The sequence below is a fragment of the Desulfobacter hydrogenophilus genome (genome assembly GCF_004319545.1).
GTDB classification, from domain to species: Bacteria; Desulfobacterota; Desulfobacteria; order Desulfobacterales; family Desulfobacteraceae; genus Desulfobacter; species Desulfobacter hydrogenophilus.
Map to the genome: position 1 here is coordinate 4,947,501 of NZ_CP036313.1, position 57,671 is coordinate 5,005,171.

Annotated in this window: 49 protein-coding genes, 2 tRNA genes, 2 rRNA genes and 1 other RNA gene (2 of these 54 cut by a window edge); 25 read left to right on the plus strand and 29 right to left on the minus strand. The window is 46.6% G+C overall.

Annotated elements, in window-relative coordinates:
* From EYB58_RS22010 to EYB58_RS22125, 24 genes are all read right to left on the minus strand, one after another.
* Positions 1-362: ribosomal RNA gene (locus EYB58_RS22010) — 23S ribosomal RNA — on the minus strand (it extends 2,618 nt beyond the left edge of the window).
* Positions 363-703: 341 nt separating this feature from the next.
* Positions 704-779, minus strand: a tRNA-Ala gene (locus EYB58_RS22015).
* Positions 780-782: 3 nt separating this feature from the next.
* Positions 783-859 (minus strand) — tRNA-Ile (locus EYB58_RS22020).
* A 65-nt stretch (positions 860-924) separates the two neighbouring features.
* Positions 925-2,484: ribosomal RNA gene (locus EYB58_RS22025) — 16S ribosomal RNA — on the minus strand.
* Together the 16S and 23S rRNA genes with 2 tRNA genes alongside form the textbook arrangement of a ribosomal RNA operon.
* Before the next feature lie 187 nt (positions 2,485-2,671).
* A complete protein-coding gene (gene tyrS / locus EYB58_RS22030; RefSeq protein ID WP_111955503.1) occupies positions 2,672-3,958 on the minus strand; it encodes a tyrosine--tRNA ligase in 1,287 nt (428 codons plus the stop codon).
* Between the two features lie 15 nt (positions 3,959-3,973).
* On the minus strand, positions 3,974-5,536 hold the full coding sequence (gene rny, locus EYB58_RS22035; RefSeq protein WP_111955505.1) for a ribonuclease Y: 1,563 nt from the start codon (positions 5,534-5,536) through the stop codon (positions 3,974-3,976).
* Positions 5,537-5,669: 133 nt separating this feature from the next.
* Positions 5,670-5,859, minus strand: a non-coding RNA gene (gene ssrS / locus EYB58_RS22040) — 6S RNA.
* 26 nt (positions 5,860-5,885) lie between these two features.
* The gene (locus tag EYB58_RS22045; protein ID WP_111955507.1) at positions 5,886-6,182 is read right to left on the minus strand and encodes a cell division protein ZapA; all 297 of its coding nucleotides are present in this window, start codon (positions 6,180-6,182) and stop codon (positions 5,886-5,888) included.
* A 46-nt stretch (positions 6,183-6,228) separates the two neighbouring features.
* Complete coding sequence (locus EYB58_RS22050) at positions 6,229-6,480, minus strand: hypothetical protein (RefSeq protein WP_242637483.1); 252 nt, start codon at positions 6,478-6,480, stop codon at positions 6,229-6,231.
* 63 nt (positions 6,481-6,543) lie between these two features.
* Positions 6,544-7,296, minus strand: a complete 753-nt coding sequence (locus EYB58_RS22055) for a sugar phosphate nucleotidyltransferase (RefSeq protein WP_111955511.1) — start codon at positions 7,294-7,296, stop codon at positions 6,544-6,546.
* 138 nt (positions 7,297-7,434) lie between these two features.
* Positions 7,435-7,842, minus strand: a complete 408-nt coding sequence (locus EYB58_RS22060; protein WP_111955513.1) for a F0F1 ATP synthase subunit epsilon — start codon at positions 7,840-7,842, stop codon at positions 7,435-7,437.
* A 21-nt stretch (positions 7,843-7,863) separates the two neighbouring features.
* Positions 7,864-9,267, minus strand: a complete 1,404-nt coding sequence (atpD, locus tag EYB58_RS22065; RefSeq protein ID WP_111955515.1) for a F0F1 ATP synthase subunit beta — start codon at positions 9,265-9,267, stop codon at positions 7,864-7,866.
* A gap of 48 nt (positions 9,268-9,315) precedes the next feature.
* Complete coding sequence (atpG, locus tag EYB58_RS22070) at positions 9,316-10,215, minus strand: ATP synthase F1 subunit gamma (protein ID WP_111955517.1); 900 nt, start codon at positions 10,213-10,215, stop codon at positions 9,316-9,318.
* Positions 10,216-10,279: 64 nt separating this feature from the next.
* Positions 10,280-11,794 carry a F0F1 ATP synthase subunit alpha gene (gene atpA, locus EYB58_RS22075; RefSeq protein WP_111955519.1) on the minus strand — a complete coding sequence of 505 codons (1,515 nt, stop codon included), beginning with the start codon at positions 11,792-11,794 and terminating at the stop codon, positions 10,280-10,282.
* The gene (gene atpH / locus EYB58_RS22080; protein ID WP_111955521.1) at positions 11,794-12,345 is read right to left on the minus strand and encodes an ATP synthase F1 subunit delta; all 552 of its coding nucleotides are present in this window, start codon (positions 12,343-12,345) and stop codon (positions 11,794-11,796) included. The genes atpA and atpH overlap by 1 nt, the downstream gene beginning before the upstream one ends.
* Positions 12,345-12,938: a F0F1 ATP synthase subunit B family protein gene (locus EYB58_RS22085; RefSeq protein WP_111955523.1), complete on the minus strand. Its 594-nt coding sequence runs from the start codon at positions 12,936-12,938 to the stop codon at positions 12,345-12,347. Before EYB58_RS22085 ends, atpH begins: the two co-directional genes overlap by 1 nt.
* Complete coding sequence (locus EYB58_RS22090) at positions 12,938-13,369, minus strand: F0F1 ATP synthase subunit B family protein (protein WP_111955525.1); 432 nt, start codon at positions 13,367-13,369, stop codon at positions 12,938-12,940. Before EYB58_RS22090 ends, EYB58_RS22085 begins: the two co-directional genes overlap by 1 nt.
* Positions 13,370-13,624: 255 nt before the next feature.
* Entirely contained in the window at positions 13,625-14,734 is a 1,110-nt protein-coding gene (gene rodA / locus EYB58_RS22095; RefSeq protein ID WP_111955671.1) for a rod shape-determining protein RodA, read from the minus strand.
* Positions 14,735-14,738: 4 nt separating this feature from the next.
* Complete coding sequence (gene mrdA, locus EYB58_RS22100; protein ID WP_111955527.1) at positions 14,739-16,604, minus strand: penicillin-binding protein 2; 1,866 nt, start codon at positions 16,602-16,604, stop codon at positions 14,739-14,741.
* A 1-nt stretch (position 16,605) separates the two neighbouring features.
* Positions 16,606-17,139, minus strand: coding sequence for a rod shape-determining protein MreD (locus EYB58_RS22105; RefSeq protein ID WP_111955529.1), 534 nt, complete (start codon positions 17,137-17,139; stop codon positions 16,606-16,608).
* 18 nt (positions 17,140-17,157) lie between these two features.
* Positions 17,158-17,970, minus strand: coding sequence for a rod shape-determining protein MreC (mreC, locus tag EYB58_RS22110; RefSeq protein WP_131072134.1), 813 nt, complete (start codon positions 17,968-17,970; stop codon positions 17,158-17,160).
* Positions 17,971-17,975: 5 nt separating this feature from the next.
* A complete protein-coding gene (locus EYB58_RS22115; protein WP_111955531.1) occupies positions 17,976-19,022 on the minus strand; it encodes a rod shape-determining protein in 1,047 nt (348 codons plus the stop codon).
* A 113-nt stretch (positions 19,023-19,135) separates the two neighbouring features.
* Positions 19,136-20,254 carry a serine hydrolase domain-containing protein gene (locus EYB58_RS22120; protein ID WP_111955533.1) on the minus strand — a complete coding sequence of 373 codons (1,119 nt, stop codon included), beginning with the start codon at positions 20,252-20,254 and terminating at the stop codon, positions 19,136-19,138.
* Positions 20,251-21,168: a S66 peptidase family protein gene (locus EYB58_RS22125; protein ID WP_111955535.1), complete on the minus strand. Its 918-nt coding sequence runs from the start codon at positions 21,166-21,168 to the stop codon at positions 20,251-20,253. Before EYB58_RS22125 ends, EYB58_RS22120 begins: the two co-directional genes overlap by 4 nt.
* Before the next feature lie 330 nt (positions 21,169-21,498).
* On the opposite strand from EYB58_RS22125, the gene EYB58_RS22130 reads away from it, so the two are divergent.
* The 3 genes from EYB58_RS22130 (at position 21,499) to EYB58_RS22140 (ending at position 24,049) form a co-directional block, all read left to right on the plus strand.
* Positions 21,499-21,768, plus strand: a complete 270-nt coding sequence (locus EYB58_RS22130; protein ID WP_111955537.1) for a Nif11 family protein — start codon at positions 21,499-21,501, stop codon at positions 21,766-21,768.
* Between the two features lie 235 nt (positions 21,769-22,003).
* Positions 22,004-23,296 carry a sodium:solute symporter family protein gene (locus EYB58_RS22135; RefSeq protein WP_111955539.1) on the plus strand — a complete coding sequence of 431 codons (1,293 nt, stop codon included), beginning with the start codon at positions 22,004-22,006 and terminating at the stop codon, positions 23,294-23,296.
* A gap of 159 nt (positions 23,297-23,455) precedes the next feature.
* Complete coding sequence (locus EYB58_RS22140; RefSeq protein WP_111955541.1) at positions 23,456-24,049, plus strand: Ada metal-binding domain-containing protein; 594 nt, start codon at positions 23,456-23,458, stop codon at positions 24,047-24,049.
* A 118-nt stretch (positions 24,050-24,167) separates the two neighbouring features.
* Here EYB58_RS22140 and EYB58_RS22145 read toward each other — a convergent pair whose 3' ends face one another.
* Positions 24,168-24,491, minus strand: coding sequence for a cupin domain-containing protein (locus EYB58_RS22145; RefSeq protein ID WP_111955543.1), 324 nt, complete (start codon positions 24,489-24,491; stop codon positions 24,168-24,170).
* 352 nt (positions 24,492-24,843) lie between these two features.
* Here EYB58_RS22145 and EYB58_RS22150 point away from each other — a divergent pair, with 352 nt between their 5' ends.
* From EYB58_RS22150 to EYB58_RS22180, 7 genes are all read left to right on the plus strand, one after another.
* Positions 24,844-26,841: a peptidase U32 family protein gene (locus EYB58_RS22150; protein ID WP_111955545.1), complete on the plus strand. Its 1,998-nt coding sequence runs from the start codon at positions 24,844-24,846 to the stop codon at positions 26,839-26,841.
* Positions 26,842-26,859: 18 nt separating this feature from the next.
* The gene (locus EYB58_RS22155) at positions 26,860-28,281 is read left to right on the plus strand and encodes a sigma-54 interaction domain-containing protein (RefSeq protein ID WP_111955547.1); all 1,422 of its coding nucleotides are present in this window, start codon (positions 26,860-26,862) and stop codon (positions 28,279-28,281) included.
* 9 nt (positions 28,282-28,290) lie between these two features.
* Entirely contained in the window at positions 28,291-28,653 is a 363-nt protein-coding gene (locus tag EYB58_RS22160; protein ID WP_111955549.1) for a NifB/NifX family molybdenum-iron cluster-binding protein, read from the plus strand.
* 186 nt (positions 28,654-28,839) lie between these two features.
* Entirely contained in the window at positions 28,840-29,721 is an 882-nt protein-coding gene (locus tag EYB58_RS22165; RefSeq protein WP_111955551.1) for a cytidylate kinase family protein, read from the plus strand.
* A gap of 93 nt (positions 29,722-29,814) precedes the next feature.
* Positions 29,815-31,284, plus strand: a complete 1,470-nt coding sequence (locus EYB58_RS22170) for an SLC13 family permease (RefSeq protein WP_111955553.1) — start codon at positions 29,815-29,817, stop codon at positions 31,282-31,284.
* 175 nt (positions 31,285-31,459) lie between these two features.
* A complete protein-coding gene (trkA, locus tag EYB58_RS22175; protein ID WP_111955555.1) occupies positions 31,460-32,824 on the plus strand; it encodes a Trk system potassium transporter TrkA in 1,365 nt (454 codons plus the stop codon).
* Positions 32,824-34,275, plus strand: a complete 1,452-nt coding sequence (locus tag EYB58_RS22180; RefSeq protein ID WP_111955557.1) for a TrkH family potassium uptake protein — start codon at positions 32,824-32,826, stop codon at positions 34,273-34,275. Before trkA ends, EYB58_RS22180 begins: the two co-directional genes overlap by 1 nt.
* Positions 34,276-34,350: 75 nt before the next feature.
* On the opposite strand, the gene EYB58_RS22185 is transcribed toward EYB58_RS22180, so the two are convergent.
* Positions 34,351-36,312 carry a molybdopterin-dependent oxidoreductase gene (locus tag EYB58_RS22185; RefSeq protein WP_111955675.1) on the minus strand — a complete coding sequence of 654 codons (1,962 nt, stop codon included), beginning with the start codon at positions 36,310-36,312 and terminating at the stop codon, positions 34,351-34,353.
* A gap of 360 nt (positions 36,313-36,672) precedes the next feature.
* Here EYB58_RS22185 and EYB58_RS22190 point away from each other — a divergent pair, with 360 nt between their 5' ends.
* The 8 genes from EYB58_RS22190 (at position 36,673) to nuoB (ending at position 45,948) form a co-directional block, all read left to right on the plus strand.
* A complete protein-coding gene (locus EYB58_RS22190) occupies positions 36,673-38,085 on the plus strand; it encodes a transferase (RefSeq protein WP_111955559.1) in 1,413 nt (470 codons plus the stop codon).
* A gap of 272 nt (positions 38,086-38,357) precedes the next feature.
* Positions 38,358-38,558 carry a hypothetical protein gene (locus tag EYB58_RS24335; RefSeq protein ID WP_242637484.1) on the plus strand — a complete coding sequence of 67 codons (201 nt, stop codon included), beginning with the start codon at positions 38,358-38,360 and terminating at the stop codon, positions 38,556-38,558.
* A 128-nt stretch (positions 38,559-38,686) separates the two neighbouring features.
* Positions 38,687-40,645 carry a proton-conducting transporter transmembrane domain-containing protein gene (locus EYB58_RS22200; protein WP_111955563.1) on the plus strand — a complete coding sequence of 653 codons (1,959 nt, stop codon included), beginning with the start codon at positions 38,687-38,689 and terminating at the stop codon, positions 40,643-40,645.
* A 43-nt stretch (positions 40,646-40,688) separates the two neighbouring features.
* A complete protein-coding gene (locus EYB58_RS22205; protein ID WP_111955565.1) occupies positions 40,689-41,609 on the plus strand; it encodes a respiratory chain complex I subunit 1 family protein in 921 nt (306 codons plus the stop codon).
* Entirely contained in the window at positions 41,606-42,250 is a 645-nt protein-coding gene (locus tag EYB58_RS22210; RefSeq protein ID WP_111955567.1) for a hydrogenase, read from the plus strand. Before EYB58_RS22205 ends, EYB58_RS22210 begins: the two co-directional genes overlap by 4 nt.
* Before the next feature lie 3 nt (positions 42,251-42,253).
* On the plus strand, positions 42,254-43,678 hold the full coding sequence (locus EYB58_RS22215; protein WP_111955569.1) for a proton-conducting transporter transmembrane domain-containing protein: 1,425 nt from the start codon (positions 42,254-42,256) through the stop codon (positions 43,676-43,678).
* Positions 43,675-45,189 (plus strand): hydrogenase large subunit, encoded by a 1,515-nt coding sequence (locus EYB58_RS22220; protein WP_111955571.1) that lies wholly within the window; start codon positions 43,675-43,677, stop codon positions 45,187-45,189. Before EYB58_RS22215 ends, EYB58_RS22220 begins: the two co-directional genes overlap by 4 nt.
* Before the next feature lie 18 nt (positions 45,190-45,207).
* The gene (gene nuoB, locus EYB58_RS22225) at positions 45,208-45,948 is read left to right on the plus strand and encodes an NADH-quinone oxidoreductase subunit NuoB (protein ID WP_111955573.1); all 741 of its coding nucleotides are present in this window, start codon (positions 45,208-45,210) and stop codon (positions 45,946-45,948) included.
* Between the two features lie 406 nt (positions 45,949-46,354).
* On the opposite strand, the gene EYB58_RS22230 is transcribed toward nuoB, so the two are convergent.
* Positions 46,355-47,818 (minus strand): ATP-binding protein, encoded by a 1,464-nt coding sequence (locus EYB58_RS22230; RefSeq protein ID WP_111955575.1) that lies wholly within the window; start codon positions 47,816-47,818, stop codon positions 46,355-46,357.
* Positions 47,819-47,835: 17 nt separating this feature from the next.
* Positions 47,836-48,537 (minus strand): response regulator transcription factor, encoded by a 702-nt coding sequence (locus EYB58_RS22235; protein WP_111955577.1) that lies wholly within the window; start codon positions 48,535-48,537, stop codon positions 47,836-47,838.
* 265 nt (positions 48,538-48,802) lie between these two features.
* Between EYB58_RS22235 and EYB58_RS22240 the strand changes: the two genes are divergently transcribed.
* Genes EYB58_RS22240 through EYB58_RS22255 form a run of 5 tightly spaced genes read left to right on the plus strand, consistent with a single transcriptional unit; the run spans position 48,803 to position 53,409 of the window.
* Positions 48,803-50,197 carry a TolC family protein gene (locus tag EYB58_RS22240; protein ID WP_111955579.1) on the plus strand — a complete coding sequence of 465 codons (1,395 nt, stop codon included), beginning with the start codon at positions 48,803-48,805 and terminating at the stop codon, positions 50,195-50,197.
* A complete protein-coding gene (locus EYB58_RS22245; protein ID WP_111955581.1) occupies positions 50,194-51,390 on the plus strand; it encodes an efflux RND transporter periplasmic adaptor subunit in 1,197 nt (398 codons plus the stop codon). The genes EYB58_RS22240 and EYB58_RS22245 overlap by 4 nt, the downstream gene beginning before the upstream one ends.
* A 52-nt stretch (positions 51,391-51,442) precedes the next feature.
* Positions 51,443-51,649, plus strand: coding sequence for an ATP-binding cassette domain-containing protein (locus EYB58_RS24555; protein ID WP_278186290.1), 207 nt, complete (start codon positions 51,443-51,445; stop codon positions 51,647-51,649).
* A gap of 11 nt (positions 51,650-51,660) precedes the next feature.
* Complete coding sequence (locus EYB58_RS22250) at positions 51,661-52,158, plus strand: ABC transporter ATP-binding protein (RefSeq protein WP_278186453.1); 498 nt, start codon at positions 51,661-51,663, stop codon at positions 52,156-52,158.
* A gap of 33 nt (positions 52,159-52,191) precedes the next feature.
* Positions 52,192-53,409 (plus strand): ABC transporter permease, encoded by a 1,218-nt coding sequence (locus EYB58_RS22255; RefSeq protein ID WP_111955583.1) that lies wholly within the window; start codon positions 52,192-52,194, stop codon positions 53,407-53,409.
* An 892-nt stretch (positions 53,410-54,301) separates the two neighbouring features.
* Here the strand turns inward: EYB58_RS22255 and efp are convergent.
* The gene (gene efp, locus EYB58_RS22260; protein WP_111955585.1) at positions 54,302-54,865 is read right to left on the minus strand and encodes an elongation factor P; all 564 of its coding nucleotides are present in this window, start codon (positions 54,863-54,865) and stop codon (positions 54,302-54,304) included.
* Positions 54,866-55,162: 297 nt separating this feature from the next.
* Between efp and guaA the strand changes: the two genes are divergently transcribed.
* Together guaA and EYB58_RS22270 are read left to right on the plus strand one after the other, a co-directional pair.
* Entirely contained in the window at positions 55,163-56,692 is a 1,530-nt protein-coding gene (gene guaA, locus EYB58_RS22265) for a glutamine-hydrolyzing GMP synthase (RefSeq protein ID WP_111955589.1), read from the plus strand.
* Between the two features lie 106 nt (positions 56,693-56,798).
* Positions 56,799-57,671 carry the 5' portion of a hypothetical protein gene (locus tag EYB58_RS22270; RefSeq protein ID WP_111955591.1) on the plus strand. The gene runs 105 nt beyond the window's last position, so 873 of the gene's 978 nt are visible here — the first part of the coding sequence; it begins with the start codon at positions 56,799-56,801; the stop codon falls past the right edge of the window.

Here is a 57,671-nt window from a genome sequence, read left to right on the forward strand (position 1 = left end):
TGTAACTTATTGGATCCTGCCGAAACAGATCCGATCTGTATCCCGCGACCCCGTTAACGCAACGCTTTCGGGCTTGACACGTTAACGGTTTGGGCTGGTCCCCGTTCGCTCGCCGCTACTTAGGGAATCGTTATTACTTTCTACTCCTGGGGGTACTAAGATGTTTCAGTTCTCCCCGTTAGCCTCCTTAACCTATGTATTCAGTTAAGGATGACACGGTATTAACCGTGTCGGGTTGCCCCATTCAGAAATCCCCGGATCAAAGGAAGTTAGGCTCCTAACCGAGGCTTATCGCAGCTTACCACGTCTTTCTTCTTCACTTGACACCAAGGCATCCGCCGTTTGCTCTTAGTAGCTTAGCCACTATTCCACAAATAAGTTTAAACGCTTTGATGTTTTTGAAAATCTTGTGAACTTCTTCGTTGCTTCACGTCAATTTTAAAACAGCGTAGTCTACTACGCTTTATTTAAAATTGCCGATCGCGCCTTGAATTTCAGCAAAATTTTCTTCAACATAGCATGGAGTGATTGATTTTCGTCTTTCACACCATTTTATATTTAGTTGATTGGGTATCCTATGATACCTGATCAACAACGCTATTGATATTTACTACAACAAATTGTCAAAGAGCATTTGAGAGTTTTTACGCACCAATACAACTGATTTGCATCAACTGTATTGGATTTACGTTTTGTATAGGAATGGTGGAGAATAGCGGGATCGAACCGCTGACCTCCTGCGTGCAAGGCAGGCGCTCTCCCAGCTGAGCTAATTCCCCACGTGGTGGGCCTGGGTGGATTTGAACCACCGACCTCACGCTTATCAGGCGTGCGCTCTAACCAACTGAGCTACAGGCCCAGAGCCTTAATCTCTCAAAGTTGGTCAGTGAATCCAAAAAAAGCTTTATGTATTTCTTTCCTTTGAAAGGAGGTGATCCAGCCGCTGATTCCTCAACGGCTACCTTGTTACGACTTCACCCCAGTTATCGACCATACCTTAGGCGCCTGCCCCTATAAATAGTTAGCCCAGCGACGTCGGGTATAATCAACTTCCATGGTGTGACGGGCGGTGTGTACAAGGCCCGGGAACATATTCACCGCGGCATGCTGATCCGCGATTACTAGCGATTCCAACTTCATGGGGTCGAGTTGCAGACCCCAATCCGGACTGAGATAGGCTTTTGGGATTCGCTTCCCTTTGCAGAGTCGCTGCCCTTTGTACCTACCATTGTAGCACGTGTGTAGCCCTGGGTATAAGGGCCATGAGGACTTGACGTCATCCCCACCTTCCTCCCCGTTGACCGGGGCAGTCTCGCCAGAGTTCCCACCATTATGTGCTGGCAACTGACGATAAGGGTTGCGCTCGTTGCTGGACTTAACCAAACATCTCACGACACGAGCTGACGACAGCCATGCAGCACCTGTCTCTGTGCTCCCGAAGGCACTATTGCAATTACACAATATTCACAGGATGTCAAACCCAGGTAAGGTTCTTCGCGTTGCGTCGAATTAAACCACATGCTCCACCGCTTGTGCGGGCCCCCGTCAATTCCTTTGAGTTTTAGTCTTGCGACCGTACTTCCCAGGCGGTACACTTAATGCGTTAGCTTAGGCACAGCAGATTTTAATATCCGCCACACCGAGTGTACAACGTTTACTGCGTGGACTACCGGGGTATCTAATCCCGTTCGCTACCCACGCCTTCGCGCCTCAGCGTCAATATCGGTCCAGAGAGATGCCTTCGCCATCGGTGTTCCTCCTGATATCTACGAATTTCACCTCTACACCAGGAATTCCTCTCTCCTCTCCCGTATTCAAGTCTTGCTGTTTCAAGTGCACTTCCGGGGTTGAGCCCCGAGCTTTCACACCTGACGGACAAGACCGCCTGCGCGCCCTTTACGCCCAATAATTCCGAATAACGCTTGCGCCCCCCGTGTTACCGCGGCTGCTGGCACGGAGTTAGCCGGCGCTTCCTCCACTGGTACCGTCAATAGCAACTACTATTAATAGAAGCTAATTTCTTCCCAGTTGACAGAGCTTTACGACCCAAAGGCCTTCTTCACTCACGCGGCGTTGCTGCGTCAGGGTTGCCCCCATTGCGCAAAATTCCTCACTGCTGCCTCCCGTAGGAGTCTGGACCGTGTTCCAGTTCCAGTGTGGCTGATCATCCTCTCAGACCAGCTAACCATCGCTGCCTTGGTAGGCCTTTACCCCACCAACAAGCTAATGGTCCGCAGACTCATCCCCAAACAATTGCTTTCAAGAAGAGGCAATCTTTCATCAATCCACTTGTGTAAATCGACCTTATCCGGTATTAGCTACCCTTTCGAATAGTTATTCCAGGTTTGAAGGCAGATTATCTACGTGTTACTCACCCGTGCGCCACTCTACTCAGGATTGCAAGCAATCCTTTTCTCGTTCGACTTGCATGTGTTAAGCACGCCGCCAGCGTTCATTCTGAGCCAGGATCAAACTCTCCAGTTATAATCCTTTACTAAAACTTTTTAAGGTCTACACTCAAAGCTGTTAAGCTAAAGCGTATTGTCATTGACCCGCTCTTTTCTTCTTCACTGACCAATTTTCAAAGATCAAAGTTTTGTCTGGTGTTTCCTGTTCAACAAAACTCGGACAATATACACTTGAGTTTTGGCTTTGTCAAACCTTTTTTAAACTATTTTAAAATAATTTTGTGATATTTTTTCTTTCCTGCCCTGAGCATAATTTCACAGTCGTTTACGTCAACAGCGGCAACAACTTGTTCAAAAGAACCAAGCCTTTCACCATTAATATACGCCCCCCCCTGTTTAATTAGACGACGTGCATCGGATTTGGATTTGCAAAGCCCTGCGTCACAAAACAGATCAACCACGAACATCTTATCCACCACATCCGCCTTATTGAAGGCACTGGTGGGCACGGACTCATCCGTTCCACAGGAAAGCGTTCCCCTTGGGATGCTTGCAGAAGGCAGAAGATCAGAAGAAACTTCAATAGATCCAAACATGGAAGCTGTAGCTTTAAGAGATTTTAGTGCCTCATTTTCCCCATGGGCAATTTTAGTTGCCTCATATGCAAGAATGGTTTTGGCTTTATTCAAATCTACACCAGCCAATACTTTTACTGATTCGATTTCTTCCATCGGAAGAAAGGTAAATAGCGCCAAAAATCTTGTCACATCAAGGTCATCAGTATTGACCCAGAACTGATAATACTCATAAGGAGAAAACCGCTCAGGATCAAGCCAAACAGCACCTTTATGGGTTTTACCCATTTTTATACCGGAGGCGGTAGTTATCAAAGGAAAAGTGATCCCAAAGGCTTGTTTACCAAGGGTACGCCGCACAAGATCAATCCCTGCCACAATGTTACCCCACTGGTCACTTCCGCCCATCTGAAGCAGGCAATCATGGGTTTTGGCAAGTTCCATGAAATCGTACGCCTGGAGCAACATATAGTTAAATTCAACGAAGGTCAGGCCGTCTTCCGATTCCATTCTGGACTTAACGCTTTCTGCTTTAATCATCTTATTTATGGAAAAATGCCGCCCGATATCCCTTAAAAACGTGATGTATTCCAGATTAGTAAGCCAGGCTGCATTATCAAGCATCAAAGCCTTATCTTTAGAAAAATCTATAAACCTGGACAATTGTTTGCGGATTCCGGCTTTATTTTCATCAATTTGATCCTGGGTAAGTACTTTGCGCAGCTCTGTTTTACCGGAGGGGTCACCAATAAGCCCTGTCCCACCACCGACAAGGCCAATGGGACGATGCCCCTGACGTTGCATGTGGGCCAAAGCCATAATACATACAAGGCTTCCAACATGTAGGCTTGAGGCAGTTGGGTCAAAACCGATATAACAGGTAGCCCTATTATTTTCCAGATAGTCTTCAAGCTCCTGGGTATGGGTCGTTGCCTCAATGAATCCACGCTCTTGTAAAATTGATAAAACACTCATGCTGTTTCTTCCTTATCATTTCCTGGTATATTCAACTGCTCTGGTTTCCCGAATAACAACAACTTTGACCTGGCCCGGAAATGTCAGATTTTCTTCGATCTGGCGGGCAATATCCTTTGAAAGCAGCATTGCACTTTCATCCGTAATTTTTTCACTTTCAGTAATGACCCGAATCTCACGCCCGGCCTGAATGGCATAGGTGTTTACCACACCATCAAAACTATTTGCAATATTTTCTAGATCTTCTAAACGTTTAACGTAATTTTCAAGGCTTTCTTTTCTAGCGCCGGGTCTGGCACCGGAAAGCGCATCTGCGGATTGCACAATAAAATCATAAACACTTTCAGGCATTTGATCTTCATGGTGGGCAGCAATGGCATTAATAACGCTTTGACTCTCACCGTACTTTTTTGCAAGCTTGGCACCAATAATGGCATGGGCCCCATCTACTTCATGGTCCACTGCCTTCCCAATATCGTGAAGCAGTCCCATACGTTTGGCAAGCTTGATATCCAGACCAAGCTCAGCAGCGATGATACCGGCCAGAAAAGCGACTTCGACAGAATGCTGCAAGACATTCTGGGCATAAGAGGTTCTGAATTTAAGCTTACCAAGCACCTTGATCAATTCCGGATCAATGCCGTGCACACCCAAATCAAATGCAGCCTGCTCGCCTGCTTCTTTAATCACCAAATCAACTTCTTCCGTTGCACGCGCCACAACATCCTCAATACGGGCAGGATGAATTCTTCCGTCGGAAATTAATTTTTCAAGGGAAAGCCTTGCCACCTCCCGCCTGACAGGGTTGAACCCTGATAAAATAACAGCTTCCGGAGTATCATCAATAATCAGATCAATTCCAGTTGCGGCCTCCAAGGCCCGGATGTTGCGGCCTTCTCTGCCGATAATTCGGCCCTTCATTTCGTCTCCGGGCAGATTAACCACAGAAACGGTACGCTCGGCCACATAGTCACCGGCATAACGCTGAATGGCGGTAGATATAATCTTTTTGGCCTCTTTATCCGCTTTTTCCCTGACTTCGGTAGTAATTTTTTTAACCATTTTGGCCCCTTCATGCCTGGCTTCATCCTCCATGGTTTTAAGTAGCAGTTCTTTTGCCTGATCAAGGGTCATCCCGGAGACTTTTTCAAGCTCTTTTTTTATTTCGTCAAGAAGCTGAGTATAAGATTCTTCTTTTCGGGCTACAGATTCAAGTTTTTCCGCAACGGTCCGTTCATTTTTCTCTATATTTTTTTCTTTTTTGGCACATTGGTCTTCAAGGTTATCGAGCTTTTCACTTTTTTTAGAAAGCCTTCGTTCCTCTTTTTTCAATTCCGCCCGGGTCTCTTCTGTCTCAGCATCAAAGGTGCTTTTCATTTCGAGCAGACGCGAGCGAGCCTCCAGTGTTGCCTCCCTAAGCAGAGTTTCAGCTTTTTTGGTTGCTTGTTCCATGGCAACACGTTGTTCTTCTTGGAAATCAAGTCTCTGCTGGTCAATTTTTATTTTTATCACATATAAAATGGCAGCACCACCAGCAAGCAGTACCAGCATGAATGCAAGCATCATTGTAGAACTCATACAATTTCTCTCCTGGAATAATTGGAATACAAAAAATGCATCCGTGTTTTATCTTGCCAAAAAAGAAATGGAATAATACGTTTAGGATTTAGTAGGAGGGAATACGACAAAGCGTTTTTTTAAAATTATAACAAGTTCCCCCGCAACTGCCGTGTTGTCTTTTAGGCTTTGAACCAAAGGTCCAAAAGACGGGGGATCAATAATACCTTTAGGCTTTTCCCTTACAAGAGAGGGAACCTGCACACCAGTATCAGCGTGACCCCCCTATGTTTTTATGCGTTAGGACAAAGTCTGTCATACAATCACGCACACTGCAGGGGGTTTCATTAAATTTTAAATCAATGAAAGTCTATTTCATTGTCTTCTCTATTTTCTCCAATAAGGAGGATACTCTATCTTCAATGTCTTTTTCAAGGTCGGAATATTTCAAACGCAATTCATGATAATCCTTGGATAAATTCATGGCTGCAAGAAGCAAAATAGCGATCCTGTTTTTACTGCTGGTTTTATTTTGAAAAAGGCTCTCTGCTTCATCAATATATTCCTTGACATGGGCTGCAATCCTTTCCGGATCATATGTTTGTCCTTTATCCGGTTTAAACTTAAATTCTTCCCCGAAAAGATCAATTTTAACAATTTCATCCAAAGAAAGCCCTTTACCGAGTATATATATTCAAACGCTTTATAACTGATCATCCCCCGGATACGGTTTCTGAGAAACCATCCAGCTTTGACAGAAGTCCGTTAATTTTTTCATTCATCATGGACTCCCGGCCGACATAGACATCTTCTTTTTTTATTTTCTGTTCCAACTGGTCTTCAAGTTCTTTAATTTTCACAGAAAGCTCTGCGTTTTCTTTTTGAAGACTCTGGCAAGACTCTATTAAAAAGTCGACATGGATGTGAATGTCATCGAACTTGGCTGCTATATCCTCATTATTCAATTTCTTAAGTCTCATAAAATGGTATTTAATTAACTACTAATATATTCAGCAGCCTTATGAAAGTCAAGATAATTCATTCAATACCATATGAAACGCTGTATTGATGCGGGTTAATTGCTCAATGGTATTAACGCCCATGACCTGTTCAGCGTCATCTATAATTTTAACAAGTGTTTTGACTCTGTCCTGGACAGCAACCGCCACAAGATCGGTAAGATAATATTCTCCCTGACTGTTATTGTTTTGAATCCGTCCCAGACCAGATTCAAGGAATTGTTTTTCAAAACAAAAGATTCCGGAATTAACTATGTCAATCTGTTTTTCCAAATCAGTTGCATCAGCCTCTTCGCGTATGGCAAGTAGCTGTCCGTCGTTATCCTTGATAATTCTGCCATAACCGGTTGGGTCAGATACCTTTGCGGCGAGAACAGTCAAGCCAGACGTTAGGTTCCGGTGGGCTGAAACCAAGTCAGCGATGGTCTGCTTTCTTATTAACGGAACGTCACCGCACAAAACCAAGACATGCTGAATACAGGCATCAACCCCCGGCAATGCAACCCTGACTGCATCCCCTGTTCCTAAAAGTTCTTTTTGAAAGGCAAATTGCACATTATATTTTTTGGGGATTTCTTTCCGGACTTTATCGGCCTGGTGTCCAACCACGACATGAATATGATTTGAAGCAACTTCTGTAGCCGCTTCAATCACGTGATTAATCATGCTTTTACCTGCGACTCTGTGGAGCACCTTAGCCAAATCCGATTTCATGCGGCTGCCTTTTCCTGCAGCCAGTATAATAACTGCAACTTTGTTCATTCCCCCCCCCTTCTCTCATTTAACAAATATAGGCGATGAAAACAAAAAGGGATGCCATAAGGCATCCCTTTTTTTACACCATATTTTTCGGCGTTATAGGTCCGGTGGTTATCAAACCATCAGGCCAGTCGAATCTTCTTAGCGAACTTCAGCCATTTTAATCCGAGATACAGCACGCCTCAAAGCAGCCTCAGCACGAACAATATCTGTATCTGCCGCTTTGTCACTCAATCGCCTCTCAGCACGAGCCAAAGCCTCTTTTGCCCGGCTAAGATTAATATCCTCACTGCGTTCAGCAGATTCAGCAAGAATGGTAACCTTATCCGGAAGCACTTCGGCAAATCCGCCATTAGCAAAGAGCAGGCACTCATTTCCAGCGGCATCTTCATAACGAATAGTACCGATTTTCAACGAGGTCAGAAAGGTTGTATGCCCTTTCAAGGCACAGAATTCACCTTCACTGCCAGGCGCTGAAATGCTTCTGATATCTTCACTGACAACAGCCTTTTGCGGCGTTACCACCTCAAGAAAAAATTGATCAGCCATAATACAACCTCCGAATTATTATTAAGCTTTGGCTTTTTCTATGGCGTCTTCGATGGCACCCACCATATAGAAAGCATTTTCGGGAAGGTCATCATGCTTACCATCGATGATTTCCTTGAAAGACCGAACCGTGTCTTCAACTTTTACAAAGATGCCAGCCATACCGGTAAACGTTTCAGCCACATGGAAGGGCTGGGACAAAAATTTCTGAAGTTTTCTGGCGCGCTGTACGGTAATCTTATCTTCATCAGATAACTCGTCCATACCCAGAATAGCAATAATGTCCTGGAGTTCTTTGTATTTTTGCAGGGTCTGCTGAACGATTCGGGCTACGTTATAATGCTCTTCACCAATGTAAGCAGCATCAAGGATCCTGGAAGTGGAGTCAAGGGGATCCACAGCCGGATAGATACCAAGCTCTGCAATCTGACGGGAAAGAACAACAGTTCCGTCAAGATGACCGAATGTGGTGGCAGGTGCCGGGTCAGTCAAGTCATCGGCAGGTACGTAAACACACTGTACAGCGGTAATGGAACCTTTATCTGTGGACGTAATACGTTCCTGAAGCTCGCCCATATCAACCGCAAGTGTCGGCTGATAACCAACAGCAGACGGCATACGACCCAACGTTGCAGAGACCTCGGAACCGGCCTGGGTAAAACGGAAGATGTTATCAATAAAGAGAAGTACATCCTGGCCCTCTTCATCACGGAAATATTCAGCGCAGGTCAGAGCGGACAGGGCAACACGGGCACGAGCGCCGGGAGGCTCAGTCATCTGGCCGTAAACCAGAGCGCATTTGGGAAGAACACCGGAGTCCTTCATTTCATGGTAAAGGTCGTTACCTTCACGGGTTCTTTCACCAACACCGCCGAACACCGAGATACCGCCATGCTGCATGGCGATGTTGTTAACCATTTCCATCATGATAACGGTCTTACCAACACCGGCACCACCGAACATGCCCATTTTACCGCCACGGGGGAAGGGAACCAAAAGGTCGATAACCTTTACGCCTGTTTCAAGAACGCGAACGGAAGTGTCCTGCTCGATAAAAGAAGGCGCATGCCTGTGAATGGGCATCATCTTCTCTTGGGAGATATCTCCAAGACCGTCAACCGGACGACCCACAACGTTAAGAACGCGGCCAAGGGATGCTTCGCCAACCGGCATCATAATGGGAGAGCCGGTATCTTTTACTACCATTCCTCGTTGAAGACCGTCAGTTACGTCCATGCCGATGCAGCGAACAACATTATCACCCAAGTGCTGCGCAACTTCGATAACAAGGTTGTCTTCCATGTCCCCGATGGTAGGGTTGGTTATAGTCAGGGCGGTCAGAACCGGGGGAAGTTTTCCGGGCTCAAACTCAACGTCAACAACAGCGCCGAGGACCTGTGAAATTTTACCTATATTTTCAGCCATTTTATTCTCCTATAAAGCTGTTTTTATCTGTAGTTTACTTAAAATCAATTATCCCTTAAGGGCTTCGGCACCGCCAACGATATCCATAAGCTCTGATGTGATAGCTGCCTGACGGGTTTTGTTGAATATGGTTTGCAGTTCTTCCACAAGATCGGAACAAGCTTTGGTTGCATTTTCCATGGCCCGCATACGGGCAGCATGTTCGGATGTTGAGGTTTGAAGCAGCGCATCATATATCTGAATAAATACATTTTTAGGAAGCATTTCACCCAAAAGCGCATCCGAAGAAGGCTCACAGATATGCTCCGGCAAAAACGTGCCGTCGTCAGCAGGTAAAGCGTCTTCCTGTTTCACTACATCATCAAGTGATGGAATGGGAAGAATCTGTTTAACCGTCGGCACTTGTTTTGCCATACCCTGGAAATCAGAATAAATCAGATATACTTCATCCACATTTCCTTCAAGGAAACTGTCGATTAATGCCTGTCCTGAGCCGGAAGCCACTGAGAAGTCAACCTTGCCACCCACAACACCAATGTATTCGGCATCAATGGGGTTGCTCAGTTTTTTTGCCCAGTCACGACCTTTTTTGCCATAACAGACAAAAGAGACCTCTTTTCCGTTAAGCTCAGATTTGAGCATTTTTGCAGCTTTATCGATCAAATTAATGTTAAATCCGCCACACAGGCCCCTGTCTGAGGTACACAGGAGCAGGGCCACCTTTTTTACTTCATCTTTGGAGATCAGAAGGGGGGATGCGCCCTCCCCTGACTTCCCGGCAATGGATCCCAGAACTTCTGCAAATTTGGAGGCATAGGGTTTAAATGCCTCCATGGCATTCTGGGAACCGCGCAATCTTGAAGTGGCGACCATTTTCATGGCAGAGGTAATCTGTTTAGTCTTTTTTACACTGACTATTTTTGATTGTACTTCTTTTAATGTTGCCATATGATCTACCTTTGCGCCTATATATTATTATTTTAAAAAATAAATCCGAAGGATCCGCCCTTAATTACAGAGCTTCTGTGAATTCTTCGGCATAGGCTTTAAGGCATTCATTGAGCTTCGCCTCAAGTTCATCATCAATTTTCTGTTTTTCCTTGAGGCCAGAGAACACTTCCGGGAAACGGCTTTCCACAAAGGCGTACAGGCCAGTTTCATAGGCGGCAACGGATTCCTTGGCATAGCCGTCAAGATATCCTTTGGTACCGGCATAGAGAATAGTGACCTGTTTTTCCATGGGAAGCGGCTGGTACTGGGGCTGTTTGAGCAACTCAACCAATCTCTCACCACGGGTCAGTTGTCTCTGGGTTGCGGCATCAAGGTCAGAACCAAAGGCGGCAAACGCCTCAAGCTCTCTAAACTGAGCAAGATCCAGACGAAGGGTACCAGCCACCTGTTTCATAGCTTTAACCTGGGCTGCACCACCAACGCGAGAAACGGAAAGTCCAACGTCAATGGCCGGACGAATACCGGCAAAGAAAAGATCTTTATCAAGGAAAATCTGGCCGTCGGTAATGGAGATAACGTTGGTTGGAATAAATGCGGAGACGTCACCTTCCTGGGTTTCAATGATGGGAAGGGCTGTCAGAGAACCTGCACCGAGTTCATCGTTCATCTTGGCGGAACGTTCCAGTAAGCGGCTATGGTTATAGAAAATATCGCCGGGAAACGCTTCACGTCCAGGCGGACGCCTGAGCAGCAAAGATACCTGACGGTAAGCAACAGCCTGTTTTGAAAGGTCATCATAAACGATCAGGGAATGTTCCCCTTTGTCACGGAAATATTCGCCCATGGCGCAACCGGCATAAGGTGCCAGATACTGCATGGCAGCAGACTCGGAAGCGGAGGCCACAACAACCGTTGTGTATTCCATGGCACCATGCTCTTCAAGAGCGGCAACCACCTGGGCAACAGTTGATTTTTTCTGACCGCAGGCAACATAGATGCATTTAATACCGCTTTCTTTCTGGGCGATGATAGCGTCAACGGCAACAGCAGTTTTACCGATCTGACGGTCACCAATGATCAATTCACGCTGACCGCGACCCACCGGGGTCATACCGTCAACTGCTTTAGAACCGGTGTAGCAGGGTTCATGAACACCTTTTCTGGCAATAACACCCGGAGCAACCAGTTCCATGTTCATATATGTATCAGAAGCGATGGGACCTTTGCCGTCAACAGGCTCGCCGGTGGTGGTTACAACACGGCCCAGCAGCGCTTCGCCAACGGGGACGGAAGCGATACGGTCGGTTCTTTTAACCACGTCGCCTTCTTTGATAACCTTGTCATCACCAAGAATAGCCACACCGACGTTGTCTGCTTCAAGGTTGAGTGCCAGCCCCAGAATACCGCCGGGGAATTCAACCAGCTCCATGGCCTTTACTTTTTCCAAACCATAAACACGGGCAATACCGTCACCCGCTGACAGAACGACACCTGTTTCGCTCAGATCAACCTGCGCATCAAATCCTTTAATTTGATCTTTTATAATCTGGCTTATTTCTTCTGCTTTAATTTCCATTATAAACTCTCACCTTTTTTTAAAGTTTCCCCCATATTGATCAGCTGGGTTTTTACGCTGCCGTCAAGAACAAGATCGCCGATTTTTGTGATAATACCGCCGATAAGACTTGAATCCTTTTGCACGTCAAGCACAACGGTTTTACCGGTTCTCTGAGACAAAGACTTTTGAATTTTATTAATGTTTGTCTTGGACAGGTTCGTGGCAGCCACAACACTTGCCCTGACAACACCTTTAAGTTCATCAGCCATTGTATTATAATAGGTAGCGATGTCTCTGAGAAAACCGATCCGGCCTTTATCAAAAAGCAATGACAAAAAAGAATTCACCACTTTTGAAAAGCCTGCAGCAGCGATTACCGACTCAAGAAGCTTTTTACGGTCACTTTTTTTGATTAGCGGATTGGTAAGGGCCTGTTCAAAACCCTCATTGGAATCTAAAAGCCCAACCATTGCGGAAAGCTCATTATTGTATCCGTCCGCCTGACCATCTTCCTTGCCTATCAAAATCAACGCCTTGGCATAACGCCTTGAAACTGCATGATTCTTCATTATGCCTCCACCTTTTTCAAGTAGTCATCGACCAGGCGGTTCTGATCCTGGGTTGTGATGGATTTTTTAATGAGCGCCTCTGCCTGCTCCATTGCACGTTCTGCAACTTCCTGCTTAAGAAGTGCTTTTGCAGCTTTGAACTCTTGTTCGATATTGCGTTTTGCCATATCTTCGAGTTTTTCAGCCTGGGCTTCAGCCTCTGCAAGAATTCTTTTCTTGGCCTCTTCACCCTGTTTGACGTAATCCTCAACAATCTTTTCAGATTCCTGTTCAAGATTCCTAAACCGGGATTCGTATTCGGCAAGTTTTCTCTCTGCGTCGGCTTTTTTCTGTTCCAAGTCTGTCAACTCTTCTTCAATCCCCTTTGTACGGGAAGAAAAGAACTGCGCCACCGGCTTTTTAGCGATGAAAAAGCAGCCAAGCGCAAGGACAACAAAGTTGAGCACTTTCCAGGTATCAACATCGTGCCATACGTTGTGATGTGCTGTTTCACCATGACCGCCGCCGGAAGCCCATACCACTGTCGTACCAGCCACAAGGGCGACGACAGTTGCGGAAACCTTAAGGTGTTTTTTCCAATTAAATTTCTCCATTAACATGCCCTCCCAAGAATCTTTTCGCCGATGGCTTTGGCATACACCTCAACCTCGGCCTCAAGCGCTTTGCGGGCCTGTTCGGTTTCTTCAGCCACCTGTGCCTTGATTTGGGCAAAGTTAGCCTGCGCTTTCTGATTGATCCGGGTAATAATTTCCTTTTCCTGGGCAGACGCCTCCTCGATGAACACCTCTTTTTGCTTGAGGCCTTCACCCCTTGCCTGTCTTAGCCCATTCTTGTAATCATCCTTTTGTTTTTCAAGATCCCCCAAGGATTTTTCAACACCTAAGCTTAAGGTGCCGACCTTGGCTTTTCTTTTGAGAATGACATTTCGAATGGGTTTGTACAGAACCAGGTTGAGGAGGAATAGCAGGACAAGAAAATTGACCATCTGATATACCGCTGATATATCAGGAATCACAGTTATCATAAAATTCCTCCACCAGTTAATAATTACAAAAAATCAACGACTTATATCCTATTGGCTGAAATCGCTCGGATTCAGCCTAAATGCTTATAATGATCGAGACTTGAGTACCATCCAGCACGCCTTTTGTCAACACAGAATGCAGCAATTCAAAATATGGATTTTATCCGACGATAGTATGCCGTAATATATTGAAATCTTGTCAGACAAAATCTCGTTTTTAGACTTTTTCTATCTAAAAAAGGGGGGGCGTAGGATTCAAGCCGTGTTAAATTTTCTCATGCTGATATTAAGCAAAATACCAAAGCCGACCATATTGGTCACAACCGAGGAACCCCCATAGGAAACCAGGGGCAAAGGCACCCCGACTACCGGCATCAGCCCCATAACCATGCCGACATTGATAAATATCTGCCAAAAAATCATAATGGTAACCCCCATGGCCAGAAGAGAGCCAAACATATTTCGGCAATTATAAGCAATGTTCAAACCCCAGAACAACAAAAGAAAATAAAGGGTCAGCAGTACAGCACACCCCACAAGCCCCCACTCTTCGGCCAACACGGAAAGAATGAAATCCGTATGCTGTTCCGGCAAAAAATTTAAAGCATTCTGGGTCCCATGGAGGAACCCCTTCCCGGTAAGCATGCCCGAACCTATGGCAATCTTGGACTGGATGATGTGATAACCGGCACCAAGGGGGTCCCGCTCAGGATTCAAAAAGGTTAAAATTCTGTCTTTCTGATAATCCTTAAGCCCAAAAAACCATACCAGAGGTACCAGACAGAGCCCCGCCCCCCCCAGAATGAATACAACTTTTTTTTCGACCTTTGCAAAGAGAGTAAGACAGCCGGCAATGAGCAGAAGCAAAAGCCCTGTACCAAGATCGGGCTGGATAACGATGAGTCCAAAGGGGATAATGCATAAAATTGCCGGCTTGATCAGATGCCTGAAGCCTAAACCTTCGGGATCGATACTGTCTGCGTACACCGAAGCCAGACTGATAATCAAAGAAATTTTCATCAGCTCCGAAGTCTGTATCCGAACAGGCCCCAACACCAACCAGCGCTGGGAGCCGCCGCCGGTATGCCCCACAAACCAGGTAGCAATCAGAAGTCCTACACATACGGCATATATAAGGAAATGCAGCTTGGCCAACTCTTTAAAATCGACAACAAAGCAGCCCATCATAATGGCAAAACCAACGGAAAGCCAGACAACCTGTTTTTTAAAAAGAGGATGCAGCATAGTTCCGTTGTATCCGGCTGTCACCGCTGAGTACAGGATGATCAGCCCCAGAATGCAAATAAAAAAAATAAGTAAAAGAAATCCCCAGTCAAAATTTGATACGAGACGGCGGTCAAACATTTTTTTACTCCACATGTGCCTGGTCGTCCTTGACCACGGCAGTTGGGACTTCAGGGTCCCCAAGATAGGCATGGATCAGCCCTTTTGCAACAGGTGCAGCCGCGCTGGAACCATGCTCCCCATGTTCAATGATCACGGCAATGGCTATTTTAGGGTCCTGGGCAGGCGCATAACAGACAAACCAGGCATGATCCTGGAGGGTGCGCTTCAATTTTTCATTATTAAACTTTTCCCCGGCTTTGCGGGAAAAAACCTGTGCCGTACCCGTTTTTCCCGCAATTTGAATGCCGGGAAGACGGATGTGCCGGGCAGTGCCGCGGTTGCCATGAACAACTTCTAAAAGCCCTTGTCGCACAATCGCCAGATTTTTTTTGGAAGCCGGCAACCCACCGGTAATTTCAGGTTCAATTTCCCTTATCATCTGCCCCTTTGCATCCTGAACGGATTTAACAAGCCTTGGCCGATAAAGAGTCCCACTATTCCCAATGGCGGAAATGAACACGGCCATCTGTAAGGGGGTAACCAAATTAAACCCCTGTCCGATACTGATAGATAGGGTTTCACCGGCCTGCCAGGGCTCCTTGAACCGCTTTTTCTTCCATACTGAAGTGGGAATCAAACCGGGGCGCTCATGGGCCAGACGAATGCCGGTCAACCGTCCCAGACCAGAGCCATGCGCATACCTTGCCAGGGCATCGACCCCAAGTTTTTCGCCGGTCTGGTAAAAAAACACATCGCAGGACTGGGCAATGGCATCCACAACATTTAAATTGCCATGTCCGTATTTATTCCAGCAATGGTACCGCCGGTTGCCAAACTTATAAAATCCCGGACAGAAAAAAGTTGAATTGCGGTCAATGACCTTTTCTTCGAGCCCAGCCAGGGCCGTAATCGTCTTATATGTGGATGCCGGGGGATATTCGGCCTGAATTGCCTTGTTGTTCATGGGTCTGCCTGGATCATCCCTTAAAGCCTGCCATTTCTTACTGGAAATACCACCAATAAAATCATTCTGGTCAAAACTAGGCGATGATGCCATAACCAGGACATCTCCGTTTGAGGGGTCAAGTGCCACAACGGCCCCGTCATTCTCCCCAAGCAAATTTTCGGCCTTCTGTTGAAGTGATAGATCCATCGTCAGGACCAAATCCCTTCCGGAAACCGGTTCCACAGTCTTAAGTATTTTTATCACCCGGCCGTTTACGTCCACTTCGACCTGGTGACCACCCCGTTTGCCCTGCAGATCCTGCTCAAAACTTTTTTCAACCCCGTACCGACCAATGGGATCCCCGGACCGGACATTTGGAAATTTACCGGAAGCCAGCTCTTGCTTATTGATCTCACCAAGATAGCCTATAAGATGGGCAGCGGTTTTTTTATGGATATAATTTCTGGTGGGCTCAATATCAATATGAATACCGGGCAGATCAAACTGATGGGCCTCTATGACCGCAAGCAGATCCCTTGTTATGTCCCGTTTAAGGACAAGTGGTTTGTAAAATGCTGCTCTCCCGGCTTTTTTTATGGTTGCCGTCAATTCTTCACAGGAATCGCCGGTTAATTCGGCCAGGCGTTCAAGGGTTTCCTTCAAGGGCTTGGCATCTTCCAGAACAATGGTCAAGTCAAAGGCCGGCCGGTTGTCCACAAGAAGATTGTGATTGCGATCATAAATAAGTCCCCTGGAGGATTTTATGCTTTTGAGCCGGACACAATTGGTCATAGACAGTCGCCGGTACTCGTCCCCGCGGATTATCTGAAGATAAACAAGCCTTAAAAAAAGAACGCAAAAAATAAAAACAAGGCACAGACCGGCCCCTATATATCGATGTTTAATCCATTCTCTATCTGAATTTTGATTGATTCCGCCCACATTATTCCCTGTATTTGCCCGCCATGTGCCCGCTGGACCGTTTCACGACTTGTAAAAAATTCTGGTGCATGGCTTCCATAAACCAGACGCCGACGGGAATACCGACGGCGGCCCAGATGACCTGACCAATGCAAAGGTGGTAATCCGTAGCCGTGATTGCCTTGTGACCCTGGAGCAGAAAGACACTGAACATAACCAGTCCCTGATAAATGCAGGCGGACACAAGGCTGACAAGAAAAACAAAAATACCGCTGCGCTGAAAAACCAGCCGTCGCAAAAAAAAAACGATCAGGTAGATACACAGATATGCGGTGGTATGAAGAAAAAACGGCGCACCAGACAGGCTGTCCATGATGCTACCGATGATCACAAGCCAAAACGGCACCCAGTAGCGTGGGGAAAAAAGAATTAGGTATAATACATTGATGATCATCAGATCGAAACTGTGGGAAAACCAGGAAAAGTCAGGGAGAACAACGGTTTGAGTGATGACTAATATCAGGGTGGAAAATAAAAAAAATACGAAATTTATCATACCGGCCGCATCCGCCCTTCAATCGGCATTTTTATACACCAGCACTTCTTCGAGTCTGTCAAAATCCACGGCAGTTTTTATCATGATATCCTGAAACAGCTGGGAATGATTTTTTTGTACATCAAGTACCACTCCGATTCTCAATCCTTTTGGGAATACCTGGTCCAGTCCGGAGGAGACAATGACTTGCCCTGGCTGCACCTCATCTTTTCTCAAGGTATATACAAAGGAACAGGTATCCTTATTATTGCCCTTGACCATACCGCGGACCCGAGTCTCCTGGATCAGCGCATCAACAGCTGAATTGCGATCGGTAATCAGCAGCACCCGGGAAAAACTGCCGGACACTTTAATAATTTGTCCCACGATTCCTTCGGACACAAGCACCGGCAAACCTTTAATTAACCCGGCTTTTTCTCCCTTATCAATCATGATGGTTTTAAACCAGGGGGACGGATCCCGGGCAATCACCTGGGCTGCCACATAGGCCGCAGGCACGGAACTTTGGAAATTGACAAATTTCTTTAAACGGATATTTTCAAGCTCAAGCTCTTGGCACCTGTTGGCTGTGTGTCGGGCCTTTGACAACTCACTTCTTAACACCTGGTTCTCTTCCACGGCAAGCACACATGAAAAATAGGTCTGCCATACCGATTCAGTGAAACCGATAATACGGGAGGCCACAAACTGAAAAGGAGAAGTAAGGGTTATGGACAGTCTTTCACCCCCACCTGTCGGCAGGGTCCCCCGGCTGGACATGGCGATTACGGTAAGTGCCACCGCAATAAAAACACCCACGCCGACAATCATCATGATCCGCCTGGAAAACATTACTGTTAGCTGATGACAACTTCTTTAAGAAGTTCAATATTGTCAAGGCATTTTCCGCAGCCCAGTGCTACGGTAGATAAGGGATCATCAGCCACGACGATGGGAAGTCCGCATTTTTCTCTAAGCAGCTTGTCCAGATTTTTCAGCAAGGCACCACCTCCGGTTAAAACAATACCTGAGTCCACAATATCAGCGGCTAGTTCAGGCGGAGTTTGTTCCAGAGCAATGCGAACGGTTTCTACAATTGCCTCAATCTGCTCGGAAATGGCCACCCGAACCTCTTCGGAATCAATGGCCAGAATCTTAGGGATCCCGGAGACCAAATCCCTGCCCTTGACTTCAATGGTCTCAAGGTGCTCCGGATCAGGATAGGCATTGCCGATTGTTGTTTTGATAATTTCTGAGGTTCTTTCGCCAATGAGCAGATTATATTTTCGTTTGATATGCTGACTGATGGAGGCATCCATCTTGTCTCCGGCCACTCTCAGGGATTGGGTATAGACAATCCCGGCCAGGGAGATAACCGCCACCTCAGTAGTTCCCCCGCCGATATCCACAACCATATTGCAGGTGGGTTCCGTAATAGGAAGGCCTGCACCGATTGCTGCAGCCATGGGTTCGTCGATAAGAAAAACCTCTCTGGCGCCAGCGGATTCTGCACTTTCCCTGACCGCTCGTTTTTCCACCTGAGTGATACCGGAAGGTACGGCAATAATAATCCTTGGGCGCACCAAGGTTTTTCTGTTGTTATGAACTTTACGGATAAAATGTTTGAGCATGGCTTCGGTCACTGCGAAATCAGCAATAACCCCGTCTCGCATGGGTCGGATGGCCACAATATTGCCGGGTGTTCTCCCCAGCATGCGCTTTGCTTCCAGCCCTACCGCCAAAACTTTGTTCCTGGACCGTTTGTCCGTTCTGACGGCCACCACAGAAGGTTCACTTAATACAATTCCTTTTCCCTTAACATAAACCAGCGTATTTGCAGTGCCAAGATCAATGGCCAGATCGTTGGAAAAGGCCCCAAGCAAAGTATCAGTTACAAAGTTCATTTGTCCTCTTTCATACAAAATTGGGAGTTGTGTTTATCAATAGATGATGAAAAAATACTACTGAAAAATAATTGCTAACAAACTTAGGTTTTTTTTACAAGAATAAAAATGTTTCACGCCTGTATATTCCCTTTATAAACAGTTGCGATCAAATCATGAATTATGGGCCTGAATCTCCTTATGTCAATATTTTCCCGGCTCGGATGTACCCGGTTGGTCAAAAGAACCGTGATCAGACCGTTGTCAGGATCTATCCAGAAGGACGTGCCGGTAAAACCTAAATGTCCCACAGATCGTTTAGAAAAAAAATGACCTGATGACGCATTCTCTTCACTTGGAGAATCAAAACCTGCCGGGCGCATCATCCCATTATTTTTATCAGCAAAACATCGAATAACAGAAGAATCGATTACTTTGGTTTCTTTATTTTCAAGGGCTCGCAGGATTTGACAACACAGGCGATGAACCCCGGCAGCAGTGCCAAACAGACCTGCATGCCCTTCAATGCCGCCCGCAGCCCAAGCATTTTCATCTTCCACCTCCCCAAGTATCATTTTTTCGCGCCAGGGGCAATGGGAGGTAGCGGCAAAAACAAGAGAGGTTTTATCCTTCATTGGCCTTGTAAAATCAGAACGAAGCGGAATAAAAAACAAGTCGTAAATTTTTAAAGGCGCAAAAATCCTGTTATTAACAAATACATCCAGCCGAACACCGGACAGAGACTCGACCACCCAGGCTAAGAGAATAAACCCTAAATCACTGTAAATTTCCTTGGAACCAGGCTCATATTCCAAAGGTTCCTCCAGCACCAGCTGCCGCAGACGCTTTCCAGCGGCTATGCCGGGAACAGGGGCGGGAAGCGATTTAAAATACGAACGATGGGCAGGCAGACCAGACCGGTGGCGCAGCAGCATATCAATGGTAATCTTGGCTTTGTCCGTTCCACAGGCAACCGGCAGGGCGTCCTTTAAATAAGTTTTTTTGGATAACAGCCCCGATGAAATCAGATCTGCCACAGCCAGAGCTGTAGCCAGGGGCTTGGTCAGGGAGGCCAGATCAAAAACTGTATTCAATGTCACAGGTTCCCCAGATCTTAGGTCGGTTACGCCAAAGGCCTTATGGTAAAGAACTGCGTTTCTGCTCGCCCATAGTAATACCGCACCCGGGAAAACACCCTCAGCCACAGCATTGGCCATAGCACCATCAATATTTTGAAACGCACGGGGTGTCATTTTACAACGAAATCCCATTGAAGGCAGGCACGGTCTGCATCCAGAATAACCCGCCCCCCCATGGGAAGGGAAAGGTTAACCGCCCCGTGACCAACGTCAATTCCCATGCAGATCGGAATGTTTGCATCACAAAACACCTCTTGAATAATCTGGGGGATATATGCCTCATCATTACAGTATTCAAAAGACCCAGTCACAACGCCCCGTAAACCTTCCAGCACACCGGCCATTTTCATCTGGCTCAGCATCCTGTCGATCTTGTATGCCGGTTCACCCACGTCTTCTATAAAAAGAATGCTGCCGGTAAAATCGGGCTGATACGCTGTCCCGATCATATGAACCAGGGTAGCCAGATTCCCGCCCAGAAGCCGTCCTGTGGCACGTCCACCCGCGACCACCTGATCAGAAGGCAGATCAATATGTATAAAGCGGCCTGCCACGGTTTTTGCGAAACTGTCCAATGTCTTTTCATCCGCCCGGCCAAGGGAAACCAAATTTGGTCCATGCAGTGCACAGATCCCGGCTTTGCACACCAGAGCACTGATCAAAGCGGTGGGATCTGAAAATCCCATAAACAATTTCGGATTTCCGGCAATGACATCCCAGTCCAGCAACGGCAAAAGGCGCATGGCACCGAATCCGCCCCTTGCTGCAATAATGCCTTTGATCCCGGGATCGGCAAACAACGAATTAAGCACATCCGCCCGTTGCTGGTCCGTACCGGCAAGGTAACGGTACCGGCTTGTTATGCCGTTGGGGATGTGTACTTCAAACCCCATGGATTCAAGACACAGGACCCCTTCTTGAAACGCCTGGGTATCAAACCTGGCAGATGGTGCGGCCACGCCAATAACATCTTTGGGTTTTAGACTGCAAAAAACGGGTTCAACACCTGATTTTATCAACTGATTCATTTCTTTTAAAATCCGGAAAGGATAATTTTTGCCTAATTCACTGCTGCGAACAAAAATACATTGGCATATTAGATGACCTTAAAATAATTTACCAATCCTTTTTCAACTATTACAAAATCGTTCCCAATCTTTCAATTTTGTCATTAAAGGGCGGACTTTCTGGTCTTTTCAAATCTTTTTCCGGCATTATTTATTTTTTTCCATTAACACCGAAATATAACCATGCCGCCTTGTTTTCAAACAGGTCCGAAGAATATTCAAGCATCGTAGTCGTGTTGGCACTTTATTTGCTTACAATAACAAATATCATAATATCTTCAGGAGAATAAAATGACCATTCAAAATGCCATTAACTTTATCCGACAAGCACAACATGACAATGATTTTAGAAGCAAACTGGTAAAAGCAGACACCAGTCAGATACGACAGGAAATTCTGGATCAAAATGATTTAATTTTTACTCCGGAAGAGTTTGAAGAGGCCTACTCCTTAACTCTTTTTAAATGCCAACACCAGGAAAATGCCGACGCCCTGATGGCGTTCAGGATGTGGTGGATCATGCTTTACCGCAGTCCCGATTCCGGTGTTACATCACCATAAAAACCCAGACGATTTCTTAAAACAGCTATGGGCTGACCTGGGTTTCCACCGAGGTTCAGCCCACAACGAAAGTTAAAAGATCCGTATAGGTTACACAAATTTTTTCTTATACAGAAAATAGAACACAAGCCAATTCCTCCATTGCCTTATGTGTAAATCAGGCGTAGAACTGCATTTTTAAAATTGACAGTCGTATCCTGCTTGAAGGAGGCGGCGGATTTCAGGGGGAAAAGGGTTGGAGCAGGTTGTATACGCAGTCGTATTTCTCGGCGCATTTGTTCTTTTCTGCGTTCTGGTTTTAAAAAATCAAAGGCGTGTGGTCAATGGATCAGATTTTTCAGTAGCGGGCAGATCCCTTTGTGCTACCCAGGTATCCTGGGTAATCATCAGCACTCTTGTGGGTGGTGTCTCAACCATCGGAACAGTCCAATCCGCTTACGATCATGGAGTCAGCGCCTGGATTTTTACCCTGGGCAGCGGTATCTCCTGTTTTTTCCTGGGATGTTTTTTTGCAGCAGCATTAAGACAGGCGCAGGTGACAACAGTTTCCGAACTGCTCGGCAGATACTTTGGCCAAAACTTCCAGTATTATTGTTCCATGCTCAATTCCTGCGGCATGTTTATCCATATCATTGCCCAGCATCTGGCAGCCATGGCTATTTTGAACTCGGTATTCCACTTCCCATTGCCGGTCTCTTTATTCATTACCATGATACTTATGGGATTTTTTGTCATTTCAGGCGGAATTTCCGGGGCCGGTATGGTGGGTAAAATCAAATTTTTTCTACTGTACGCCATCATGATTGTGTGCGCAGTTATTGCACTGATTAAAGGCGGAGGATTTACCGGCATTATATCCCAATTGCCAAAAGATACTGATTTTTTAAATTTTTTTTCCAATGGTATTGGAACAACGACCATCGATCTTGTGTCTATGATTACAGGCGTCTTATCCACACAAATTTACTTACAAGCCATTTTTTCAGCCAAAACTATACGCGAAGCCCGAAATGGTGCATTTCTTACTGCCATTGTTATTCCGCCCATAGGCATTTTAGGTATTATTGTTGGACTTTTTCTCAAGGCCAACTACCCGGAACTTGAAGGTAACAGTGCCCAGGCGCTGCCCTTTTTCTTTCAACACACCCTGCCCCCGGCAATGGCCGCTTTTTGCTCTGCCGTGCTTCTTCTGGCTGTTCTGGGCACCGGCGCAGGCCTTATCCTTGGCGTGACCACCAATATTTATATGGATGGAATTCGGCGCTTGTTCACAAAAGAACCGCTTCACAGCCTAAGCATTATTAGATTGTGCACAATTGTGGTCCTGATGCTTTCAGGAGCGGTCGTTCTGGCTGGATTCAGTACAACGATTTTGCGCTGGAGTTATCTTTCCATGGGTTTCAGGGGAGCTTCTGTATTTGCAGGATTATGTATTGTGGTGTTTACAGGGCAAAAAAAATTTTCTCCCATGGTACGCGGTGCCCTGTATTTTCTGCCGATCGGCTACTTTATTCTGGCTGTATCATAAGGGAAGATGAACTATTTCAATGTCGATAATTGTTAATTTATTGCGCCATTGCCTTGACAATGCAACAAATTTCACTCTAAAAAGGGTAGCATACGGCCGTGGGGCTTATTAAATCCTGATCCTTATTAATGCTGATTAGACACTCTATGGAGCGGATGCATGAAAAAATTTATCATCGGTGCCTTGGTACTACTTATTGGTGTACCTGGTTTTTCGTTCACTTTTTCTAACTTTTTAAATTTTTTGTCAGGACTGATTCCTGTATTGATGATCCTTGGCGGTGCCATTGCAGTATATCTGGGCATTGAGGAACTCAAGCAGTCAGACGACAGTGAAACAACGGTTGAACCCGAGGACCAACCAATTGAAAGAATAGAAAAAAACGCCGAAAATCCAGAAAAAGAAAAAGACCCTGTCCTCGACATGCAAGAAATCAAACCGGTACCGGAACCAATCGAAAAGACAGAAGAAAAGATCACAGACAAGCCGGAGGAGCAGCCGGAAGCAGAAACACAGCAAGAATCTGCAAGCCCCTCGACATTACCCCAGCAACCGACTGAATCCTTAACACCCGAAGCGGAAGAACCGGCAGTTGAAAGCGTTCAATTTAAAGGAAATATTGAAACCCTGGTTTTCCACACTGTGGAGTGCAATTTTGCCAGCGGCAAAAACTGCAGCATGGATTTTACCACAAAAGAAGAGGCTGAAGCCCAGGGCTACAAACCCTGTAAAGTCTGCATGCCCGACGCTTAAAAGTTTGTTTTCATTTTAGCGAGGGCACAAAACTCACGGATCTTTCAACTTTTGTTGTGGGCTGAGTCTGGATGACGATAGACCAAGGTCAGCCCCGTAGCTGTTATATGCATCAGGTTCAAGGTAGGTAATCTTCCCGTACCGGTGAAAAAACCTCAATGGCAACGCTGTCTTTCAGAATTTCAGCACGATGCTCGACCCCGGACGCAATACACCATGAATCTCCGGGGCCGGCACTGCGGCACTCACCGCCAATATAAAGATTGATGCGGCCGGAAATAAGATATCCCGTCTGCTCGTGGGGATGGGTGTGGGAGGGCAGCAGAGCCCCTTGGGTCATTTTAAACCGAACCAGAAGCGTCTTTTCTCCATGCACTAAGGTTTTCATCTCAATGCCTTCCACGGGCTCGGCATAACCGTTTTCATCATGAATTGCAAACATTTTGCATCCTTAATTGTTTTGCTGTTATCTATTGAATGGAACGGGGTTGAATGTTCACTAAGGACCGCAGATTAAATAAATTGGGCAGAAATAACGCCGAATGTTGCTTCATCTACAAGGCAAGCTATTTCGTTCAAGTTATTTAATCTGCGGTCCTTAGTCTGCTTTTTACAGCAAAAAAATGTTATTTAAGACATTATTGCCTAAAATTGCAATATGAAATAACAGCCATGGGCTGATCCGGTCTATCAACACCCAGGCTCAGCCCACAACGAAAGTTGAAAGATCCGTGTAGGTTACACAGACTTTTTTATAAAAATACTATCTACCCATACCTGAACACGAAGGGCCTATGACTTGCCAACCATCAAAACCACCAACAATTCTGGCGCCTGCCGGAGATATGCACTCGTTTCTTGCTGCAATAGCGGCAAGCGCAGACGCAATTTACTGCGGCCTTAAAATATTTTCAGCCCGCATGGAAGCAGGCAATTTTTCCATTGAAGAATTAGCAAGACTAACCAAGCTTGCCCATTCAAAAGGGATAGAGGTGTATGTTGCCTTTAACTCTATAATTAAGGAATCCGAAACCGACCAAGCACTTCGTATTCTTGACAAGCTTACCCGATATACGGATGTCGATGCCCTTATTATACAGGATACTGCCATGGTCAGTCTTGCCGAACAGGCAGGATTCAAAGGGAAACTCCATCTGTCCACCCTGGGCAACTGCACCCATCCTGCCGGACTTGAAGCGGCTCAAAAAGCGGGATTTTCCCGGGTGGTGCTGCCCAGGGAATTCAGCCTTGATGACATCAAAACCATGGCAGCAGCGGTTCCCGGGACCATGGACTTAGAGGTGTTTGTTCATGGTGCACTTTGCTACTCCGTGTCAGGCCGGTGTTACTGGAGTTCCTGGTTTGGCGGAAAAAGCGCGCTGCGAGGGCGTTGCGTTCAGCCTTGCCGCCGGCTGTATGAACAAAATGGCAAAAAAACCCGGTACTTCTCTTGTATGGATCTATCAGCGGATGTGCTGGCCAAAGTGCTCAAAGAGATCCCCAACATCAGTACCTGGAAAATTGAAGGGCGTAAAAAAAGCCCCCATTATGTTTACTACACGGTGATGGCTTATAAACTGCTCCGGGATACGCCGGAGCAAAAAAAACAGGCTTTGTCTTTTTTAGCGTATGCCTTGGGACGACAGGGCAGCCATTACAACCTTTTATCCCATCGGGTCTCAAATCCTCTGGATCATGCGTCTGATACCGGATCAGGCTTGTTTTTAGGCCGGATAAAAAATCCTGAAAATCCATATTTTATTTCAAGGGAAGCCCTTGTACCGGGAGATCTTTTACGCATTGGATATGAAGAAGAGACCTTTCACCAAATCCAGAAGGTGACCCGGACGATCCCCAAAAAAGGAAAATATTTTTTAACTGCCCAAAAAGGTAGGCGTATCAACAAAGGCACCTCTGTTTTCATGATTGACCGCAAAGGGCGTGAACTGGAAACGCAATTATCACATCTTGGTGCCGAACTTGATAAAATCCCCAAGGTAACGATCAAACCGTCAAACCTGTCCGTTTCTTACAAACATGCAGGTAACAAAATGAAATCATCAGGCCAAACGGGTGGTCATAGAAGAAAAAAACAGCCTGATATATCTAAAATGGATGTTTTCAGAAAAATCCCTTCTAATTCAAAAACGCACAATGACACAGGTTTCTGGATTTCCGCAAACAGCTATGGAATCAAGCCCCCGGCCCGGGCATGGCTATGGCTGGACCCCGTGCTTTTCCCCGAAGAGGAAAGAATCTGTCAAAACTATATAAAAACCGCATTAAAAAAAGGGGCCAAAAATTTTGTGCTCAATTCCCCTTGGCAGATAGCCCTGTTTGATAATCCCCAAAGGCTCAACATCTGGGCTGGGCCATTTTGCAATATCACCAATAACCTTACAGTGGAAATGCTCAAGAGCAAAGGTTTTTCAGGGGCCATTGTAAGTCCGGAATTAGAAAGTCAGACCCTTTTGTCCTTGCCTCGCTCCAGCTGTCTACCTTTAGGCGCAGTCTGCCAGGCCAACTGGCCCGTGGCCATTTCAAGAATTGTGGCCCCGGACCTGACTGTAGGGAAAAGCTTTACCAGTCCCATGGGAGAAGTCGCCTGGACCAGCAAGTACAATGCGACCTACCACACATTCCCCAATTGGATCCTGGACCTGTCATCCAAAACCGAAGAATTAAAACAGGCAGGTTTTGTCATGCTCGTTAACCTGTTTGAAAATATACCCAAAGGCGTCCGGATGAAGCCACGTCCAGGTACCTGGAACTGGCACTTGAAACTGCTGTAGAAAAAAGGAAAACCACGGATGCACTTCTTTCCTGAAATTCATCAATTAATGAGATCGCCTCTGGATTTTGCCCATATCCTGGATGAAATTCCCATAGGCATCATATTGATGGACAAAGATTTGCGAGTGGTGCATCTGAACCGATTCTTCCAGGCACTGACAGGATTTTCCCTGGATATGGCCAGGGGCATTCCCTGCAAAAATATCCTGCGCAGTTCTGCATGCATCATCAACTGTCCGATCCTTGCCGCTCACCGAAAAAATCGGTCCATATCCTGCACCAGCGATATCATCAATACAGATCGCCAGAAATTGCCGGTGCGCATTACCACCGCACAGATCATGGATAACCAGGGTCATTTCACAGGTTATATGGAAACCATCGAGGATTTGAGAAGCACCACCACCAATGACCCTGAAAAAAACGTGGCCTACAGTTTTGCCAATATCATCGGCCGAAGCCGGAAAATGGAAATGATATTTCAAACCCTTCCCATGCTTGCCCAAAGTGATGCCTCCATCTTGATCACCGGGGAAACCGGCACAGGTAAGGACCTTGTTGCAGAAGCCGTACACCAGACATCCGTGCGCGCAGGTGGACCGTTTATTAAAATCAACTGCGGCGCACTGCCTGCGACTCTTCTGGAATCCGAAATTTTCGGTCATATGAAAGGGGCATTTACCGGCGCTGTGGAAAACAAACCCGGTCGATTCAAGCTGGCACACAACGGCACTATTTTCTTAACGGAAATCGGAGACCTGCCCCTGCCTCTGCAGGTTAAATTGCTTACATTTCTTGATGACAGGATTATTTACCCATTAGGCGCCACCAAGGGATTCAATGCCAATGTAAGAATTATAGCCGCCACCCACCGTGACCTGGAAGAGATGGTATCCATTGGTAAATTCAGAAAAGATCTGCTGTTCCGTCTGAATGTGGCCAGGGTACATCTGCCGCCCTTACGGGAACGGGATGCAGATATTCGCCTGCTACTTGACCATTTCCTGCACCACTACACAAAAAAACAGGGTAAAAAAATTAATGGTTTTTCTGAACCGGCCCTCTCAGTTTTATTGAATTACACCTATGAGGGAAATATCCGGGAACTGAAAAATATCATGGAATATGCGGTGAATGTGGCACAGGGGATCAGAATCGAAGCAGACAACCTGCCGACCTATATTCTGGAGCATGAACCGATGCAAAGGGTTCCCAATATACCGGTAGCAAAGGATGTCCCCAAAAGACAGTCTGAACGACCGCCGAGTCCGGCACCTTGGCAACCTGAGGAAACCGAGCAAACCTGGTCCTCGGTACAGCGACAGATGATTATGGATGCGTTGAAAACTTCCCGGGGCAAAAGAAATGAAGCTGCGCAAATCCTTGGCATGAGCCGCAGCACGCTATGGCGGAAAATCAAAGCCTACCAAATAGAATAGAATAAAATTATGACATTACATAAGGTAGCCATCCCAATACTCGGTGAGGAGATTGTACCCAGGTTCGATCTGACCACTGAAGTGATCATTCTGACAACAGCTAAATTTTCCGACATCCAGGACAAAAAAATTATTGTGCTGCCCAGGTCCTCCTCGGATGAACTGTGTCATACCCTTCTGGCCCAGGAGATCAACACACTGATCTGCGGTGCCATTGAAGATGAATATTATGAGTTCCTCAAATGGAAAAAAATTAAGGTCTTTGACGGGGTCTCCGGCACCTGGCCCCATGCTTTTGAGCGGTGGCGAACCCAAACCCTGAACCCCGGAGACATCCTTTTCACCCGCATGGTTGAAGGCAATTTAATATAATGTTTTAAAATGTTTCAAAATGTATTTTTCACTTTGTTTCATATTGTTTCTAATCAACGTTTCTTTTTTCCTCCTAAAATATAACCACTTGTTTTACAATAAGATACAAAACATGGCATAGTCCTTGCTGATCATCTTCCTGATTTTAATTAATAACCTCAAGTCAGGCCAAGCTGATCAGAGAACATGACCTTGATTGCCATTACATGCGGTCTATACGCCGCCCCCTACCGATTCATTGACGCACTATCTGCTCTCTATCAATGCACCGTGTATGAAGATTCGGCACTGGTTAAACAAACCGGCCAGGCACATGATCTAAAAACAGACCTTATTCTCAAATCCATCCAGTGCAGACAGATCCCATTTGACAATTTCACCCACGACAGAAAAAAATGCCTGGCTGCACTGAAGGTACAGATATCCAAAAATATTTTAAGCGGTCCCTGCCTTTTTTCGGGTATACTATCCCACCTGATTCCCGCACCTGTTTCCGGAATTTACAGAATCATGTCACCAACCCCCATGCATGTCCGCAGGCAAAGAGCCATAAGCATGGGCCAATTATCCAACCAGGCGGCCACCAATGCCATTGCCCGGTCCGACAAAAGCGAACAACGATTTGCTGCCCAGTTAAATCTGGACTCCCTGTGGGATCCTACAGGGTACGATATGGTTCTGGAATGGAGCAAAATTGATGCTGCAACACATGACATGACCCAGGGAGAGGTTAACCGGACCCTGGAAAAAATACGGCCGGATATCGAAAACTCAATGAAAAATGCCAATAAAAATGTACATGCTGTTGATTTTAATATCAGCTCCAGGGTGAATGCCGCCCTAGCCGGCCTTGGGCACAACCTGATTATTGAATCGGAGTCGGGCCATGTGCTGGTTACGCTGGACAGAAAAGTGATGAACCTTGCCCGGGCTCAAAAGGAGATTATGGATCTTGCCCATGGGGTATCCGGCGTAAAATCCGTTAAAACAAAAATAGGGCCTAACTTTTACAAGAGCGGAATTGTTCGCAATTTAGGCTTGACCGCTCCGTTTAAACGGAAAACTTGATAAAACAAAGAGTTGAAAAATATTAAAAATGCTAATAAAAACAAAATTTAAATGAAGCAATAATTCATTAACCCAAAGGAGAGAGGGACCCAAATGACAACTGGAAATACAGATGCAGCAAAAACACAACTGGACTGGAAAAGAATCCTGTTCATTCTAATCGGCCTGACCCTGTTCGCTATAGTCAATTTTTCTCCGGCATGGCCGGATGCTGTGGATCCTACCGGAAAACATTTTATGTTGAGTGCCCAGGGCAAAGGGGCGCTTGCCATCTTTCTTCTGGCCGGCACCTGGTGGGTATTTGAAGTCGTGCCCATCGGTGTGACCAGTCTGGCATTAGGCGCGCTTCAGGTACTTTTTGCGGTCCGTACAGCCAAGGAAGCCCTAAAGGATTTCATGACCCCGTCGGTCCTGTTTATCTTCGGATCCCTGGTCATCGGCATGGTGTTTACCAAAACAGGTTTAACCAAGCGACTGGCTTACAAAATGCTTGCCGTTGTGGGAGAAAAAACCAGCATGATTTACCTGGGCTGCTTTGTGGTCACAGCAGCATTAACCCATATTATGGCCCATACGGCTGTGGCAGCCACCATGTTCCCGCTTTTGATGACTATCTACGCGATGTATACAGATGAGCCCGGCCCCACCAAATTCGGCAAAGGGCTGTTCATGGGCATGGCATTTGTGGCAGGCGCCGGTTCTATTGTCACGCTTTTAGGTGCGGCCAGGGGCGCTGTGGCAATCGGCTTTTTTAAAGACATCGTGGGCAAGGATATATCCTTTTTCGAACTGAGCTATTACATGTTCCCCGTGGGTTGGGCCATGACTTTTATCCTCTGGGGATTTTTCATGATTTTATGCAAACCTGAGAAAAAGACCATCCCGGGCATCAAGGAAAAGGCAAAATCACTGGAAAAAGCCATGGGCGGCATTACAAAACAGGAGCTGCTGGCCGGCGGCATCATCTTTCTGGCCATCGGCATCATGTCCATAAAACAGTTCATCCCTGCCATAGCCGACCTGGACAAAAATGCGATCATGCTCGTGGCAACGGTTTTATTCTTTATTTTCAATATTCTTGACATCAAAGATCTTGAGACGATCCCCTGGAATATCATCCTTTTGTTTGGTGGTGCCATGAGTATCGGCTTCTGCCTGTGGGAAACAGGGGCGGCGGAATGGCTTGCCATCAACTGGTTGACCATGTTTCAGAACGCCAATTACTTTGTGTTCATTTTAAGCATCGCATTTTTTGTCATGATCATGACAAACTTCATCATGAACGTGGCGGCCATTGCCATATCCCTGCCCGTGGCACTGGTTATTGCCCCCTACCTTAACGTAGCACCTGAAGTCATCCTATTTGCGTCCCTTGTAACGGCCGGCATGCCATTTTTACTGCTGGTAGGTGCAGCCCCCAACGCCATCGCCTACGACTCCAAACAGTTTACCACAGGTGAATTTTTCATGTACGGCATTCCGGCTTCCATCATCCTAATGGTGCTTGTCGCAGTGTCCATATTTATGTGGAAAATCATGGGGATGCCCATCACAACCGTGTAAAAACCAATTTTAACCATCTTAAAAACAATTCAAAGCCCCGGTTCATTTTCCCTGATGAACCGGGGCTTTGCCGTTCTCAGCACCGGATATGTTGACAGCCCCCTGCCAATTATAGTAAAAAGCGGCCCAATGATAGACCAGTCTATATTCTTGATATTGAACCAGGAGTTTCCATTTGAAAATAGTGATAATCGGTGCCGGGGGCGTGGGTTATAACATTGCCAGCCGCTTGGCCCTTGAAAGCAAGAATGTCGTGGTGGTTGATGTGGACGCACATGCCACCAGAAAAATTGCTGAAGACCTGGATGTCAAGGTCGTAACAGGATCGGGCAGCAATCCCGGCACACTGCAGGAGGCGGGAATTTTAGGCGCGGATATCCTTCTGGCGGTCACAGACAGTGATGAAATTAATATTGTATCCTGCCTGATTACCAACCAAATTTCGCCGATGACCAGAAAACTGGTCCGTTTGCGCAATGAAGGATTTATTCCTTTCCATACCAGCCTTAAAAATGAAGCCCCGCACATTGACAACATCATCAACCCCGAAGCCGAAGTTGTCAAAACCATTAGAAAACTGATGACCATTCCAGGTGCCGTGGACAAGGGGGATTTTGTTAACGGTCGAGTCAAATATGTGGGTATGCGGCTTTCTAAAACGTCTCCCATCGCCGGAATGGAATTATCAGATTTCCATAATGTCTTTGGCCAGGAACGCCCTTTGATTGCCGCCATTATCCGGAACAATAAAGTCATTGTACCCAGGGGTAAAAATAAAACCATGGCAGGGGATCTGATCTATTTTGTATGTGACACCCAAAAGCTTAAGGAAACCCTGGGCCTTTTAGGGGTAACGGTCCGTCCGGTGAAAAGGGTACTTATCGTCGGCGGCGGACGCATCGGTTTCAAACTTAGTCAGTCCCTTGAGCAAGACAATATTCAGGTCAAGATCGTTGAGGCCAATATGGACCGATGCAACGATCTTTCCATGCAAATGGGAAAAACCGTGGTGCTCCACGGTGACGGCGGAGACCAAAAACTGTTCATGGAAGAAAATATCAGTCAAATGGATGCGGTTGTCTCGGTGACCAATGACGATGAAACCAATATTCTTGTCTCCCTATTGGCAAAAAACATGGGGGTAGACAACACCATCACCCGCATCAGTAAGGCAAGCTATTATCCTCTTTTGTCCACCATCGGCATCGAAAAAGTGGTCAGTCCTAGGGTATCGGCTGTTTCTTCAATCCTGCAGGATATACGCCAGGGTAATGTCATTTCGGATATCTCTATTTTTGGTGAACAGGGAGAATTTATTGAAGCGGTTGCACTGGCATCCTCACCTATTACCAAGGGACCGATCAAGGAGATTTCTTTTCCCAAAGGGACCTTGCTTGTCTGTATCATCCGTCAGGAGGAAATCATAATCCCCATGGGTGACAACCAGGTACAGGCAGGGGATCGAATCATTTTATTTGCGATCCAGGCCGCAGTAAAAAAATTAGAAAAAATGCTCACTGTAAAGCTTGGTTTTTTCTGATGCGCTGGCCTTTTATCATACGGATCATCGGTGTCCTTCTTTTTGTACTCGGCCTTTCCATGCTCCTGCCTTTGGGCTGCAGCCTGTTTTTTAAAGACGGGGCACATCAAGGCCACCTGACGGCCATGGCGGTGACCACAATGATGGGCGCAATCATGATTTTTATCTCAAAAAAGGCCGGGAGTCATAACTATATAAACCAAAGAGAAGGTATCGCTGTTGTGGCATTAGGATGGCTTGGTATTAGTCTTTTCGGCGCCCTGCCCTTTTTTCTGGCCCCGGATTTTTTTACTTACACAGATGCTTTTTTTGAGTCCGTGTCCGGATTCACCACCACCGGCTCCTCGGTGATGACTGACATTGAAGGGGCGACCCCCAGTCTGTTACTCTGGCGAAGCCTGATCCAGTGGCTGGGCGGCATGGGCATTATCGTTTTATCCCTGGCCATTCTGCCGTTTTTAGGGGTGGGCGGTATCCAGTTATATAAAGCCGAGGTGCCAAGCCCGGTACCTGACAAACTGACCCCCCGGTTGTCTGATTCCGCCAAAATTCTTTGGATTGTGTACGCGGGCATGACATTGCTACTTATCCTTTTCCTTTATTTTGGGGGAATGAATCTGTTTGACTCGGTCTGCCATGCGCTGACCACACTGCCCACCGGGGGGTTTTCACCTAAAAACCTGTCCATCGCCCACTATGATTCCGCCTATTTTGATTATATAATTACCATATTTATGTTGCTTGCAGGAATCAACTTTTCTCTACATTACCAAATATTGCGGGGCCATGGCCTTGCGTTCTGGAAAGATGCTGAATGCCGATTTTTTCTGGGCGCTGTGCTTGTGGGTACCCTGATCATCACAATAAACACCTGGGGGCCATTGTACGACAGCTTCTCCCAAGCCTTCAGGTTTGCCGTATTCCAAGTGGTTTCCATTGTTACCACCACAGGCTATGCCACGGCTGATTATGAATTATTTCCGGGTCTGTCCCAGGCGCTTTTATTTTTTGGTATGTTCATGGGTGCCAGTGCCGGCTCCACGGGCGGCGGCATGAAATGCGCCAGGATTATGGTCTGCATTAAATACTGCTACCGGGAACTATTCAAGCTGATCCATCCCCGAAGTGTCAGCCATATCAAACTGAACAACACCCTGGTTCCCGAAGAGCTGCTGCGCTCCATCCTGGGTTTCATCGCCTTATATATCCTGGTTTTTGTTATAGCCACGGTGCTTCTATCCTCACTGGGTGTGGATCTTTTGACCTCTTTAGGCGCTGTGGCCTCGTGCATCGGCAACATCGGACCGGGTTTCGGCACAGTGGGACCGGCGGAAAACTTTGCACATCTACCCCAGGCCGGAAAATGGCTTCTGTCCTGGTGCATGCTGGCAGGACGACTGGAAATTTATACCGTAATCATACTTCTGGTCCCTGAATTCTGGAAACAATAGTTACAATATATGCCTGTCGTTAGAATTTGCATCCGCCTTGTACTCGACAAAATTTGCCCAATTCTCGGATAGGCACTACTTAATATTTGAACAAACACGACAGAGCGTAACCCGGGTATCGTAATAAGGCGTCCCGTTACCCACCGAGCTGACCATTTCGGCTGTAAGCCTGTTCAACCCATGGCCGGCTTTGATCCACCCGCCACGTTCGGTGATCAGGCAGTCCCGCCTTGTGGAGACATCGGTACAAAGTAATGCTTTCACGCTACCTATAAGGCTTTTAACCATTACCGGTTGCCCATCTGTAAGACCCAATTTTTCAGCTTCAGCCGGGTGCAGGCGTACCTTGGGCAATGGCGGATGGTCCGCAAGGGTTCGCTCGGAGCAGATGTAATCAAAGGAAGCGACACTCAACAGGGTGTACGGATAATTTTCATCATCGTTTTTGAGGACATCCCCATCGAAATTGGTCATGAATTCAAATTTCCCCGAAGGGGTGGGAAAAACCTTATCAAGGTAAGGTGCCATGGGTTCCGGCATTCGAAAAGGGGTGTGCCTCAGCACATCCAAATCGCCTCCCCAGGCTTTGATCGGCGCGCAAATCTCGGCCAGCCACCGATCGGCGCTTTTGCAGTACCGGTCTTTAAAGGAAAACCGCTTGGCAAGTTCCGTGAACATATGAAATTCGCTTCGGCAGTCACCCACGGGCTCAATAGCCGGGTTGACCGGGCCCACATAATTGTGGCCGAAACTGGCCATTGCATCGTATTCTTCAAGAAAAGTGGTGGCCGGCAGGAACACATCCGCCAGTTCTGCAGTATCATCCAAAAAGTGGCCGCTGTAGACCACGAACTCCATGCGCTTAAATGCCTCGATCACGAGTTCGGAATTCGGGGCCATACAGACCGGGTTGGCCGCTGTCACATAAACCATGCGAATCGGTGGATTTTTCGCGTTTAAAAGTTCTTGCCCCACATAAGGCATCAAAAGCGTCCGACGCTCGGAATTGAGCTGATCTCCCCAACATTTTGGATCATAGGGACCATATTCTTCGAATCCCTGGCTGACCCCTCCGCCTTCCACACCGATATTTCCTGAAATAGCGCCTAAAGCATCAATGGCGCGGATTGTAAAATGGGCGTCTTTGTGGCGGTGAAGCCCCCAACCCAAAAGGATCGATGTAGGTTTGAAGGTGATCAGCGTGTCCGCGATGTACTCGGCATCTTCTTTTGAAACACCGGCAAGAAAACAGAGCGCATCAACGCTGTAACGTTCAAGAATGGTTTTATATGCATCGAAACCTGCGCTGTGATTGGAAATAAAACCGATATCATGCTCCCCCCGGTCAATCAAAATTTTTGCCGCAGCCATGGCCAGATACGTATCCATATTGGGGGCCGGGGCAATATGCCAATCGGAAAGGGCGGCACTCCGGTTGCGAAAGGGATCAATGGTGATGATCCGGCCGCCTTTTTTCTTTATCTCTTTGATAATGGGAACCAGTCCGATCTGTGTGGTTACAGGATTCCTGGCCCAGAGGATCATGGCCTTGGAATTATAATGGTCCAGAGGGTCATGGGAGATGCGGTTGCCCAAATCCAAGTTCTGGGATGCCTGGCCCGTTCCGCCACACAGAGACCCGTGCAGAGTGGTAACCCCTCCGAACAGGTTGAAGAAATACTTGTTGAGCAGTTTAAGAGCGGTTCGTTCGCCATAACCTTGATAGTAGAGAATCGCTTCGGGTCCATCCTCATCACGAATCGTTTTCATTTTTCCGGCAATGGCATCCAAGGCCTCATCCCAAAGGACCTCCCGCCAACCTGACGCGCCACGCATCATGGGCGTTGTGATGCGTTCCTTGCTGTAAACCCGGTCGATGTATTTTGACGCTTTGTGACAGGCCAGCCCCCGGGTTAACGGATGCGTTTTTGATCCCGTCAAACGAATTAGACGGCCGTCTTCAATCGTGGCTTCAAGCCCGCAGGTGTTGGGGCAGTCCCTGGTGCAGGTGGTGATAATTTTTTTTATGTTGCTCATATCAATGCCTTTGCTGTGTTGAACAAATGACAGTAAATATCCTGTCTGTGTATAGCTCTTCTCCTTTTTGAATCGGTTGTAAAACAATATTGAATGCAAGGCAAGTTGTTAAGGACCGCAGATTAAAGAACTCCTTTGGGGGGCAAAAAGCGTCTTCCCATCAATCGGCAAACCCAGGCGAGTCTTTCTAAAATTATTGTCACTGGATAATTTCTATGATATTGATTTTGTGTTTTAAACTGTTTTAATATCAAGGATTGTAAATTGAATTACAGGCATGCCCCTTAAGGGCCAAACTCTGGATTTTCACTATTGACTAGGAAAATTCTCAAAATAACAACTCAAAGGACAGGATAAAATATGAGCCAGCTACAACGACTCAGCGACCGGATTATCAGCCGTGTAAACGCTAATTTACAGGAGTTCGAGTTTGATACGGAGCCCTTTGTGAACAATGCGCTTGATCATGAAAAAATGCTCGACTTTTACGCTTTTTACGGCATTACCTCCCGCCACCCCCTTTATTTTCATTTTACAAACTCCAACATCGCAGGCAGTTATTTTTTAGGAAAATGTCATGTAAGACGGTCCGCTATTTATAAAAGCGATGTCAGGGGAGATGAACTCAAAAGAAAAGGCGATTGCATAAAATCGGCCAAGAACATTCCCCTGGTTGAGGATGAAATGATTTCCATTCTGGACAGCCTGCTTTATAAAACCCTGGTCCACAGCAATTCCCACAACCCGGAAAGTCCCGAAGCCTTTATTATCCGGAACACCATTTCCAGCCACTACGCCAACATTCACGGGTCTACCCTGGAAGGCTGTTTTTTAGGTCCCTTTGCCACCGTGGATTTAATGAACCTGCATTCGTGTATTGTGGGAGAATTTTCCTATGTTCAGGTTGGAGAACTTTTTCATCGGAAAATTGATCCCGGCACCGTCTGGATCAAAAGTCCCCATTTTGAGTTTAAATATAAGTTTAAAAAAAGCATCCTTGATAATTTTGTAGGGGTGAATGATACCTACCAGCCCCGGGGGGTGATTTATGATTTTGTCAGGACGCGGGATCAGGAATTCGAACGATTATTTGAGGTCATGCACTTAGAGCCCTTTGAAGCCCCGGATAGTTCTGCAATCAACCGATATGCCGTGATCAAGGGAAAAACCCGTATTGGTGAAAACGTCCTGGTGGCCCAGAGATCCCTTCTTGAAAATGCAACCATGGGAGACGGGTCTAATGCACAGGAAAACTCCTATGTCATAGATTCCGTTCTGGAAGGCAATTGCATTACAGCCCATGGCGGCAAAATTATCAATGCCGATGTCGGCCAGGAATGTTTCGTGGGATTCAACTCCTTTTTAAACGGTGGACCCGACGCACGAATTAAAATCGGTGAAGGCTGTATTGTCATGCCTCACACCATCATCAACCCAAGTATGCCAATAGAGATTCCTAACGAGCATTTGATATGGGGATACATCGAATCCCCGGAAGACCTTGCCACCCAGACCATCTCTTTGGATAAATTAGCCGAAGTCAGGGAAAGTGTGACCATCGGTCAAATGACCTTTTCAGGAAAAGGGTCTGTGTTTATCCATGTTTTCAAAGATCGGTTAAAGCATATCCTTCTGGCAAACGGGGCATTATATAATGACGGAGAAGACAGAGGACACGCCCAGGATGACCAAAATATTTCCTTTAATATTATTCAGCCCTACCGGACAGGGGCAAGAAAAGGATTATATCCATCCATAAGAATCAAGCCTTAGAGACTCAAAAAAAATAAAAGACATAAGTTTGGTTTACACCGATTTTGTATTCGTCTTCACGGCGAGACAAGGCTTACATAACGAGTTATGTAAGCCTTGTTCCACTTAAAAACAACAATAAGGATTTGCCTATGAACCCTTCCCCGGAAAAAAGAAGCGCTCGAAGATATATACATAAATTGCCGATGGATCTTTATCGTATGAATTATCAAAACAAGCATAATAGCTATTACGCAGAGATGAATGATTGTTCTGACAACGGGCTATCCCTGATGACAAATGAAAAATTAGTTTTAGGGGAATTGATCTATCTTGAGTTGAAAAATTATGATCCCAATATACGCCTCCCGATAAAAGAACAAAGCTACAGCGGCATTATCAGATGGGGGAAACGATACCAGTCAGCCAATGCCGGTACTAACGGTCTTTACAAATATGGCATCGAATTTTCAACGCAGAATGTCAGGCCGTGAAATTGTTTCATTGTTACAATTGTCTTGACAACTCTAAAAAACAGCATGTACATATCAGTGGTTTTTTCCCAGCGGGAAACTTGACGACAGAAATCTGCAATTCAAATAGAAAATAAATTGGGGAAGGTATGTGTCAATTCTTTAGTTCCACATTCATCATTCTGCTCGGAGGTTTTTTATCTCTTATTTTTGCCCGGCAGAAAAAATTTTCAAAGGCGATTGCCGTTTTGTTTCTAAGTGGGGGATCTCTTGCAGGGTTGCTTGATGCGGCAGGCAAACTTTTAAATCCAGCCGAGGCCTCAGCCTCTTTCAAGTACTTGGATCTTTTTTCTCTTTCATTTCATGTTGACGGTCTTTCCGCCTTTTTCCTGACTGCCATATTTGCCGTGTCCCTGATGGCCGCCATCTACAGTTTCCACTACATGGAAAATGAAGAGGACGGCATTAAGACGGGTGTCAATTACTTTTTTTTCAGTATCCTGATTGCATCCATGGCCCTGGTGGTGACCGCCTCCAATATCCTGACCTTCATGATTTCATGGGAATTCATGTCCCTATCCTCCTTTTTTCTGATAATTTACAGCCATAAGTCAGCAGAAAACAGAAAGTCCGGGTACCTTTACTTTGTGTTTTCCCATGTAGGTGCCATGTTCATCCTCGCCGCATTTGGACTGATTTACAGCCATACCGGTAGTTTTGACCTCGCCACCATGGCCGAGATGCCTGAAACAATGAAAACATTGATCTTTGTGCTCTCCTTTATCGGATTCGGAATCAAGGCCGGCGTGTTTCCTTTCCATGTCTGGCTGCCCCATGCCCATCCTGCGGCCCCCAGCCACATCTCAGCGGTTATGTCCGGGGTGATGATCAAGACCGGCATTTACGGAATACTGCGAATGTATGCGATTCTGGATTTTCACACCCCTGTTTTCGGGTATATTACGCTGATTGCCGGAGTGGTTTCCGGAATTCTGGGAGTGGTATATGCCCTGGGCCAGCACGATATCAAGCGACTTCTGGCCTATCACAGTGTAGAAAATATCGGAATCATCCTCATCGGCTTGGGAATCGGGATGATCGGTGCGGCAACGGACAATCCCCTGGTCGCTGTCCTTGGCTTTACCGGCGGTATTCTCCACGTTCTCAACCACTCGATGTTTAAATCCCTGCTGTTCATGGGGGCGGGCATGGTGCTGCATCAAACCGGCACTGGGTCCATTGATGCCCTAGGCGGGCTGCTCAAGGGCATGAAGATTACCGGAACCACATTTATCATCGGATCTTTGGCCATTTGCGGATTGCCGCCTTTTAATGGATTTGTCAGCGAATTTCTCATATATATGGGCAGTTTCAAGGCCATCCCCGTTGGATCAATCAGCTTTACCATGAGTGTCTTTGCAATTATCAGCCTGGCCGTTATCGGCGGGCTGGCCCTTGCCTGTTTTACCAAGGTGGTGGGGGTGGTTTTCCAGGGAGAACCCCGGACCAAAGCCGCCGAAAATGTCAAGGAAAAAGGTTTGGCCATGATGGTTCCCATGGGCTGTCTTGCCGCAGCCTGCTTGATCATCGGAGTATTCCCCAAGGTATTCATTGACATGGCCCTGACGGCAGTGCAGTCCCTAGGTCTTGACTACGGCCGGATCCCTGTTGAACCCTTTGGTCAAATAACCGGCAACATCACCTTTGCAGCCCTGCTGTTTTTTGTCGTTGTCCTGATAGTCATGGGCATCCGGTCAATCTACTACAAGAACAAAACTACCACAAAATCCGGAACATGGGGCTGCGGCTTTACCCAGCCAACGGTTAAAATGCAGTATACGGGATCTTCCTATGCCGGGTCCATTTTGGAATTTTTCAGTGCCACAGCCCCGCTTTCCGAGGAGCATCCCCCCATCAAGGGACGGTTCCCGTTAAAAACTCACTACCACAGCCATGTCAATGACATTGCAGAACTTCACATGAAAAATGTGGTTGTACGTCCTGTTTTTTACCTGTTTGACAAACTCAGGTGGATGCAGCACGGGGATATTCATCTGTATATCGGGTATATTTTGCTGGCAATTGTATTGCTGCTGTTTTTTATATAAAATCAGCCGGCAGCTAAAGGCTAATAGCTTTAAGGAATACTCCATGATTCAATCCATTTTACTCTGGCTTGCAGCCATTCTGGCAGCACCATTTTTTTCAGGCCTGATCCTCAAAATCAAGGCGTTTTTCGGGGGAAAAAAGGGACCGCCCATTTTGATCAATTACTATACCCTGATCAAACTGTTTAAAAAGGGATCGGTTTACAGCAACAGCACCACATTTGTGTTTAAGCTGGGTCCGGTCATCTCCCTTGCCGCATCACTTACGGTTCTCATGTTCCTGCCCATTGCAGGGCACAATCCAGTGTTCTCCTTTAACGGAGATGTTATTTTTGTCCTGTACATTCTGGGACTTGGCCGGTTTTTCACCATTGCTGCGGCCATGGATACGGCATCTCCATTTGAAGGCATGGGCGCGGCCAGGGAAGCGTATTTCCCTATTATCTGCGAAGCCGCCATGTTCATGATACTGATTTTCTTTTACCGGATCACCGGAGAATTGCAATTATCCGCTTACTTTGCAGGCAGCAACACCCAAAGCATGTGGAGTTCGGCAGGCGCACCGCTGCTGTTCATTGTAATCTCATTTTTTATCATTCTTCTGACTGAAAACTCCAGAGTCCCTGTGGATGACCCGGCCACCCACCTTGAACTGACCATGATCCATGAAGTCATGGTCCTGGATCACAGCGGCCCGGATTTTGCGCTTATTGAACTGGGTTCTTTTTGCAAGCTCATCTTCTATTCCACCATTATTTCAAGGATGATTCTTCCCTTTGAATCCGCCTTTTTTGGATTCCCGCTGGTGATGTATATATCAGGCCTTCTGGTGGTCTACGTTGCCGTGGGCGTAACAGAGTCGGTGATGGCCAGGTACAGGATGGACAAGGTGCCCCAGTTTGTGCTGACATCCTTTGCACTGGCCTTTTTTGCAACCATCATCACTTTGGAGTTTGTGAAATGATATTCAATCCGGTTGATATAATTCTATCCTTTGTGCTGCTGTCGGTTTTGTTTTCATTCGGAGCCGACCGGGTCCAGGTACTGATCAAACTGGTGGGATTCCAGGGAATCGTAATTTCCGTTATTCCCTTTTTCATCGGTGAACATATGACAACAGGCGGCACGGTGTTTACCCTGGCCACCCTGGGCATCCGAGGGATCATTATCCCTTTGAGCATTTTTGTGGCTATCAGACGGGGGGCCATCCGGCGGATGGTCGACCCCATTGTGGGATATCATGCCTCCATTCTGTGCGGTTTGGCGGTGATTATCGGCGCGACCTATATTTCCGGACGCCTGGATATTGGTTCCGTGAGCGAGTTTAAACTCCTGGCGCCTACAGCCATTGCCCTTCTGGTAACGGGAATGTTTCTGCTCATGGCCCGGAGAAACGCCATTGCCATGGTCATCGGCTATATCATGATGGAAAACGGAATTTACTTAGTCGGGTCGGGCTTGTCCGTCGGTACCCGCCATATTGTTGAATTTGGTATTTTATTGGACGTTCTGGCCGGAGTCATGATCATGGCCGTGATCCTCCGTAATATTAAAAAGACCTTTGACGACGTGGATACGGCGTTGCTTAGAACTTTAAAGGATTAGGGTATGGTTGAAATAGTATTTCTGACACCTCTTATTACCGGTCTTATCGCATTCTTCCTACCCAAAAGTATTGGCCGATTCCTGCTGGTACTGACCGGAGCGGCCCATTTAACACTTTCGTTTATGCTGTGGAAGAATCAGCCTCAGGCACTTTTTGATCAATATTTTGCAGTGACTCCCGAAGGCATGCTTTCCCTGCTGGTGATCTCCCTGCTGTTCTTTTTGATCTCCATTTACACCGTGGGCTATCTCAAAGAAAGTCAAATCCCTTCCGAGGGCCTTTTTACCGGCTCCATGCTGGTATTCTTGTCCACCATGACCATGGTCACCCTGTCCGACCATATCATGATCATGTGGATCGCCATTGAGGCCACCACCCTGGCAAGCGCCCCGCTGATTTACACCCATCGCTCGGCCGCCTCCCTTGAGGCGACCTGGAAATATGTTCTCATCTGTTCGGTGGGTATTGCCTTGGCCCTTTTGGGGTCTATTTTGGTGGCCTTTTCCATGGGCCAGGAAAATGCCGGCACGCCGATCTCTTTTTCCGCCCTGGCCGGGGCGGCCAATACCCTGGATCCTTTGTGGCTCAAGGCCGGATTTGTCTTTATCCTGGTGGGATACGGAACCAAGATGGGACTTGCGCCCATGCACACCTGGCTGCCCGATGCCCACAGTGAAGCCCCAAGTCCTGCATCGGCCCTCTTGTCAGGGGTCCTGCTCAACTGCGCATATCTTGGAATTTTCAAAACCAATAAAATTATGGTAGCGGCAGGACTCGAAGATTTTTCCGGCAGGATACTCATGGTGTTCGGCCTGTTATCCATTGTGGCCGCAGCTACCTTTATCCTCAAACAGGACGAATACAAACGGATGCTGGCCTATTCCAGTATCGAGAATATGGGCATCATTGCATTCGGAACCGGTGTGGGCGGCCTGGGGGTATACGGTGCGGTGATCTGCATGCTCCACCACAGCCTGATCAAGTCCTCTTTATTTCTTTCCTCGGGCAACATTCTGTTGGGGTACGGGGACCGGTTGATCAAAAACACCGGAAATCTGATCAAGGGCATGCCCCGGACCTTTGTGGCCTTTTTTGCGGGATTTGTCGGGATTTCCGGTTTTCCGCCGTTCGGCATTTTTATTGGGGAACTTTGTATTATTGTCGCGGCTTTCAGGGCTGGGTTCTACGTTGCCATCACCGTTTTCATCCTGAGCCTGTGCGTTATTTTTGCAGGATTTGCCAACCAGATCATGAAAATCAGTTTTGAAGAATGCAACACAGTGATCAAAATTAAAGAAAAGGCCTGCATGGTCTGGCCCCAGTATCTATTACTCCTGACTTCACTGATCTTGTGTTTCTTTATCCCGGATTCATTGAATCAAACCATATCCGATGCAGTAGCAGCCATTGGCGGAGGACTTAGATGAGCAACGCTTTTTTACAGATTTCAAACGCCGAAAAAATTTCCCGGGAGGCCATCCCCCACCTTTCTTTTGATCAATTCCAAAGCCAGGCTCTGGATATGGTGACCAACGGAGGTAAAATTGTCCACTATTTTGCCTACCCGGACAAGGAGAGTTTAAAACTTTTGGCGGTGTTGCGGACCGACAAACTTTTTGTAGCCGGCTGCGATGTGCCGGACGTCTATCCGTCATTAACCAAAACCTGCGAACCGTTTCACCTGTTTGAGCGGGAAATTGCAGAGCAGTTTGGTATCCGTCCCCAGGGTCATCCCTGGCTGAAAATGGTCCGGTATCACCCCAACTACACGGAAGGCGCGGCGGATGTATTCGGCAATGACTATTCCCAGGACATTCCTGGAAATTATCCGTATTACCAGGTGGCGGGTGAAGAAATCCACGAAGTAGCTGTGGGGCCGGTCCACGCCGGGGTAATTGAGCCGGGCCATTTCAGGTTTAACTGCATCGGAGAGCGGGTCCTGCACCTGGAAATCCAACTGGGATACCAGCACCGGGGCATTGAAAAGCAGCTTCTGGCGGTCCCGGCCAAGCGGCTTCCCATCATTGGTGAGAACATTGCAGGGGATACAACCATCGGCCACAGCCTGTGCATGGCTCAGAACCTGGAGGCACTGACCGGGGTTCAAACGGATCAGGGGGCCCGGGTCATCCGGACCATTGCCCTGGAACTGGAGCGCCTGGCCAACCACATCGGCGACCTTGGGGCCTTAAGCGGCGACGTTGCCTTCCTCCCCCCGGCCAACTATTTTGGCAGGATCAGAGGTGATTTTCTCAATCTTTCCCTTTTAATTTGCGGTAACCGGTTCGGCAAGGGCCTGGTCCGGCCCGGTGGGGTCCGGTTTTCCCTGTCCGATGATATCAGAAAGGTACTCAACGAACGCCTGGCAGAGCTTCGGCCCGAAGTGACACATGTATTGGAACTGCTCTTCAACGCCGTCACCGTTCGGGCCCGGTTTGAGGGATGCGGGGCGGTGAGCCATGAAGATGCCGATCATCTCGGGCTGGTGGGGCCTGCCGGCCGGGCCAGCGGCATGGCCTATGATGTAAGACGATGTTTCCCCACGGAACATTACCCGTACATGGGCATACCGGAAAATAAAAAAGCCACGGGGGATGTCTATGCCAGGGCCCGGGTCAGGTATGACGAAATCCTCCAGTCCCTTCAGATTGTTGAATCCCTGGCCGCCATCCCAGTTGAAACCCGATGTGTAAGCGAGGGCATGACGTACGATTTGCCGGCTTCAAGCTTTTCCGTGGCCCTGAACGAGGCCTGGCGGGGGGAAGTTTCCCATGCTGTCCTGACCGATGAAAATGGAAAAATCCTAAGGTACAAAATCAAGGATCCCTCTTTTCACAACTGGAACGGGCTGGCCATGTCTCTCAGGGATACCGGAATATCGGATTTCCCCTTGAACAACAAAAGTTTCAATTTATCCTATTGCGGATTTGATCTATAGAAAAGCGGAGAATATCATATGCTCAGTGTACTGAAAAACAGATTTGAACAAGGCTACCGGACCAACCGGTATCCCGAAGAAAAGGTCAAGGTATTTCCCCGCTACCGAGGCAGACCTGTTATCCAGGATAATATCTCTGAAGAAACCCTTAAAACCTGTGCCGAATCCTGCCCCCAGGACGCCATAGATGTGCAGAATCAAAAAATCGACATAGGTCGGTGCGTATTTTGCGGAACCTGCGAGAACATCTCCAACGGTCAGATCAAATTTACCAATGACTATGAAATTGCCACGGCAGAACGCGCAGACCTGATAACATCAGGCGATCTGCCGGCCTTGGCCGAGCACGCCAAGCAGCATTTTAAAAAACTGTTTGGGCGCTCTTTGCAACTGCGTCAGGTGTCAGCAGCCGGTTGCAATGCCTGTGAAGCTGACCTCAACGTTCTGGCCACGCCGTTTTTCGACCTGGCCAGATTCGGCATCAACTTTGTCGCCTCTCCCCGCCATGCCGACGGAATTGTGGTCACGGGTCCCATATCCAGAAACATGAAAACAGCCCTGCTCCAGACCTATGAGGCCACACCAACTCCGAAGGTGGTCATTGCCGTGGGCTCATGCACCATCAGCGGCGGTCCGTTCATCGGAAGCCCTGAAATCACCGAAGGCCTGGACAAAATCCTGCCGGTGGATTTGTTTATCCCGGGATGTCCGCCCCATCCCATGACCAACCTTCACGCGCTGCTTTCCTTTTTTAAGTAATTATAAGGGAGTGGAAAAGCCCACCGGTTGTTGTCGGCAGGAATCAAAACGCTTTGGCTCAAAATACCCAGGCCCCCTGAATGGACAACAAAATTTGCAGCTGCTGGTCGCCAACCATTGCCGGTTTCGCGTTAAAATCGGGGCAACCCAATGAACTACAAGATGTGGTATTCGATCCTTTCTAAAAAAGTGATCAATTATACACACATTGTGGACCCAATTCCTATTTTTAAAAACCCTAAAAATCAGGAAAATAGGACAGATCAATTTGAATACAAGTGCTCACCTGTCTGGTTTTAATTGCAGTCACCACTGCCATTTGACTACAAACAAGGTGAAAAAAGAGACACACCCTTGAATCCATGAGCGTATATTTAAAAAATTCAGAATATCTATACCGTGGAATTTATGTTGCAATCATTTTTTTGGGAATAGTGATGATGATTTTCAGGCCGCCATCTTTTGAGTTTTCTGCCCAAATTTCTCCATCATGAAGTTTAATGGCTCTGTAAGCAATGGTAAGGCCCACACCCGTTCCACCTGTTTTTCTTCCCCTGTCTCCTTCTACCCTGTAAAATGGCTTGAAAAGATGGGGCAGATTTATCGAAGGAACGCCTGGGCCGTTGTCTTCAATGGTCAGGATAAGAGGATCTTTTTCTGATTCTCTGGTTTCAATACTGATGTTCACGGTTGTACCTTTATCCGTATATCGAATTGCATTTCGAACGACATTTTCAATGGCCCGATGGATCATCTCTGGATAACCGTTGACATGAATAACAGGGAAAGGGGCAATGACCACTGAAACGTTTCTCGTGTGTGCTTCGAAATTTGCATCTTCTCCTATGCGATGGATCAACTCGGATAAATCAACCAATTTGCAAATCCTTAAATTCGGTCCTGTTTCGAGCTTGTTCAACAGTAAAATTTCCCCGATGAGCGTATTGAGTCTTTCTGCTTCAAGGGCAATACGTTGCAGGCTCGGAATGACGTCTTCCGATGCCTTTTTTTTGGATATTTCAAGTGCAACAAATAGTCTTGCAAGAGGGGAACGGAGCTCATGGGAAACGTCTCTCAAAAGCTGCTGACGGTCTTTGATCAGATTCTGAATCTGAGATGTCATTTGGTCAAAATCCAAACCCAATTGGGCAATCTCATCTTGTCGTTTCCCAAGGGTTTCACTCACCCTTGCCCCCAGGTCCCCTGTGGCAAATTTCTGGGTGGCTTTGCGAAGTTTCGTAATGGGGTCTGTAATGTGGCGTGCAAGCAGAAAGCTGAGAAGGGTGAGCATGATAATAGAGATGGTGATTCTCATTGTAAAGTCACGCGGGAAAATGGAAAATCTTCTCGTTCGCCCCTGGCTCCCTGCTGCTGTGTAAGTTTTTCCATCCGATCCAACTATTCGGCACATCACAACGATGCCATTGGCGGTTGTTACTTTTATGACTGGATTATCATCTTTTCTAAATCGTTTCAAGATTGCCTCAAATTCTGGGGATATTTTTCTGCTGATCAATGAATGCCCCTCTGAATCGAACAGATACGGTTCGAAATCAATGATATTTTCCAGTTTATCGGCGTAGGATATTGAGGCGGATTTTCCATCTGAAATCCACCGTTCAATCAAGGGGGTTGAATAAAGATAAAGGATTTGAGCAAGATTCTGCTGACGATTTTCCTCCCGCTGCTTCTCCCTTGCAGCAGGCCCGGTGCTGGAGGTAAATGTGACCAGCAGGGCGATTCCCACAGATAAAAAATTGATACTGCAGGTAAAAAAGAGAATCTTTAAAAAGAGATTTTTTCGTATTCTGCTGGCGAGGGTGTTGTTCAGGAAAAGATCAAACCAAAAATTCTTTGTTTGAGTGCTCATTATTTGGACAGGTCTCCTTATACCGGCAGTGAGTAGATATATCCTAGGCCACGGATACTTTGAATCCGCTCAATGCCCTGATATTTGGGTCCCAGTTTTTTCCGAAGACTGCTCACATGAACATCAATGCTCCTGTCAAAAATATCCAGTTTCCTGCCCAGAACCGTTTCAGAAAGAACATCGCGTTTGACCACATTACCGGCATTTTTCATGAGTTCATAAAGAAGTATGAATTCAACGGCTGTTAACGAAACGGGTTTTTCACCTATCTTCACAGTTCTGGGTCCAGGATTGAGGATAACATCTCCTATCTCAAGTGAGGGACTCTGCCGGGGGATATCTTCAGCGTCTGATCTTGTCTCAAACCGCCGCTGTACAGCACGGATTCTTGCCACAAGCTCTCTGGGATTAAAAGGCTTGGGCAGATAGTCGTCTGCTCCCATCTCAAGTCCTACAATCCGATCGACATCATCCCCTCTTGCTGTGAGCATAATAACGGGAATTTGAGATTTGGCACGAATATGGCGCAGGGTGTCAAACCCGCTCATCCCCGGCAGCATGACATCTAAAACCACCAGATCATGGGCCTGGCTGAGGGCAAGGCAAAGCCCCTCTTCCGGGGTCTGAACCGCCTTGATATCAAATCCCTCAGGGGTCAGATAATCGCTTAACAGCTCACAGAGCTCTTCATCATCATCGATCACAAGAATACGGTTCATAACGGTCTCTTAATTATTAAAAATACAATAATTACAGCTACATATTTGTTCTTTCTATCCAGTTTTCAGTATACACGAAACCGATCATTTTGCATGTAAAGAAATGTAAAGTCATCTGGATCGAACTTTACAATTCTTAACCTGGCTTAACGGTAACTTTACAGCAAGAGAAAAAAAATGGGTTATATTCAGATCATTGTTCAAGATGAAAAGCGATCATGATCAAAGATTTTAACCAAAAGAATAGAAGGCCAAGCGAACAATAATGATGAAGGATAAAAAAAAAGAAAAAATTCGGATGATACGAGGATCTGCGAGCCTTCCATGGATGACGGAACAAACTGTTTGTTTGATACTGATTGTTTTGTTTGTTTCTCTTTTTTTCCAGGGGATGGCCCAGGCCTCTGAAATTCAAAAAATGAGTATAGTTGAGGCGGTTGAGCTGGCACTAAAATACAACCAGGATTTGAAACTTGCAAAAAACGATGTTCAATACTCAAAACTTACCCTGGAAAAGGAAAAGAATGATTATCTGCCCCAGGTCACCGGTACCGTGAATACGACGCTCGGTCAATCCGGCTCAAACCAGAACTATCATACCCTGGGAGCAGAGGTTTTCACCCAACTCAATCTTTTCAAAGGATTCGAGGATAAAGCATCCCTTGAAAGTGCACGTTATAGCCTGTCGTCGGATGAGCACACACAGACCCGGCAAAAGCAGCAGGTAATCTATGATACAGCCAATGCATATATCGATGCTGTGCAACGACTCCAGGAAGTTGAAGTGGCCCAGGAGAATCTGACCACCAACCGCCAGCAGGAAAAAGTGATCAAAGCCTTCCATGAAGCCGGCAAAGTCCCAGCCACAGACCTTTACCAGCAACAGGCTGAAACGGCCAAAGCTAATTTTGATTTTATTGCTGCCGAAAATACCCTAAAGGTCAGCAAGCTCCAACTCGCAAAAAGTATCGGCAGTACAAATTTAGGCGAGTTTGACGTCGAGATACCCGAAATCACGAGCGTCACCATGGCACCGGAAACAGATGCCGATCGTCTGATCCAGACAGCCTTTGAAACCCGTCCAGATCTTTTTGCACTGGAGAAAAGCATTTTTGCCAAAGAAGCGAACATAAAGGAGGCGGCATCCGGCAAATACCCGTCAGTGGATCTTAATGCGGGCATGGGAAGCTCGTATGACAACCGGTATGATGAAAATTTTGGGCATCAGTTTGGCGACGATAATATAGATTCCTACATAGGGGTTTCAGTCTCCCTGCCCATTTTTGACAGACACCTTACCCGGACCCGGGTGAATCAGGCGAAAATCGACAAACAATCCGAACGTTTGACCCTCGAAAAATTAAAACAACAGATCCGTGAGGAACTGGGTCAGGCGGTTGCGGACTACCAAACAGCTTGTGAATCGATCCTCGTGTCCAAATCCAGACTGCTCTATACCAACAAGGCCTTGGAATCGATTTTTCAGCGGTACAAAATGGGTGCAGCCAATTTGACTGAATTAACCCAGGCCCGGTCGGATCAAGTGGAAGCCCGGAATGAATTGATCCAAGCGAAGATGGATGAAATGCAGAAAATCATTTCAATCTTTTTTTACAAAGGAGACCTTGGGTTGTCCCATCTTTTAAAGGAGAAATTATGATGAAAGTTGTACGAATAGGCGTAACCTTTTTAAAACTTGCCCTCATGTTCGCAGGCATTCTTTTTATTATACTTATCGTTCACCGGTCTTTGGTCGCTTCTTCATATCAAGAGAGACCGGATACATCCCAATTCCGGATGGAAAAAATTAAAAGGGGCAGTATAGAAAACACGGTCTCCTGTACCGGAACCCTTTCGGCTGTTGGCACCGTGGAAGTGGGCACACAGGTGTCGGGTACAATCAACAAAGTATTGGTCGATTATAATGACCGGGTGACAAAAGGACAAATCCTAGCTGAACTTGATCTGGATACGTTTAATGCAGCGGTGGATGCAGCCGCCGCTTCGGTTATCAAGACCAGCGCACTCTACAAACAGGCCACAGCCGATTATGAAAGAAATAAACCGTTGTACGAACAAGGACATCTCTCAGCCGAGGAGATCCTCGTCTATAAAACCGAAAAGGAGACGGCAAGAGCGGAGTTCCTATCTGCCCAGGCTGTTGTAAAAAAAGAAAAAATCAATCTCCGGAACGCCCAAATCAGATCTCCCATTAACGGTGTCGTCCTCCAACGGGATATCGAAGAGGGGCAAACGGTGGCAGCCAGTTTAAGTACACCAACCCTGTTCATTATTGCAGAAAATCTGTCGAATATGGAGATCGAAGCAAGCGTTGATGAAAGTGATATCGGGATGGTAAACAAGGGACAAAAGGTGACATTTACCGTTCAGTCCTATCCTGATGATCTCTTTTACGGAACCGCAACTCAAATACAGATGAATCCCACCGAAATTTCCAATGTCGTGACGTATACCGTGATTGTGGCTGCGCCAAACATGGATGGGAAACTGCTTCCGGGTATGACCGCCACAGCAGATTTTGTGGTGGAAAAGGCGGAAAACAAACTGCTGGTTTCAAATGCTGCCCTGAATTTCAGGCGTGATGGCCGCAATAACAATGATGATCTCGGCATCTATGTGCTTGATGGGGGCACCCCCAAACGGATTCTTGTTACCACGGGTATCACTGACGGCACGACTTCGGTGATAGAAGGTGAAAACCTAACTTCCGGAATTTCAGTCATTGTCGGAAAAAATATTGAGAAGACCGAAAGTTCCAGCGGTTTTTTGTCAAAAATTCTTCCAAAGCTCTCCGGAGGCCGCCCCGGAGGCGGTCGTGGGCCGAGAGGGTAGACAAGAGGTTTAAATCAAAAGGGGTTATGAACACTCCATAAGTGGAGAAAAAATGGAAACAATACAACTCAAAAATATCAAAAAGACCTTTCACCTGGGCGGAGAAACCGTCCATGCACTGGATGGCATCTCTCTGACCGTTGACAGGGGGGATTTTCTGGCCATAATTGGTACATCCGGATCAGGGAAATCCACCCTCATGAACATCATCGGCTGTCTGGATCAGGCCGATCATGGGGAATATTTTCTGGAGGATTAAGAGTGAGTCAAATGGACAAGAACGCATTGGCCGACATTCGCAATCAAAGAATCGGCTTTGTGTTTCAAGGATACAACTTGCTTGCCAGAACAACAGCCCTGGAAAATGTGCAGTTGCCGCTGCTCTACAGAAGGGGAAAACCGATAAATCATCCGGGGAAAAAGGCAAAAGAGGCGCTTGATATGGTTGGCCTTGCACAACGAATTCACCACGAACCCAACCAGCTTTCAGGCGGGCAACAGCAACGGGTTGCCATTGCCAGAGCGTTGGTGACAGATCCTGCCATTATTCTCGCAGATGAACCCACGGGTAACCTGGACAGCCGAACCACAGAAGAGATCCTTGCCCTGTTTCAAAAGCTCAATGATGAAGGAATCACCATTGTTCTTGTAACCCATGAAATGGACGTGGCTGAGCATGCCAAACGTGTGATCGATATGAGGGACGGCCGCATCATAAACGATTATGAAACTGCACATCGACAATATGCGTCAATGGAAACGTCCTGATACGATAGCATGGATGAAATAGGGAGCCCTATTATGAAATTAAGAAAGTTTGTTATCAGCGCCCTTAGAAGCATCACCCGGAACAGAATGAGAAGCCTGCTTACCATGTTAGGAATCATTATCGGTTTGGCTTCTGTTATCGCACTGGTTTCCCTGGGAAAAGGGTCCCAGGCAGATATTGAATCAGAGATCAGTTCCCTTGGAACGAATCTGATTATGGTTAGACCGGGCAGTACCAATGCCCACGGCGTGAGGGGGGGAGCCGGTAGTAAAAGTGCCCTGTCCATGGATGATGTTACGGCTATTTCTAAATCTGCTGAACATATCCAATATGTTTCGCCACTCATTAAGATTTCATCCCAAATCATTGCCGGTAACGCCAACTGGAATTCAACCATTCAAGGTGTGGCTACCACCTATCCCATGATTCGCAATTATGAACTAGCCCGGGGATCATTTTTTAGCCAGAGAGATATGAAGGTGAAGGCCAAGGTTGCGGTACTCGGGCAAACGATTGTGGATGAGCTTTTTCCCGGTCAAAATCCCGTGGGGTCCCGTATCCGTATCGGTGCCATCCCCTTTAAAGTCATAGGCATTCTCGCTGAAAAAGGCCAATCCTCCACGGGAGATGATCAGGATGATATTGTCTTTGTTCCATCCACAACCGCCCTTTATCGAATGAGTGACGGCAAAACCGTGCATGATATCATGGCCAGCGCCACTTCAGAATCGGCCATGGACCAGGCAAAGGCTGAAATCGCCAGCATTCTCAGAAAGAACCATCGCATCGCAACCGGTGATGATGATGATTTTGAAATCCGGGATCAGGCTGAAATTGTCAGCATGGCCACCCAGGTTACCGGTACCCTTACCATGCTGCTCAGTGCCGTCGCCTGTGTTTCCCTGCTGGTCGGTGGGATCGGTATTATGAATATCATGCTGGTTTCCGTAACCGAAAGAACCCGGGAAATAGGTATTCTCATTGCAGTTGGTGCCCGGAGCTCTGATATCCTGATTCAGTTCTTGATCGAAGCGGTCATCCTCAGTCTTTCAGGCGGGATAATCGGGGTCGTAACCGGGATCGGGATCGCCTTTGGATTGGGCAAAAGCATGGGTACCCAGGTGATTGTGGAACCATCTATGATCATCATGAGCGTTGGATTTACTGCGGCAGTTGGAATTTTCTTTGGTTATTATCCTGCAAGGAAGGCTTCAGCACTTAACCCAATAGAGGCGATGCGATACGAGTAAATATAACCCAAAATGATGTCATTGGATTTGGGTTTGAAACCGGAAAAACGAATAATTTGGGATTGCGCCCTATGATCTTGTGGTCAGCCCTTTAAAGGTTGTACTACTCGACTATCAAGTTTTTTATAGTACCCTGATATTATTAAGTATTGGTGCAATATCATTGAAATGCAAGCTACCTTGGCATGATTTTTAAAACGCAATGATATCAGCTTATTATATTTTTGGAAGTATATTTGACCTACGAAAACGCTCACTTCCAAGTCCTGTAGTTACAGGGTTGAAGAAAAAACTTGATAGTCGACTACTAACATTGATATTTTTGAATGCAAGGTGCAAATATTATCGTATTATTTAAACCGAGCTAACCTTTTAGAGTAAATCAGATCGACCCGGCACTTATCTGATATTCCGGATGCCACATTTGACATTACTATAAAATACAACAAACACATCAAGTGAACCCTCTTCTGACAGCATTTTTCAGGATATTTTCTTCAATATTTGGATAATCCAGCATCAATATGGCGGTGCGTACTATAACGTGTATACCGGGATTTTCAATTCCTACCAATTCAAATTTTTCAGCAGAGAGCACCGGTATGAATGAACACTTTTTCTAAAATTATCCAGCCACCACATGTTGTGCCTACCTTGGAGCGCCGATATTTAATTTAACGGGAGATTAACGTTATGTTTTGTTTTCAGGAAAGGATTCACAAAAAATTTAACCGGTTGTTATAGAACAACACAAAAAAAGGGATAGCTTGCGCCAACCCTTGAGTTGCGTGTGTTTATGGCAATCATTGATGGTTTATTTTTTTCATGGGATTACCCTGGCCAGGAAAGCGTCTTCCTAGCCGGGTTCCAATAAAAATCTTACCTCTGGAAACTATTCGCTGGCACGCTCAACGTATGCCCGGGTCCGGGTATCAATTTTAATCAACTGATCTTCATTCACAAAAGGAGGCACCTGAACGGCAAACCCGGTTTCGACCGTGGCCGGCTTGGTGTCGCCCGTGGCAGTATCGCCTTTGGCCCAGGGTTCGGTGGTAGTGACCCGCAGAACCACAAAGTTAGGAAGTGTGACGCCAATGGGGTTCTGGTTATGCAGGAGCACGGTGCACACGGTGTTTTCTTTGAGCAGATCCACGTTCTCTCCGATTTGCTCCTTAGTCAGCATGATCTGATCGTAAGTGGTTGAATTCATAAACCACCAGCCATCCCGGTCTGAATAAAGGTACTCCATATCGGTTTCTTCCAGGTCAGCCTTTTCAAATTTGTCACCGGAACGATAGGTACGTTCAAACTGGGAACCTGTGATCATATTCTTAAGTTTGCACTTATACAGGGACTGCCCCTTGCCCGGCTTTTTAAACTCAAAACCGACAATCACATGGGGATCACCGTCAATCTCCAGTTTAAGCCCTTTTCTCAAATCACTGGCTAAATACATCCAATCTCCTTAAATTTTAAATAATAAAACTCGATGATCAAATTTTTGTTAATTTGCCCAACTTCGGCGTTGAAAAAAATTTTTAATCCTCAAAATATGTTGTATATTCCTCCGGTTAAAGATTGTTTCCGCCTTGAATTTGAACAAATTCCCTAAAAATTTGATGATCGAGTAAAAGCAAACCTAATAAAGCATAATCCTTCATTCTTGGCAAGTTCAGACCAAAAACAACTTGCAATTTTCCCATGTTTATAGGAAAATTTGTCGATTTAAATCTAATCATTGCAGGAAACACCCATGATCATTGTTATTGACTTCGGATCCCAGTTTAACCAGCTGATTGCGCGGCGTGTCAGGGAAAATAATGTATACTGCCAGGTGGAACCGGCGGATATCTCCCTGGAAAAATTAAAAGAACTTTCCCCTACAGGCATCATTCTTTCCGGCGGGCCTTCATCTATTTATGAAGAAAACAGCCCGACCATAGACGCCGGTATTTTTGACTTGAACGTCCCCATTCTTGGTATCTGCTACGGCATGCACTACATGGTGCATACCCTTGGAGGCACCATTAAACAGGCGGGTAAAAAAGAGTATGGTTTTGCCGAACTGCGCATCAATCCAGGCAACCCGCTGTTCAAGGAGATGGATGACAGCTTTCAATGCTGGATGAGCCATGGCGATTCTGCAAAAACCCTGCCCCAAGGGTTTGAAATTACAGCGCAGACCGACAACACCCCCATTGCCGCCATTGCAGATTACTCAAGAAAGCTTTTTGGCCTGCAATTCCACCCGGAAGTGGAGCACTCCATTAACGGGGCTGCCATGATCCGCCATTTTCTTTTTGATGTCTGCGGATGCGATCAGAACTGGACCATGAAATCCTTTAGTGAAGGTGCCATTGCCCAGATCAAAGATGCGGTTGGAGACAAAAAAGTGATCATGGGCCTTTCCGGCGGGGTGGACTCCTCTGTTGCCGCCACCCTGATCCATAAAGCCGTGGGAAAAAACCTGCACTGCATTTTTGTGGATAACGGACTTTTACGCCTGAATGAAAAAGCGCAGCTTGAGGTCAGCCTTCTGGCCAATCTGGACATGAACATCAAATTTGTGGATGCCCAAGAAAAATTTTTAACCGCACTGGCCGGGGTTACGGACCCTGAAAAGAAAAGAAAGATCATCGGTAAACTTTTCATTGAAGTTTTTGACGCCGAGGCCAAAAAGGTTGAAGGTGCCCAGTTCCTTGGCCAAGGCACGTTGTATCCGGATATTATTGAATCCAAATCCGCTTTTGGCGGTCCCACGTCGATCATCAAATCCCACCACAATGTGGGGGGGCTGCCCGAAGAGATGAATCTCAAACTCGTTGAGCCGTTGCAGTTGCTGTTCAAGGATGAGGTCAGAAAACTTGGCCTTGAACTTGGTATCAACGAGGGTCTTGTCTGGCGCCAGCCCTTCCCCGGCCCAGGGCTTGCCATCCGCATCCTAGGGGATATTACCAAAGAGCGCCTTGATGTTCTTCGAAAGGCCGATGACATTCTTATCCAGGAAATCAAACAAGCCGGCCTTTACCGGAAACTGTGGCAGTCCTTTGCTGTGCTATTACCGATAAAAAGTGTCGGTGTCATGGGAGACAAGCGCACCTTTGCCAATTGTGTGGCTATTCGTGCGGTCACATCCAATGATGCCATGACAGCGGACTGGGCCAAACTACCCCACGATCTTCTGGGAAAAATTTCCAACCGGATTATCAATGAAGTGGACAAGGTTAACCGTGTGGTCTTTGACATCACCTCAAAACCCCCCGGCACCATTGAATGGGAATAACAACCAGGGGCTGAGCTAAGGACCGCAGATGATCATAAGAGAACAAAATTGCGGTCCCAAGACTTTCAGCCCACAACAGAAGTGATAATACAGGCACCAATCAGTTATGAGTGAAAACAGACTCGGAGACTACCTGAATCCAGAAGAGGACCAGGTACCCGAGGGTGATAGGCCAAGCATTGGAGGCGAAATTTTCCAGCAGGAAGCCAACACCCTTAAAATAGAAAAAGTATCCCAGCGGGTGACCATTATCTCCGTGATTATCCCCTGCATTATCATTGCCATTTTGGCCTTTGTCTATATGGACATCACCGAAAAGGTGGTGGATGTGGATCAGACCCAGGCAAACCAGATGGCACAGGTGTCACAGGATCTTGAAATCAAGCTCAATGCTTTGGATGTGCGCATTGCCAAAACCACCCACGAGCTGGATGAAAAGCTGACAACCCTTGAAACCAAGCGCCAGGCCCTTGAAAACCAGACCGCAAAAATGTCAGCAGCCAAGGTGGATCTTAAAGCCATGGAAGCAGCCCTTGCCAAGTTGGATAAACGGATTAAGGCCAATGCAGACCAGGATAAATCTACTCTGGCAACCATGGAACGTATTAACCAAGAGCTTTTATCCTCCATTGATAAAAACAGTTCGAATTTCAAAGCGGTCTCCGAACAGATTAAAAAAGAGTTTCACGCAAAACTGCTTGAATTGTCCGCCTATGAACAAAAAATTGCACAACTAACTCAGGATACAAGCCGACTGGGCAAAGAATTGGATAGATTAAAAAAAGAGACGGCAGCATCCATAGACAAAAAAGTAGATAAAAACTTAAGCCGGCTCAGACAGGATCTTGAAAAACGGATTGATGACGTCAAAAAACGCGCAGACGCAGCAAATGCAACAGCTGAAAAAGCAGCGGTCACGGCTGCTGCTGCAAAGTCGACAACTCAGGTCCAATCAACAAAAAAGCCACAAGCATCCTCC

Coding starts and splice junctions, on each gene's coding strand:
- tyrS (WP_111955503.1), bottom strand. CDS start 3,958: ATGAGTGTTTTATCAATTTTACAAGAGCGTGGATTCATTGAGGCAACG.
- rny (WP_111955505.1), bottom strand. CDS start 5,536: ATGAGTTCTACAATGATGCTTGCATTCATGCTGGTACTGCTTGCTGGT.
- EYB58_RS22055 (WP_111955511.1), bottom strand. CDS start 7,296: ATGAACAAAGTTGCAGTTATTATACTGGCTGCAGGAAAAGGCAGCCGC.
- EYB58_RS22060 (WP_111955513.1), bottom strand. CDS start 7,842: ATGGCTGATCAATTTTTTCTTGAGGTGGTAACGCCGCAAAAGGCTGTT.
- atpD (WP_111955515.1), bottom strand. CDS start 9,267: ATGGCTGAAAATATAGGTAAAATTTCACAGGTCCTCGGCGCTGTTGTT.
- atpG (WP_111955517.1), bottom strand. CDS start 10,215: ATGGCAACATTAAAAGAAGTACAATCAAAAATAGTCAGTGTAAAAAAG.
- atpA (WP_111955519.1), bottom strand. CDS start 11,794: ATGGAAATTAAAGCAGAAGAAATAAGCCAGATTATAAAAGATCAAATT.
- atpH (WP_111955521.1), bottom strand. CDS start 12,345: ATGAAGAATCATGCAGTTTCAAGGCGTTATGCCAAGGCGTTGATTTTG.
- EYB58_RS22085 (WP_111955523.1), bottom strand. CDS start 12,938: ATGGAGAAATTTAATTGGAAAAAACACCTTAAGGTTTCCGCAACTGTC.
- EYB58_RS22090 (WP_111955525.1), bottom strand. CDS start 13,369: ATGATAACTGTGATTCCTGATATATCAGCGGTATATCAGATGGTCAAT.
- rodA (WP_111955671.1), bottom strand. CDS start 14,734: ATGTTTGACCGCCGTCTCGTATCAAATTTTGACTGGGGATTTCTTTTA.
- EYB58_RS22105 (WP_111955529.1), bottom strand. CDS start 17,139: ATGATAAATTTCGTATTTTTTTTATTTTCCACCCTGATATTAGTCATC.
- mreC (WP_131072134.1), bottom strand. CDS start 17,970: ATGTTTTCCAGGCGGATCATGATGATTGTCGGCGTGGGTGTTTTTATT.
- EYB58_RS22115 (WP_111955531.1), bottom strand. CDS start 19,022: ATGAACTTTGTAACTGATACTTTGCTTGGGGCCTTTTCCAACGATCTG.
- EYB58_RS22120 (WP_111955533.1), bottom strand. CDS start 20,254: ATGACACCCCGTGCGTTTCAAAATATTGATGGTGCTATGGCCAATGCT.
- EYB58_RS22125 (WP_111955535.1), bottom strand. CDS start 21,168: ATGAATCAGTTGATAAAATCAGGTGTTGAACCCGTTTTTTGCAGTCTA.
- EYB58_RS22130 (WP_111955537.1), top strand. CDS start 21,499: ATGACCATTCAAAATGCCATTAACTTTATCCGACAAGCACAACATGAC.
- EYB58_RS22140 (WP_111955541.1), top strand. CDS start 23,456: ATGAAAAAATTTATCATCGGTGCCTTGGTACTACTTATTGGTGTACCT.
- EYB58_RS22145 (WP_111955543.1), bottom strand. CDS start 24,491: ATGTTTGCAATTCATGATGAAAACGGTTATGCCGAGCCCGTGGAAGGC.
- EYB58_RS22150 (WP_111955545.1), top strand. CDS start 24,844: ATGACTTGCCAACCATCAAAACCACCAACAATTCTGGCGCCTGCCGGA.
- EYB58_RS22155 (WP_111955547.1), top strand. CDS start 26,860: ATGCACTTCTTTCCTGAAATTCATCAATTAATGAGATCGCCTCTGGAT.
- EYB58_RS22160 (WP_111955549.1), top strand. CDS start 28,291: ATGACATTACATAAGGTAGCCATCCCAATACTCGGTGAGGAGATTGTA.
- EYB58_RS22165 (WP_111955551.1), top strand. CDS start 28,840: ATGACCTTGATTGCCATTACATGCGGTCTATACGCCGCCCCCTACCGA.
- EYB58_RS22170 (WP_111955553.1), top strand. CDS start 29,815: ATGACAACTGGAAATACAGATGCAGCAAAAACACAACTGGACTGGAAA.
- EYB58_RS22180 (WP_111955557.1), top strand. CDS start 32,824: ATGCGCTGGCCTTTTATCATACGGATCATCGGTGTCCTTCTTTTTGTA.
- EYB58_RS22185 (WP_111955675.1), bottom strand. CDS start 36,312: ATGAGCAACATAAAAAAAATTATCACCACCTGCACCAGGGACTGCCCC.
- EYB58_RS22190 (WP_111955559.1), top strand. CDS start 36,673: ATGAGCCAGCTACAACGACTCAGCGACCGGATTATCAGCCGTGTAAAC.
- EYB58_RS24335 (WP_242637484.1), top strand. CDS start 38,358: ATGACAAATGAAAAATTAGTTTTAGGGGAATTGATCTATCTTGAGTTG.
- EYB58_RS22200 (WP_111955563.1), top strand. CDS start 38,687: ATGTGTCAATTCTTTAGTTCCACATTCATCATTCTGCTCGGAGGTTTT.
- EYB58_RS22205 (WP_111955565.1), top strand. CDS start 40,689: ATGATTCAATCCATTTTACTCTGGCTTGCAGCCATTCTGGCAGCACCA.
- EYB58_RS22210 (WP_111955567.1), top strand. CDS start 41,606: ATGATATTCAATCCGGTTGATATAATTCTATCCTTTGTGCTGCTGTCG.
- EYB58_RS22215 (WP_111955569.1), top strand. CDS start 42,254: ATGGTTGAAATAGTATTTCTGACACCTCTTATTACCGGTCTTATCGCA.
- EYB58_RS22220 (WP_111955571.1), top strand. CDS start 43,675: ATGAGCAACGCTTTTTTACAGATTTCAAACGCCGAAAAAATTTCCCGG.
- nuoB (WP_111955573.1), top strand. CDS start 45,208: ATGCTCAGTGTACTGAAAAACAGATTTGAACAAGGCTACCGGACCAAC.
- EYB58_RS22230 (WP_111955575.1), bottom strand. CDS start 47,818: ATGAGCACTCAAACAAAGAATTTTTGGTTTGATCTTTTCCTGAACAAC.
- EYB58_RS22235 (WP_111955577.1), bottom strand. CDS start 48,537: ATGAACCGTATTCTTGTGATCGATGATGATGAAGAGCTCTGTGAGCTG.
- EYB58_RS22240 (WP_111955579.1), top strand. CDS start 48,803: ATGATGAAGGATAAAAAAAAAGAAAAAATTCGGATGATACGAGGATCT.
- EYB58_RS22245 (WP_111955581.1), top strand. CDS start 50,194: ATGATGAAAGTTGTACGAATAGGCGTAACCTTTTTAAAACTTGCCCTC.
- EYB58_RS24555 (WP_278186290.1), top strand. CDS start 51,443: ATGGAAACAATACAACTCAAAAATATCAAAAAGACCTTTCACCTGGGC.
- EYB58_RS22250 (WP_278186453.1), top strand. CDS start 51,661: ATGGACAAGAACGCATTGGCCGACATTCGCAATCAAAGAATCGGCTTT.
- EYB58_RS22255 (WP_111955583.1), top strand. CDS start 52,192: ATGAAATTAAGAAAGTTTGTTATCAGCGCCCTTAGAAGCATCACCCGG.
- efp (WP_111955585.1), bottom strand. CDS start 54,865: ATGTATTTAGCCAGTGATTTGAGAAAAGGGCTTAAACTGGAGATTGAC.
- guaA (WP_111955589.1), top strand. CDS start 55,163: ATGATCATTGTTATTGACTTCGGATCCCAGTTTAACCAGCTGATTGCG.